Source organism: Streptomyces sp. NPDC002574 (assembly GCF_042889545.1).
In the GTDB taxonomy this organism is placed as follows: domain Bacteria; phylum Actinomycetota; class Actinomycetes; order Streptomycetales; family Streptomycetaceae; genus Actinacidiphila.
In genome coordinates this window covers 226,662-282,520 of record NZ_JBIARB010000013.1, presented here as the reverse complement: position 1 = coordinate 282,520, position 55,859 = coordinate 226,662, and the positions used below count along the sequence as shown (strand labels likewise).

The window sequence follows — 55,859 nt, the reverse complement described above, 5'->3', positions numbered from 1 at the left end:
CCTTGGTCAGGCCCGTTGTGGTGATCACTGGGGATTCCGTCACTGTCGAGTGCGCGGCACGCAAAAGCCGCGCACGGGGGCGAATTCAGGATCGGCAGGCATGGCTTCGCCCCGCAGGGGGCGTGGGGAGAGTCAGCAGCGCGTGCCGGGCGGCTGGGGGTCGTGCGCCAGCCGGCAGCGGCGAAGGGACTGCTGCGGTTCCCTGTCCGTGGCCGTGTTCATGGGAGGTGTGCGCGATCCGTGGCAGGAGGGGCGGGTCTCACTTCGGGGCGCGAGACTCAGATGGCGTGGGCCCTCAGCGTGCACACATTCGACACATACGACGAACACCGGGCGTCATCGCCTCGGTCGCGCGGCAGCGGCGGTTCGTCGTGGTCATGGGCACCAGTAAAGCAGACGGCCGAACGGCGTACCAATATCCGGTCCTGGCGTCCGCGATGCGGACAGCCCGGGGTGTGGGATCCGGTGATTCCCGCCCGTAATAGAGTCGCGCCATGCTCGACGTCCTCACGATCGTGGTCTCCGCCACGGCACTGCTGCTGGCCGCCTGGTGCGGTTTCGCTGCCTTCCGGGACCAGCCGACCAAGGACTGGCACTTCATCGGCATGGCCGTGGTGGCCGTGCTGGCGCTGGTCCAGCTGGTGATCGGCGTGGTCAAGGTCTCGACGGGCGAGAAGCCGGTCGACGGGACGACGATCTTCTTCGCGTACCTGGTCGGCGCGGCCTGCACGGTCCCCGCGGCGGCCTTCATGTCGCTGACCGAGCGCACCCGCTGGGGTTCGGCGATCGTGGCCGCGGGCGGGCTCATCCTGGCCGTGCTGGAAGTACGGCTGTACGACATCTGGGGAGGCGTCAGTGCCTGAGACCGCCGAGGGAACCGCGCCGGAGGCCGCGTCCGGCACCGGTGCCAAGGGGATCGGCCGCGGCCCGGGACGGCTGCTGCTGTCCCTGTACGGGGTGTTCACGGTCGCCGCGCTGTCCCGAGCGATCGTGCAGATCGCCCTGCAGTTCGACGAGGCGCCGCTGGCGTACCTGCTCTCCCTGCTCGCCGGGATCGTGTACGCGGTGATCACCGTGGCACTGTGGAAGGGCGGCGAGAGCGCCCGGAAGGTGGCCCTGGTCAGCTGCACGCTGGAGCTGATCGGCGTGCTGACCGTGGGCACGCTGACGCTGGTGGACTCCTCGGCCTTCCCCGACCAGACGGTGTGGTCGGACTACGGCATGGGCTACGTGTTCCTGCCCGTGGTCATCCCGGTCAGCGGACTTCTGTGGCTGCGCCGGGCGGCGCAGCCACAGAAGACGTCCTGACAGGTGCTCAGGCGCTGGCGGCGTACGACTGCGCCGCCGGCTTCTCCATGTGCACCAGGCTCAGCCGGCCGCTGACCGGCTCGGCCGTGCCCACCTGCGCGTAGCCGAGTTTGCGGTACAGCCGCAGGTTGAACTCGCTGCGGTGTCCGGTGAAGAGGCGGTAGCGCTTGGCCTGGAGATCGTCGGCCAGCCGTTCCTCGATGGCCCGCAGCAGCCGGCCGCCGAGGCCGTGGCGCTGCATGCGCGGGTGGACGATCAGTTTGGCGATGCTGGCGGTGCCGTCCTCGTCGACCGCGCCGCGGACCGAGCCGACCACCTCCTCGCCGAGCCTGGCCACCAGGACCGTGCCCTGCGTGAGCTCCGCGCGCAGCGCGTCGAGGGTCTGCGTCAACGGTTCGATGCCGTAGTCGCCGTAAAGCTCCGCCTCGCTCTGGTAGCACAGGTATTGCAGTTTGAGGATCTTCTCGGCGTCTTCGCCCATCGCGGTAGAGATGGTCACGCTCATGCCCATGTGCGCTGGCCTCCCCTTCGAGTCGCCCGGGCGCACAGGGGGTGAGGGGGCGCCCAGGACGTTGCCCTGACTGGAACCGGATTTTCCGGAAACACGGCGCGGCCGCGCACAAGCGCCCTGTCGCCGACTGTTTACGGTGCATTACCCCGTCGTACGGGAGATGCAACCCCGGTTGCGAGGATCGTACGCAGACAACTCAGGCAGCGGGAACGGAGCGGACCCAGACTGCCCTGTGAGATTCCCAACTCCCGGGAAATTTCCCGGTAAGTGAGGTCGGAACGGGAGATCAGGGCGGATACCAGCCCAGGGCAGCGCCCCGGCAGCCGGCCCACGGCGGCGAGCAGGGCGCGGCGCTGCTCGGCGGCGAGCACCTGCTGTTCCGCGGTGGGCGCCTGCGCCGCGGCGTGCACCCCCAGCACCCCCGGCGCCAGCGACGTCTCGTGGCGGGCGTGCCGCCCGGCGAGCCGGGCCTCGGCGCGCACCGCGCGGCGCAGCCAGGCCGCGGGGTCCGCGGGCGGTTCGGGGAGCTCCAGCAGCCGCAGCCACACGGACTGCTCGAGGTCGGCGGCCTCGACGGTGCCGGGTACGGATTCGGCCGCGGCCTCGGCGGCGAGCAGTGGCCGGATGCCGGCCAGTTCGTCGTGTCGTACGTGAGCGGTCATGTCCGGCGGGACACCCGTGCCGCGCCGGGTGGTTGCCCCCTGGCCTGGGAACCACCCGTGCGCGGCAGTGGCGTCATGCCTTGTTGACGAAGGCCGCGCGGGCGAGCAGCGCGGTGTCGCAGTTGTCGGAGAAGATGCCGTCGATGCCCTGCTCGAAGTAGAGCTGGAAGGCACCGAAGGCGTCGCCGTAGGCGTTCGGGTCGGTGCCGACGCGGAACCCGGCCGGCAGGAAGGCGTTCTCGTTCCGCATGGTGTAGGGGTGCAGGATCAGCCCGGCCTTGTGGGCGTCGCGCACCAGCGTGGTGGGCGTGCCGAGGTTGCCCGCCGCGTCCCGCGGGATGATCAGGTTGACGGTGGGGCCGATGCCCTGCGCGAAGCCGGCGATCCACTTCAGGCCGGCCGGGGTGACCAGGTCGGCGACGGTCCGCGGGTCGCCCGCCACCACGAGGTCGTACGGGCGCGTGGTGGCCGCGTCCAGCAGGAAGACCTTGGGGTTGCGCAGGCCGAGCGCGCCGAGCCGCTGGAGGCTGGTGGGCTCGAAGGACTGCAGGAACAGCGGGGAGTTGCGCTGGTCCCGGTCGTAGCGGCGGAGCAGCTTGGCGACCCGCTCCTCCAGGCCGAGGCCGATGCCGCGGAAGTAGGTGGGGTGCTTGGTCTCGACGTGCAGCCAGACCGCCTTGTCGCGCTTGCGGCCCTGCTCGTCGGCCCAGCGCAGCACCTCCTCGAAGGTGGGGATCTCCCAGTGGCCGTCGTAGAGGGTGTTGTGCTGGCGCTGTGCGGGCAGCCGCTCGACGGCGCGCAGCGTCTTGAGCTCGGCGAGGGTGAAGTCCTCGGTGAACCAGCCGGTGGTGGCGACGCCGTCGATGGTCTTGGTGGTCCTGCGGGACGCGAACTCCGGGTGCTTGGCGACGTCCGTGGTGCCGCCGATCTCGGGCTCGTGACGGCAGACCAGGTGGCCGTCCTTGGTGGGGACGAGGTCCTGCTCGATCACGTCGGCGCCGAGGTCCAGCGCGAGCTGGTAGGAGCCGAAGGTGTGCTCGGGGCGGTAGCCGCTGGCGCCGCGGTGGCCGACGACGGTGGGCACGGGAAGGGCTCTCACCGGCCCGTGCGAGGAACCGTGCGACGATTCGTGCGAGGACTCGCGCCCGTTCGCCGCCGCGCTCCCCGCGGTACCGAGGACGGAGGCGCCGGCCCCGAAGGCGGCCGCCGCTCCGATCAGTGCCCGGCGACCGGGACCCCGGCCCTGGTCCTGGCCCCGCTGCTCGTGCGTCATGTGCGCTCCCTCGAATCGGCCGAACGTATGTCCGGTCCCTGTCAAGCGACGGGCGCATCGTAGGCGGGTGGTCGTTTCAGCCGGGCGGCCGCCGTCGGAACATGGCGGAAACGCGTATCAACAATGCGTGTCGGTCGTGTGAACCCGGTGTGCGTGTCGCGGCGCCGCGGAAGTATCGTCGTCGACGGGGGAGGCGCACACTGGTGAGCGAGACCCTGCGCAGAGTCCCGCCGGACCTCTGCCGACCACGACCGGAGGACCCGTTGTTCCGCATCATCCTCAAGGCGCTGCTCGGAGTACTGATGCGCGTTCTGTTCCGCCCCAGGGTCGAGGGCGCGGAGCACATCCCGGGCGACGGCCCGGTCATCCTCGCCGGCAACCACGTCACCTTCATCGACTCGATGTTCCTGTCACTCGTCGTCAAGCGGCAGGTCTTCTTCATCGGCAAGGACGAGTACGTCACCACCCCCGGAGTCAAGGGCCGCCTCATGGCGGCCTTCTTCACCTCCGTGGGCATGATCCCCGTGGACCGCGACGGCGGCCACGGCGGTGTCGCCGCCCTGATGACCGGACGTCGGATCCTCGACGAGGGCAAGGTCTTCGGCATCTACCCGGAGGGCACCCGCTCCCCCGACGGCCGCCTCTACCGCGGCCGCACCGGCGTGTCGCGCCTGGCCCTCATGACCGGCGCCCCCGTCGTCCCCTTCGCCATGGTCGACACGGACCGCATCCAGCCCGGCGGCGCCGGCGTGCCCCGCATCCACCGCTTCACGGTCCGCTTCGGCAAGGCCCTGGAGTTCTCGCGCTACGAGGGCATGGACCGCGACCGCTACGTGCTGCGCGCCGTCACCGACGAGGTCATGAGCCACGTCATGCGGCTGGGCGGCCAGGAGTACGTCGACGTCTACGCCACCAAGGCGAAGGCGGCCAAGGCCGCCGACCACGCGACGGCGGCGTGACCTTCGGTCTCAGAGTCTGGGCATCCGGCCGACCGGGCCGCTGCCGGTCGGCACCCGGGCCGAGGTCAGCACGACCTCGCCGCGCGGGCCGCGGGAGATCTGCCCGATGCTCGCCGTCAGGTCGGCCTCCATCCCGCCGGGCAGTTTGAGCCGGATCAGCACCGGCAGCAGGAAGCCGACGGCGATGAGCCCGGCCAGCACGGGGGTCAGCGTCGTCAGCATCACCGCGGTGACATGGTGCTTCCACAGGAAGTCCACCCAGGCCGCGCCGAGGACCGTCGTCGCCACGAGGACGAGTACCGCGCTGCTGACGCGGCTCCCGCGGGCCGCCCTCGCGTCCTCCTCCAGCAGGCGCAGCGCGCGCCCGGCGTCCTGGTGCGCCGGGTCGAGGCGGCGGCAGCGCGTCAGAAAGCGCTGGGCGCGGCGCCGGTGCAGCAGTTTCAGCCGGACGTCGGCCGTCTGGCTGCCGAGGCGCTGCTCCACGACACCCGCCACGAAGTGGGGTTCGGCCTCCTTCTCGGCCAGCCGGATCGCGGTGCGGGCCTCCTGGCCCGCGTCGCGGTAGCGCTCGTCGCTCTGCTCGGCGTCACCCGCCTGGACCAGCAGCCGCGCGAGCGCGAGCCGCAACTGCCACTGCGGCTGGTCCCGTACTCCCGGCCGGCCCAGCACGCGCCGTAGCTCCTCCTCGGCGGCGCCCAGGTCCCCCGCGCCCTCCGCCAGCGCCACGGCGAGCCCGAGGGCGGCGCTCCCGCTGTCCTTGTCGACGGCGACGGCCCGCCGGAACTCGCTCGCCGCCTCAGCCATCGCGGCGTCGCCCTCCTTGTCCCGCGCCCTGTGCAGCGCAAGGCTCCCGAGCTCGACGTGGGCCTGCACGTCGTACCAGTCCAGCCCGACGGCCCGGCGCAGCACGGTCTCGGCCTCCTCGTACCGGCCGAGCTGCACATAAAGGGCGCCCAGGTCGGTGTGGCAGCGCCCGTACGGGTCCAGTTCCACGGCGCGGGCGAAGTGCCGTTCCGCGGCGGCCGTCTCCCCACGCCGGTGCGCGATCAGCCCGAGGCAGGTGTGGGCGGCCGCATTGCGGGGGTCCTCGCGGCTGACGGCACGGCAGTGGTCGGCGGCCTCGACGAGACGGCCGTCCGCCTGGGGGCTCCCGGGAGCGAGGCCGGCCAGTCGCACCAGCGACCACGCGCGGCCCACGCGGAAGTCGTGGTCGTGCGGCCACTGGCGCAGGATCTCGCCGAAGTCCTCCGCCGCGTCCAGCGGACGCTGGTCCAGCAGGGCCACCCATCCGATGGCGGCACGGGCCTCGGCCCGTTCGAGCGGACCGGCCGCGGACGCCAGCACGTCCTCCAGGACCCGCCCGGCCGCGGTCAGGTCCGCGCGTTCCGCGTGCACCGCGGCCAGCTCGAACCCGATCGACGTCAGGTGCGGCCGGCCCCGGGTGAACTCCTCGATGGCCCGCTCCGCCTCGTCGACGCTGCCGCAGTCGCGCAGCGCGTCGGCCCGCTGCTCGTGGGCGGCCACGCTGTACGGATCGTCCGCCAAGGCGCGTTCGCACTGGGCCAGGGCCTCGTCGAACCGGTGCTGCCCGCGGAGCGCGGAGGCGAGGCGACAGCGCACCGACACCGCGTTCGGCACCCTGCCGAGGAGGGCCTGCGCTGTCTGTCCGGCCTCCTCGAAGCGGCCCAGCCCGACCAGGGTGTCGACCATCAGTCGGCAGGCCCATTCGTGCTCCGGTACGAGCTGCAGGGCCCGCCGGAGGTGGGGCAGTGCCTCCTCACGGCGGTGGGTGGCGGTGAGCACGTACGCGGTCGCGACATGCCCGGAGGCGATCTCGGGGTGAAGGCTGCGCGCCCTCCGGGCCGTGGCCTCCGCCTCGGTCCACCGCCGCATCGCGCACAGGACCTCCACCCGGAAGGTCAGGGTGCGGACGCGGTCGGGCCGCAGGGCCAGGGCGCGGTCGACGGTCTCCAGGCACTCCTCGTCACGGTCCCGGTCGCGAAGGCAGTACGCGAGGTCCATCAGGGCGTTCACCGACTCCGGGTCGCGGTCGACGCAGCCGCGCAGCAGTTCCTCCGCCTCGTCCCAGCGCCGCGAACGGCGCAGGAGCCACGCGAGCAACTGGGTGCTGTCCCAGGCACCGCCGGTGAGTTCCGTCGCGCGCCGGGCGAACGGGATGCCGTCGAGGGGCCGTTCCAGTGCCGAGTACAGCCATCCCACGGCTTCCAGCACCTCCGGGTCGTCGGGCCGGAGGGCGGCGGCGTGCTCGGCGGCGCCCTCGGCCTCGTCCCAGCGCCCCAGGCCCTGCAGCACGGCCAGCCTGCCGAGCAGGGCGTCACGGTGGTCCGGCTCGCGCAGCAGCGCCTCCTCGTACGCCTCGCACTCCTCGGCCCGGCGGTCCTGCTCGCCGAAGCACCGGGCGAGCAGGCAGGGGCCCAGCGCGGAACGGGGCCAGGCCGCGGCGGCCCGGCGCGCGGCGGCCTCGGCCGCGGGCCGGTCGCCGCGAGCCGTGTGCGCCGAGACGAGCAGTTCGAGTGCCTCCGCGTCGTCCGGATACAGGCGGAGGCACTCCTCGGCGGCGGCCAGGGCCCCTTCGTGGTCGTCCTCTCCCAGGGCCACCCAGCCGCGCCGGGCCGCCAGGGAACCGGCCGGCACACCCCGGCGGGCGGCCTCCTCCAGTGCGGCGGAGGCCTCGTCCCACCGCTCCGTCCCCCGGAGGATGTCGACGAGCGCCAGATGCGCCTCCGCGGAACGGGGGTCGAGCGTGAGGGCACTCCGGATCGCGGCCACCGCGTCGTCGACGCGCTCCGCGGCGAACAGGACGTGGGCCAGCGTCACATGGGCCTCCACGTCGTCGGCGTCGGCCTCGACGCGGGTGCGTGCGGCGGCTGTCGCCTCGTCGAGGCGACCGAGCCTCTCCAGCGACCTGATGCGTACCCGGGCAGCGGTACGGTGGCCCGGGTCCGCCCGCAGCGCCGCCTCGAAGTCCTCCAACGCGCGGGCGTAGGACCCCCGCACGAAGGCGAGGGAGCCTCTCTGCTCCAGGAGCAGGGCCTCCATGCGTCCTTCCCGGTCGCCCTCCCGGAGTGCGGTGATCAGGCGTTCCGCCTCCTCCCAGCGGTGGGTGGTGCGCAGCACGGCCAGGGTGCTCTCCACCAGGGAGGTGTTGTCGGGGGCGAGTTCCCTGGCGCGCTCCAGTGCGGCGAGGGCCTCGTCGTGCCGGGCCGCCTCGTACAGGGCACCGGCGAGGGTGCCGAGCGCCTCCGGGCTCGCGGGGCGCAGCCGCACTCCGTGTTCGGCGACCGCGACGGCCTCGTCCAGCGCGCCGGTCCTCCCGAGCACATCGGCACGGACGCGCAGCCCCCAGTCGGAGCAGGGGTCGAGTGCCAGCGCCTGCTCGGTGAGGGCCACGGCACGGTCGAGTGCTCCGTCGGCCTCCTCGGCGGCGGCCAGTTCGAGCCTGACGCCCGGCGAGTACCGGCACGCCTCCACCCCCCGGCGCCCCGTGGCGACCGCTTCCGCCACATCGCCGCGCAGTCGCTGCGCCTCGGCCTTGTGCTGCCATGCGGGCGCCCAGCGCGGTTCGATCGCGAGCGCCCGGTCGCAGGCCGCGATCGCCTCGTCCCACCGTCCGAGGTCGAGGAGGGCCGTGGCGTGTTCGACGTGCGCGTCGGGCCGGCGGCCGTACCGGAGGACCAGGCGCTCGGCCGCCTCCGCGGCGGCCTGGTGGGCGCCGCGGCAGCTCTCGTACAGGATCTCCGCCGTCAGCACGGCGATGTCGTCGCGGTCGAGGGAGCGGGCGGAGGTCAGCTTGACGTGGGCGAGGCCGGTCGCGGCCCGGCTCGCCGCGATCCGTACAGCCGCGCAACGGATCTCGACGGGGTCGGCCGCACCGTCCTCGGCGTCCTCCAGGCCCCGGAGCGCCGCCGCCGTGTCGCCCTGCTCGGCGCGGGTCCAGGCGGCCCCGATCCAGCCCTCCGCATGACGCGGCCCGACGGCGGTGGCCCGCTCGAATGCCGCCAGCGCCTCGTCCCAGCGGCATTCGCCGTGGTGCACCCAGCCCAGCGCCGTGTGGACGTCCACGGCCTCCGGGAGCCGTGCCGCGGCCGCCGTGCCCTCGGCCAGGGCCTCGTCGCGCCGGCCCATACGGTCGAGGGCCGCCACACGCCACCCGGCGGCCGCCCCGCAGGCCGGGTCGTGGGTCAGTGCCAGCGCGAACTCCTCCAGCGTGGCCCGGTGTTCGTACTGCCGCAGCCGCAACCTGCCCCGTGCGACGTGCAGTCGGGCCCGCTCCGGATCGCCGGCCGCGCGGGCGAGTGCGGCGCCGATGAGCGCCTCGGTCTCGTCGTAGCGGCAGTCGAGGGTGTACTCCCTCAGGACGGCCAGGACGTCGGTGTCCTGACCGGGCTGTGCGTCCGTGCTCATGGCGCTCCCTCCCCGCGGGTATCGGAAGCATACGGACGACTCGCCCCCGCGAACCGGGGGTTGTGGCTAACGCGGCGTCCCGCCCGCGAGCCGCTGGCCGCGCAACAGGCGCCAGGCCGCCGCCGCCGCGAGGAGCAGGACGCCGCCGCCCACGGCGGAAGCGGCCCGCAGTCCGTCGGTGAAGGCCGCGGGCGCGGCCGAGGCGGGGCCGCCGGAGATGCCGGTGACGATGGAGCCGAGCAGGGCGATGCCGAGGGCCGCGCCGAGTTCGTAGGCCGTCTCGGAGACGCCGGACGCGGCGCCGGCCTGCGCCGGCGGGACGCTGGAGAGGATGACGTCGGCGGTGACGGTGTACGAGAGCCCGGCCCCCGCGCCGACGACGAGCAGGGCGGGACCGAGGAAGAGGTAGCCCGAGTCGGGCCGCAGGGCCAGCAGGGCGACCAGCGCGAGACCGGTGGCGCCGAGGCCACCCGCGACGGCGCCCCGCACCGACCAGCGCCGGGCGGCGGCGCCCGCGAAGAGGCCCGTCGCCGCCGCGCCGAGCGTGGCGGGCAGTTCGCACAGGCCCGCCTGGAGCGGGGAGCGGCCCTGGACCTCCTGGAGGAACTGGGAGAGGAAGAAGACCGTCCCGGCCAGCCCGAGCACCGTGAGCAGGTCGGCCAGGACCGCCCCGGAGAAGCCCCGGTGCCGGAACAGCCGCATGTCCAGCAGCGGTGCGGGCAGGGCGAGTTGACGGCGGACGAAGCCGTACAGGCAGGCCGCGCCGAGCAGCCCGGCCCCGAGGGCGACCGGTCCCGGCCCGTGGACGGCCAGCTGCTTGACGGCGTAGACGACGCCGAACATGCCGAGCAGCGACAGCAGGACGCTCGCCGGGTCCCACGGCCCGCGGCCGGGGTCGCGGGACTCGGGCAGCAGGCGTACGCCGATGATCAGCAGTACGGCCATCACCGGCAGGTTGATGAGGAAGACCGAGCCCCACCAGAAGTGCTCCAGCAGCAGGCCGCCGACGACCGGGCCGAGCGCGGCGCCCGCGGTGGAGACCGCGCCCCACACACCGATGGCGAAGCTGCGCTCGCGCGCGTCGGGGAAGAGGGTGCGGATCAGGGCCAGGGTCGACGGCATGAGGGTGGCGCCGGCGACGCCCATCAGCGCGCGGGCGGTGATGAGCGTCCCGGGCGTGGTGGCGTACGCGGCGAACACCGACAGCGCGCCGAAGGCGGCGGTGCCGGTGAGCAGCAGCCGCTTGCGGCCGACGCGGTCGCCGAGGCTGCCCATGGAGACCAGCAGGCCGGCGATGACGAAGGAGTAGACATCGCCGATCCACAGCAACTGCGTGGAGGTGGGCCGCAGGTCCTCGGTGAGGAAGGGGATGGCCAGGCCCAGGACGGTGGCGTCGACGGCGACGAGCAGCAGGGCGAGGGTGAGCACGCCGAGCGCGAGCCAGCGGGAGGGGTGGCCGCGGTCCCCTCGGCGGGGGGTGGTGACGCGGGCGAGGGTGGCCATCAGGTGCTCCCGGCCTCGCGGGGGGCGCGCAGCATACCGCCGAGCAGCAGGTCGGTGACCATGCGCGCGGAGTCCTGCCGGGCCATCCGGCCGTCCAGGACGGACCAGGCGGAGGCGGCGATCAGCGCGTACAGCGCCTCGACGAGCCAGGCGGGGGTCAGGTCGTAGCGGAAGGCTCCGGTTTCCTGGCCCCGACGGAAGAGCGCGGCGACGCGTGCGTCGATACGGGCCCAGCCGTCGTTGATCTCGTCCAGGTCGTAGAGCTGGTTCTCTCCGTAGAGGAAGGCGAGGAAGCCGGAGACGGGCATGGCCTCGGTGATGAGCCGGCGGACGGCCTCGACGGGGTCGCCCTCCTCGATGCGTGCCGCGTCCAGGCACTCCTCGGTCTGCTCGATGCCGAGCGTGCCGAGGGCGCGCACGAGCGCGTCCCGCCCCGGGAAGTGCCGGTGCAGGGTGGCCCGGCTGATGCCCGCCGCCTTGGCGATCTCGTCCATGGAGGCGGTGGCGCGGCGGGACAGCAGGTCGGCCGTGTCGCGCAGGACCTGCTCACGATCGAAACTCATGAGACAAGGGTACTCCGAATGAGACATCGACGTCTCATCCGCGACAGCAAAGGGGCCCGGCCGGGGTCTCGGGCCCCGGCCGGGCCATGTCGAGAGGCGGACAGGCGGCCGGTCAGGTCAGCTCTTGGCCTGCGCCCAGGCCAGCTGGACGGCCAGGTCCCGCTTGATCTCGGCGAGCTGGACGACGACCGCCGACGGCGCCGTGCCGCCCCGGCCGTTGCGGGCGGCCAGCGCACCGGGCACGTCGAGCACGGTCCGCACCTCGGGGGTCAGGTGCGCGGAGATCTTGGCGAACTGCTCGTCGGTCAGCTGGTCCAGCTCGATGCCCTCGGCCTCGCAGACCTTGACGCACTCACCGGCGATCTCGTGCGCCACCCGGAACGGAACGCCCTGCTTGACCAGCCACTCCGCGATGTCGGTCGCGAGCGAGAAACCGGCCGGCGCCAACTCCTCCATGCGTTTGCGGTGGACGGTGAGGGTGGCCATCATCCCGGTGAACGCCGGCAGCAGGACCTCGAGGGTGTCGCAGGAGTCGAAGACCGGCTCCTTGTCCTCCTGCAGATCGCGGTTGTACGCGAGCGGAAGCGCCTTGAGGGTGGCCATCAGGCCGGTGAGGTTGCCGATGAGGCGGCCGGACTTGCCGCGCGCCAGCTCGGCGATGTCCGGGTTCTTCTTCTGCGGCATGATCGACGAGCCGGTCGAGAAGGCGTCGTGGAGGGTGACGAAGGAGAACTCCTTCGTGTTCCAGATGATGACCTCCTCGGCGATCCGCGACAGGTCGACGCCGATCATCGCCGTGATGAAGGCGAACTCGGCGGCGAAGTCCCGCGAGGCGGTGCCGTCGATGGAGTTGGCCGACGAACCGTGCTCGAAGCCGAGGTCCCGCGCGACGGCCTCCGGGTCCAGGCCGAGCGAGGACCCCGCCAGCGCGCCGGAGCCGTACGGCGACACGGCCGTGCGCACGTCCCACTGCCGCAGCCGCTCCGCGTCCCGGGACAGCGCCTGGACGTGGGCGAGGACGTGGTGCGCGAAGAGCACCGGCTGCGCGTGCTGCAGGTGCGTACGGCCCGGCATCGCGACGTCGATGTGCGCCTCGGCCAGAGCGACCAGGGCGTGCTGGAGCTCGGCGATCAGGCCGCCGATGACGCGGGCGTGGTCGCGCAGGTACATCCGGAAGAGCGTGGCGACCTGGTCGTTGCGGGACCGGCCGGCGCGCAGCTTGCCGCCGAGGTCGGGGCCGAGCCGCTCCAGCAGGCCGCGTTCCAGCGCGGTGTGGACGTCCTCGTCGGCGATCGTTCCGGTGAAGCTGCCGTCGGCGACGTCGGCCTCCAGCTGGTCGAGGCCGGCCAGCATGCGCGTGAGCTCGTCCTCGGTCAGCAGGCCCGCCGTGGTGAGCACGCGCGCGTGGGCGCGGGAGCCGGCGATGTCGTACGGCGCGAGCCGCCAGTCGAAGTGCACGGACGCCGACAGCCTGGCCAGCGCCTCCGCGGGACCGTCGGCGAAACGGCCGCCCCAGAGCCGGACGTCACCGGTGTTGCTGCTCAACTCTTCGCTCGCTTCCGTCGGTGGGTCGATGTGCGACCGCCTCCCCGCCGTGGCACGGGCGGGGAGGCGGGCTGCCGTGGTCGAGGCTACTGACTAGGCCAGGTCGCGCTTGGCGGCGATCTTCGACGACATGCCGAAGATCTCGATGAAGCCCTTGGAGAGGGACTGGTCGAACGTGTCACCGGTGTCGTACGTCGCCAGGTTGAAGTCGTACAGCGACTCGGCGGACTTGCGGCCGGTGACGACTGCGCGGCCGCCGTGCAGGGTCATCCGGATGTCACCGGAGACGTGCTGGTTGGCCTCGTCGATGAAGCCGTCCAGGGCCCGCTTGAGCGGGGAGAACCACAGGCCGTCGTAGACCAGCTCGCCCCAGCGCTGCTCGACCTGCCGCTTGTAGCGGGCGAGTTCGCGCTCGACGGTGACGTTCTCCAGCTCCTGGTGGGCGGTGATCAGCGCGATCGCGCCCGGCGCCTCGTAGACCTCGCGGGACTTGATGCCGACCAGCCGGTCCTCGACCATGTCGATCCGGCCGATGCCCTGGGCACCCGCGCGCTCATTGAGCTGCTGGATCGCCTGCAGGACGGTGACGGGCTTGCCGTCGATGGCGACCGGGACGCCCTGCTTGAAGGTGATGACCACCTCGTCGGCCTCGCGCGGTGTGGCCGGGTTCTGGGTGTACTCGTAGACGTCCTCGATCGGGGCGTTCCAGATGTCCTCCAGGAAGCCGGTCTCGACGGCCCGCCCGAAGACGTTCTGGTCGATCGAGTACGGGGACTTCTTGGTGGTGGCGATCGGGAGGTTCTTCTCCTCGCAGAAGGCGATCGCCTTGTCGCGGGTCATCGCGTAGTCGCGGACCGGGGCGATGCACTTCAGCTCGGGGGCGAGGGAGGAGATGCCGGCCTCGAAGCGGACCTGGTCGTTGCCCTTGCCGGTGCAGCCGTGGGCGACGACGGAGGCGCCGTGCTTCTTCGCGGCGGCCACCAGGTGCTTGACGATGGTGGGCCGGGAGAGGGCGGAGACCAGCGGGTAGCGGTCCATGTAGAGGGCGTTGGCCTTGATCGCCGGGAGGCAGTACTCGTCGGCGAACTCGTCCTTGGCGTCGGCGACCTCGGCCTCGACCGCGCCGCAGGCCAGCGCCCGCTTGCGGATCACGTCCAGGTCCTCGCCGCCCTGGCCGACGTCCACGGCCACTGCGATGACCTCGGCGCCGGTCTCCTCGGCGATCCAGCCGATGGCGACGGAGGTGTCCAGTCCGCCCGAGTAGGCGAGTACGACGCGCTCGGTCACGGGTCTCTCCTTTGGTGCGCGAGGCCTGAGGGGTGCATACGCTGATGGGTATAAGTATGCACTCCCCCGTATGTTTCGTCAATCGAGCGTGTCGTCCCTGGTCGCAGCGGTGCGCAAGGCGCGATAACGCGCCGCGAAGGGGGTGCGGGGAACCGCGCGACCGGCCATCCACGACCCGCACCCGGCCACCCGCACCACGCCCGCGCCTCACCACGGTGCACCGCGCGCAGCGCCTAGCACAGCCCCGCCCCGCACGTCAGGCGAAGCCCTGCTTTGAGTCGCCTCGAACTCCCGCCCGTACCCCAGCGCATGGCGGCCACGAGCACGATGATCCACAACAGCAGGGCGGGCAGACGGCAGGCCATGCGCCGGATCCGTCCCCGCCGCTCCCCCGCGGTCCCCCTGCTCCTGCTGGCCTGGGCGGGTGCCGCCGGGGTCGTCTGGCTGTGGTGGGGCAACACCCCCTACGTCCGGCCGGTCACGGCCGACCGGCTGATCGCGGCCGGCCGGATCACCGGCCTGCTCGGCGGCTACGCGATCTCCCTCGTCGTGCTCCAGATGGCCAGGGTCCCGGCCCTGGAGCGGCGGGTCGGCTCCGACCGGGTCGCCCGCTGGCACGCGATGACCGGCCGCTACGCGATCTCGCTGGTCGTGGCGCACGTCGTGCTCATCCTCTGGGGCTACTCCGCGCAGTCCGGGCTGCCGATCACCCGGCAGACAACGAGCGTCGTGCTGGACTACCCCGAGATGATCAAGGCGACGATCGGCACCGGGCTGCTCCTGCTCATCGGCTTCCTCTCGGCGGGCGCGCTGCGCCGCAGGCTGCGCTACGAGACCTGGTACTACCTCCACCTGCTCACCTATGCCGCCGTCTACCTGACCTTCTGGCACCAGCTCGCCACCGGCGCGGAGTTCGCGGGCGACGCGACGGCCCGCGCCGTCTGGTACGCCCTCTACGGCACGGTCACCGCCCTCGTGCTGTGGTACCGCGTGCTGGTCCCCGTCCGGCTCAACCTCAAGCACCGCATGCGGGTCGAGGAGACCGTGGAGGAGGCGCCCGGCGTGGTGTCGGTGCTGATCAAGGGGCGGCGGCTGCACCGGCTGGGAGCGGAGCCCGGCCAGTTCTTCCGCTGGCGGTTCATGTCCGAGGGGCTGCGGTGGAGCTCCAACCCGTACTCGCTGTCCGCGCCGCCGCGGCCCGACCTGCTGCGCATCACCGTCAAGGCGGTCGGCGGGCACAGTTCGGCACTGGCCGGGCTGCGGCCCGGCACCCGCGTGTGGGCGGAGGGGCCGTACGGCGCGATGACCGCCTCGCGGCGGCGCGGCGGCAAGGTGCTGCTGCTGGCGGGCGGCGCGGGCATCACCCCGCTGCGTGCGCTGTTCGAGACGCTGCCGGCCGCGCGCGGCGACCTGACCCTGCTCTACCGGGCTCGCAGCAAGCAGGACCTGGCGCTGTGGGCCGAGTTGCAGGAGATCGCCGCCGAGCGCGGCGCCCGCCTGGTCTACGCGGTCAACGGCCCGAGCGGGGCCCGTCCGGAGATCACCGCGGAGGCGCTCCGCAGGATGCTCCCGGACATCGAGGAGCACGACGTCTTCCTGTGCGGGCCGCCCGGGCTCGCCGAGGAGTCCTACTCCGCGCTGCGCGAGGCCGGAGTGCCCGAACGCCGCATCCACCACGAGTCCTTCGAGCTGTGAGGTGCCCGTGAAGAAGAAGCATCCGCTGCGCCGGATCGTCCTGACCGGTGCGACGACCGTCTCCGGCATCGTGCTGCTGCTGGCTTTGAAGCCGACGACGGCGCCCTTCGCCTCGCAGGCGGGGGCCCCGGCGCCGCAGCAGCCGCCGGTGTCGGCGGAGCCCTCCGCGGCGGGCGGCGACCCGACCGTGCCGGTGACCGAGCCGTCCGGACCGGCGCGCCGGACGCCGACCGGCTCCCCGGCCCAGTCCGCCCGGCCCGCGGCGCCGGCCGCGCCCGCCAAGCGGACGGTCACCGGGGACGTGGCGCAGACCAGCTACGGGCCGGTGCAGGTCAGCATCACCGTGGAGGGCCGGCGGATCACCGCGGCGACCGCCGTGCAGGCACCGAACGGCACTCCGATGAGCGACCAGTTGACCGCCTCCGCGATCCCGAGGCTCAACCAGGCGGCGGTCACCGCGCAGAGCGCGGCCATCGACACCGTCTCCGGCGCCTCCTTCACCAGCCAGGGCTACCAGCAGTCCCTGCAGAGCGCGCTGGACAAGGCCGGTGTCTGACCGTGTCCGACAACCCCCCTCGATTGCGCCACGTCGAACACTGCATGGGTACGGTGTTCTCCTTCGACGTCCGCGGCGCCCGTGACCCGCGGGTGCGGGCGGCCCTGGAGGCGGCGGTCGTCGGGCTCCACGAGGCCGACGCGCTGTTCTCCACGTACCGCCCCGACAGCGAGGTCAGCCGGCTGGGCCGCGGCGAACTCGGCCCCCAGGACTGCTCCCCCGAGGTACGGGAGGTGCTCCGGCGGTGCGCGGAGGCGGAACTCGCCACCGGCGGCTGGTTCACGCTCCGCTACGCGGGGCCGGACAGCGCGCCCGACCCCACCGGGCTGGTGAAGGGCTGGGCGGTCGAACGCGCCGCGCGCGCCATCGCCGCCGCCGGCGCGGAGTCGGTCTGCGTCAACGGCGGCGGGGACGTCCAGCTCAGCGGCGGCCCGTGGCGGGTGGGCATCGCCGACCCGCTGCGGCCGGGCGGCCTGTCGACCGTGGTGGAGTGCGCGGACGGCGAGCTCGCCGTCGCCACCTCGGGTCCCGCCGAGCGCGGCTGCCACATCCTCGACCCGCGCACCGGCGCGCCGCCCGAGGGCGGGCTCGCCTCGCTCACCGTGGTCTGTTCCGGGCTCACCGACGCCGACGTGCGGGCCACCGCCGGGTACGCGATGGGCCCGGCCGCGCGGGAGTGGCTGGAAGAACTCCCCGGAACTGAGGCGTTCGCCGTCACCGCCGACGGCTCGACCTGGCAGACACGGGGATTCGGGGGGCTCACGGCGCAGTTGAGCGCTTGACGATCAGCGGTTCGCAGGGGCCAGAATGCGTCCCATGGATCTGCATCTGAGCGACAAGGTCGTGCTCGTCACCGGAGGGTCCGACGGACTCGGCGCGGCCCTGGTCCGGCGGCTGGCCGCCGAGGGCGCCAAGGTGGCGCTGTGCGGCCGCGACGCCGAGCGCATCGAGCGCCTGGTCAAGGACCTGGGTGCCGCCGGGGCCGATGTCCTCGGCGTCCCCGCCGACGTGACCCGTGCCGAGGACCTGGAGCGCTTCGTCTCCGCCGCCGACGGCCGCTGGGGGCGCGTCGACGCCGTGGTCAACAACGCCGGCCGCAGCGCGGCCGGATTCTTCGAGCGCCAGGACGACTCGGTGTGGGAGGAGGACCTGGACCTCAAGCTGCACGCCGCGGTCCGGCTGACCCGGCTGGTACTGCCGCACCTGCGCGCCGCCGGCGGGGGCAGCGTGGTCAACACGCTCGCCGTCTCCGCCAAGGCACCGGGGGCGGGCAGCACCCCCACCTCGGTGTCCCGGGCCGCGGGCCTGGCGCTCACCAAGGCGCTGTCCAAGGAGCTCGGCCCCGACAACATCCGGGTCAACGCGGTGCTGGTCGGCCTCGTCGAGAGCGGGCAGTGGGACCGCCAGGCAGCGGAGCGGGGCATCACCGTCGAGGAGCTGTACGCCACGATGGGCCGCGAGTCCGGCATCCCGCTCGGCCGGGTGGGGCGTGCCGGGGAGTTCGCGGACCTGGTCGCGTTCCTGCTCTCGGACCGGGCCGCCTATGTGACGGGCACGGGCATCAACCTCGACGGCGGACTCAGCCCGGTCGTCTGAACTCCCGCCCAGCCGCTCGCCGGACGGCCGCACGGCGCCGGGCTCAGCGCTCGGCGCCGCCGGCCAGGCGCAGCAGGTGGTCGGCGACCGCCTGCCCTCCGGAGGGGTCGCGGCTGATCAGCATGACGGTGTCGTCGCCCGCGATGGTGCCGAGGATGTCGTACACCTCGGCCTGGTCGATCGCCGAGGCGAAGAACTGCGCCGCGCCCGGGGGCGTGCGCACGACGACGAGGTTGGCCGAGGCCTCGGCGGAGATGAGCAGTTCACTGGCCAGGCGGCGCATGCGCTCCTCCTTCACCGACTCGCCCAGCGGCGCCTGCGGCGTGCGGAATCCGCCCTCGCTCGGCACCGCGTAGATCAACTCACCGTTGTTGGTGCGGATCTTGACGGCGCCGAGCTCGTCGAGGTCCCGGGAGAGCGTCGCCTGGGTGACGGTCAGCCCGTCGTCGGCCAGCAGCTTGGCGAGCTGGCTCTGCGACCGCACCGGGAGCCGGTTGAGGATGTCCACGATCCGCCGGTGGCGTGCCATCCGGGTCTGCGGTACGGCCGCGGCTCCGCCGCCCTGCTGCTGCGCCTCGCTCATCGTCGTGTCATTCTCCGGCTCGCGATCCCTCGTGCTGGGCCTGGACGGCGTCCAGCACCCCCGGCAGCGCCCGGAGGAAGGCCGTCACCTCCGCGTCACCCAGGATGAGCGGCGGGGCGAGCCGCACCGTGTCGGGTACGGCGGCGTTCACCAGGAGTCCGGCGTCCTGAGCCGCCTTCTGCATCTGGGCGGCGAGCGGCTCGGTGAGCACGATACCCAGCAGCAGGCCCGCACCACGCACCTGATCGACCAGTGGGTGGCCCAGCGCCTCGATCCCCTGCCGCAGCTTCTCGCCCTGCCGCTTGGTGTTCTCCAGGATGCCGTCGGCGGCGATGGTGTCGAGGACGGCCAGCGCGGCGGCGCAGGCGACCGGGTTGCCGCCGAAGGTGGTGCCGTGCTGACCGGGCGTCAGCAGGTCGGCGGCGGGCCCGAAGGCGAGGACCGCGCCGATGGGCAGTCCGCCGCCGAGCCCCTTGGCGAGGGTGACGACGTCGGGCTCGATGCCCTGCGCCTGGTGCTCGAACCAGTGGCCGGTGCGGCCGATGCCGGTCTGCACCTCGTCCAGGACGAGCAGGGCGCCGGCGGCGCGGGTGATCTCGCGGGCCGCGGCAAGGTAGCCGGCCGGCGGCACGACCACGCCGTTCTCGCCCTGGATCGGCTCCAGGACGACCAGGGCGGTCTCCCGCGTCACGGCGGCGCGCAGCGCCTCGGTGTCCCCGAACGGCACGTGCGTCACGTCGCCGGGCAGCGGGTGGAAGGCCTCCTGCTTCTTGGGCTGCCCGGTGAGCGCGAGGGCCCCCATCGTGCGCCCGTGGAAGCCGCCCTGGGTCGCGACCATGTGCGTGCGGCCGGTCATCCGGCCGATCTTGAAGGCGGCCTCGACGGCCTCGGTGCCGGAGTTGCAGAAGAGAACGCGCCCGGGCCGGCCGGACAGCTGCAGCAGCCGCTCGGCGAGGGCGACGGTGGGCTCGGCGACGAAGAAGTTGGAGACGTGGCCCAGGGTGGCGATCTGCTCGGAGACGGCGCGCACGACGGCGGGGTGCGCGGTGCCGAGGGCGTTGACCGCGATGCCGCCGAGGAAGTCCAGGTACGCGTTGCCGTCGGCGTCCCAGAAGGTGGCGCCCTCGCCGCGGACCAGGGGCAGCCGCGGTGTGCCGTAGTTGTCCATCAGGGAGCCCTGCCAGCGCTCGGTGAGCGCCTGGTTGCTCTGGTTGCCGTGGTTCCCGGTCCCGGTCATGCCCGTCCCCCTTGGTGCGCGTTTGCGTTCGCGATGCCGTTCGCGGCGTCGGGCACCACCATGGTGCCGATGCCCTCGTCGGTGAAGATCTCCAGCAGGATCGAGTGCTGGACGCGCCCGTCGATGACCCGGGCGGTGTTCACGCCGTTGCGCACGGCGTGCAGGCAGCCCTCCATCTTGGGGACCATGCCGCTGGACAGCTCGGGCAGCAGCTTCTCCAGCTCGCTCGCGGTCAGCCGGCTGATGACCTCGTCGCTGTTGGGCCAGTCCTCGTAGAGTCCCTCGACGTCGGTGAGGACCATCAGGGTCTCGGCGCCGAGGGCGGCCGCGAGGGCCGCGGCGGCGGTGTCGGCGTTGACGTTGTAGACCCCGGCGCCGTCGCCGGCGTCGGCGCTGCGGGCGATGGAGGAGACGACCGGGATGCGGCCGTCGTCGAGCAGGGCCTCGATGGCGCCGGTGTCGATCGCGGTGATCTGGCCGACCCGGCCGATGTCGACGGCCTCGCCGTCGACGACCGGACGGTGCCGGGTGGCGCTGATGGTGTGGGCGTCCTCGCCGGTCATGCCGACCGCGAGGGGGCCGTGCTGGTTGAGGAGGTTGACCAGCTCGCGCTGCACCTGCCCGGCCAGCACCATCCGCACGACGTCCATGGCCTCGGGCGTGGTGACCCGCAGCCCCGCCTTGAACTCGCTGACCAGGCCCTGCTTGTCGAGTTGCGCGCTGATCTGCGGGCCGCCGCCGTGCACGACCACCGGCTTGAGCCCGGCGTGCCGCAGGAAGACGACGTCCTGGGCGAACGCGGCCTTCAGCTCCTCGTCGACCATGGCGTTGCCGCCGAACTTGACCACGACGGTCCTGCCGTGGTGCCGGGTCAGCCAGGGCAGCGCCTCGACGAGGATCTGCGCCTTGGGCAGCGCGGTGTGCTTGCGGGCGCTCATGAGCTGTAGGCGCTGTTCTCGTGGACGTACTCGGCGGTCAGGTCGTTGGTCCAGATCGTCGCGGTCTCGTCGCCCGCGGCGAGGTCCGCGGTGATGTGCACCTCGCGGTAGCGCATGTCGACCAGGTCGCGGTCCTCGCCGACGGAGCCGGCCTTGCAGACCCAGACCCCGTTGATGGCCACGTTCAGGCGGTCGGGCTCGAAGGCCGCGGAGGTCGTCCCGATCGCCGAGAGCACCCGGCCCCAGTTGGGGTCCTCGCCGTGGATGGCGCACTTGAGGAGGTTGTTGCGGGCGATGGAGCGGCCCACCTCCACCGCGTCGTCCTCCGTCGCGGCGCCCACGACCTCGATCCTGATGTCCTTGGAGGCGCCCTCGGCGTCGCGGATGAGATGGCGGGCCAGGTCGGCGCAGACCCGCTCGACGCCGGCGGCGAAGTCCTCGTACGCGGGGGCGACGCCGGAGGCGCCGGAGGCCAGCAGCAGCACGGTGTCGTTGGTCGACATGCAGCCGTCGGAGTCGGCGCGGTCGAAGGTGGTGCGGGTGGCGGCGCGCAGCGCCTTGTCCAGCGTGGCGGAGTCCAGGTCGGCGTCGGTGGTGATCACGACCAGCATGGTGGCGAGGCCGGGGGCGAGCATGCCCGCGCCCTTGGCCATGCCGCCGACGCTCCAGCCCTCGCCGTCGTGGACGGCGGTCTTGTGGACGGTGTCGGTGGTCTTGATGGCGATGGCGGCCTTCTCGCCGCCGTGCGGGGACAGGGCCGCGGCGGCCTCGTCCACGCCCGCCAGCAGCTTGTCCATGGGCAGGCGCACACCGATGAGTCCGGTGGAGCAGACCGCGACCTCGCCGGCGCTGTGGCCGAGGACGGCCGCGGCGCGTTCGGCGGTGGCGTGGGTGTCCTGGAAACCGAGCGGGCCCGTACAGGCGTTGGCACCACCGGAGTTGAGGACGACGGCGGAGACCTGGCCGCCGCGCAGGACCTGCTCGGACCACAGGACGGGGGCGGCCTTGACGCGGTTGGAGGTGAAGACGCCGGCCGCGGCGAGGCGCGGACCGTTGTTGACCACCAGGGCCAGGTCCGGGTTGCCGTTCTCCTTGATCCCGGCGGCGATGCCGGCCGCCGTGAATCCCTGCGCTGCCGTGACGCTCACGCTGTGGTCTCCTTCGTCGCTTCCGCGGTGGCCCACCGGGTGGGGGCGGACTTCGTCGTGGTGCCCGGGTGACCCGGGTACGGGTCGGTGGCCGTGTGGGCCGTGGTGGCGCCGCCGGTCCCGGGAGCGGTGTCGCAGGGCACCGCCCGGGTCAGCAGGACGGCGACGGCGCGGCGGGCGCGGGTGGCGGGGCTGATCGTCGTCGGGCTCACGGCGCGACCCCGACGGTGCTCAGGCCGGCTTCCTCGGGCAGGCCGAGGGCGATGTTCATGCTCTGCACGGCGCCGCCCGCGGTGCCCTTGGTGAGGTTGTCGATGGCGCTGATGGCGATGATCCGGCCGGCCGCCTCGTCGTACGCGACCTGCACCAGCGCGGCGTTGGAGCCGACGACCGACGCGGTGGCGGGCCACTGCCCCTCGGGCAGCAGATGCACGAAGGGCTCGTCCGCGAGCACCTTGTCGTACGCGGCGCGCACGGCGGAGGCGGTGACGCCGGGCCGGGCCGCGGCGGTGCAGGTGGCGAGGATGCCGCGCGGCATGGGGGCCAGCGTCGGGGTGAAGGAGACCGTCACGCGCTCACCGGCGGCCGCCGAGAGGTTCTGGATCATCTCAGGGGTGTGCCGGTGGCCGCCGCCGACGCCGTACGGGGTCATGCTGCCCATGACCTCGCTGCCGAGCAGGTGCGGCTTGGCCGCCTTGCCCGCGCCGGAGGTGCCGGACGCGGCGACGACCACGGCCTCGGGCTCGGCCAGTCCGGCCGCGTACGCCGGGAAGAGCGCGAGGGAGACGGCGGTGGGGTAGCAGCCGGGCACCGCGATGCGGCGGGTCCCGGCGAGCGCGGTGCGCGCGCCCGGCAGCTCGGGCAGGCCGTACGGCCAGGTCCCGGCGTGCGGGCTGCCGTAGAAACGCTCCCAGTCGGCGGGGTCGGCGAGCCGGAAGTCGGCGCCGCAGTCCACGATCAGCGCGGTCTCCCCGAGCTGTTCCGCCACGGCCGCCGACTGGCCGTGCGGCAGGGCGAGGAAGACCACGTCGTGCCCGGCGAGCACCTCGGGGTCGGTGGGCTGCAGGACGCGGTCCGCGAGCGGCAGCAGGTGCGGCTGCAGGCCGCCGAGGCGCTGCCCGGCGCTGGAGTTCGCGGTGAGCGCGCCGATCTCGATCTCGGGGTGGTTGAGTAGCAGGCGCAGCACCTCTCCGCCCGCGTAACCGCTCGCGCCCGCCACCGCTGCCCGGAATGCCATGGACCCTCCTCCTCGATGGCATGACTATACGGCCGCCGGAACTTTTATGCAAAGCCCTGCACGATCCCGCTGGTCACGCCCGTTCCGCGCACCGTGCCGGGAGACCGCTGCGGACAGGCGGCATCGACCCGACCCCCGCGCAAACGCGAAGTGATGATGAGGGGCCGGCGCCGGGCCCGCGGGGCCGGGCACGGCGTCCCGATCCGGCATGTGCCCGTTGGTGCCGGTCCGTTGACAGGGCGCCGGGGGCGCCGCAGACTCGGTGGCCGAAAGCTCAATGAACGATGGTTCACTGTGCGAACAACGCCGTTCGCCGCAGGACAAGGGGCTGCCATGACCATCACGCGCGAACTGCTGATCGGCGGCAAGGACGTCCCGGCCGCCTCCGGGCGCACGACCGAGGACCTCGACCCGTACACCGGCGAGGTCTGGGCGACCGTCGCCGCCGGGGGCCCCGAGGACATCACGCGGGCGGTGGACGCGGCGCACGGCGCGTTCCCGGACTGGGCGGCGCTGAGCCCCGTGGAGCGGCGCAGGATCTTCCTCACCGCCGCCGACCTGCTGGAGGCCCGTACCGAGCAGGCCGCCGGGATCATGGCCCACGAGGCCGGCGCGACCCGCCCCTGGGCGTACTTCAACGTCGGGCTGGCCGCCGGCATCCTGCGCGAGGCCGCCGCCGCGACCACCGCCCCGCGCGGCGAGGTGCTCAGCGCGCAGGACGAGGGCGGGCTCGGGCTGGCGGTGCGCGAGCCGCTCGGCGTCGTGGCCGCCTTCGCGCCGTGGAACGCGCCGCTCATCCTGGGCGTCCGCGCGGTCGCGGCGCCGCTCGCGGCGGGCAACACCGTGGTCGTCAAGCCCAGCGAGGACGCGCCGGTGGCGTGCGGGCTGTTCGTCGCGGACCTGCTGCGCGAGGCGGGGCTGCCCGACGGGGTGCTGAACGTCGTCACCAACGCCCCCCAGGACGCGGCCGAGGTCGCCGAGGCGCTCATCGCCGACCCGCGGGTGCGCGCCGTCAACTTCACCGGCTCCACCGAGGTCGGCCGGATCGTCGGCACGCTCGCCGCCCGCCACCTCAAGCCCGTCGTCCTGGAGCTCGGCGGCAAGAACTCGGTGATCGTCCTGGAGGACGCGGACGTGGACCACGCGGTCGACGCCGCCGTCTTCGGGGTCTTCCTGAACGCCGGGCAGATCTGCATGTCCGCCGACCGCCTCCTGGTCCACGAGAGCCTCGTCGAGGAGTTCACGGCCAAGTTCACCGCGAAGGTCGCCTCGCTGCGCGCCGGCGACCCCTCCCACCCGCACACCGTCGTCGGCCCGCTGGTCAGCCCCGATGCGGCGCGGCGGGTCGCCGCCCTGATCAAGGACGCCGTCGACAGGGGCGCCGCGCTGCTGACCGGCGGCGGCGAGCCGGACGGCGCGGTCCACCCGGCGACGGTGCTCTCCGGGGTCCCCCGCGACGCGGAGCTCTACCGCGCCGAGGCCTTCGGGCCGCTCGTCACCATCGCCGGCTTCGCGGACGACGACACCGCCGTGGCCCTGGCCAACGACACCGAGCACGGGCTGACCGCGGGCGTCATCACCGAGAACGCCACGCACGGCCTGACCGTCGCCCGCCGGCTGCGCACCGGCATCGTCCACATCAACGACCAGACGGTGGCCGACGAGCCGCAGGCGCCCTTCGGCGGCTTCCAGGCCAGCGGCTACGGCCGGTTCGGCGGCCGCTGGGGCATCGAGGCGTTCTCCAACACCCGCTGGCTGACGGTGGCCACGCAGCAGCCCCGGTACCCCTTCTGAGGCGTCCCGCGCAGCGGGTGCGGACCCGGCCGCCGACCCTAGACTGGAGGGGCCAAGCCGTGGACCGCCGAGTTCCCAGGAGGTCGACCGATGCACGCGAACAAGGGTGACCACGTCAGGCAGCACGGCCGTGTCGTCGGACAGCACGACAAGGTGGCCGAGATCGTCGAGGTCATGGGCAAGAGCGGGGAGCCGCCGTACCGGGTGCGGTTCGAGGACGGGCACGAGTGCATCCTGTCGCCCGGACCGGACTCGGTGGTCGAGCACGAACGCGGCGTGACCCGCACCCCCCAGCCGTAGCGCGCGGCACCTGCGCCACCGCTTCCGGGACCGTGGCCGCCCCCGCGCGGCCGCGGTCCCCTCAGCGTGCCCGGACCCGGGTGGGGTAGTGGTCCAGGACGACGCGGCTCATCGCGCCGATGGGATCGGTGACGACCTCCTTGGCGGCGAAGAAGATGTGGCCGCCGACCTGCGGGTGGTCCGCGGCCAGGGTGAGGTGCCGCGACAGCTCCTCCGGGTCCTGCCAGGCCTGGGCCTCGCCGGCGGCGCCGGCCCGGTAGAGGGCCTCGCCGATGTAGAGGTCCGTCCCGGTGCCGGCCACCACGTCGGACCACCAGGGCACCAGGGTCGCGTAGTCGGCGATCTCGAAGCCGATGTTCCAGTACACCTGGGGCGCGATGTAGTCGATCCAGCCCTTGCGGACCCAGCCGCGCGTGTCGGCGTACAGGTCGTCGTACGTCTGCACGCCGCCGCGGGTGGCGGAGCCGCGCGGGTCGGTGGTGCCGTTGCGCCAGACCGCGAACGGGCTGATGCCGAACCGGGCCGAGGGCCGCAGGCGCTTGATGCGCGCCGCGGTCTCGCTCACCAGCAGGTCGGTGTTGTGGCGCCGCCAGGCGGCCCGGTCGGAGAAGTCGTCGCCGTACCGCTCGAAGGCGTCGTCGTCGGCGAACGCCTTCCCCGCCACGGGATACGGGTAGAAGTAGTCGTCCCAGTGGACGCCGTCGACCGGGTAGCGGCGGACCGCGTCCAGCATCGCGTCCTGGACGAAGGCGCGGACCTCGGGCAGACCGGGGTTGTAATAGAGCTTTCCGGCGTACGGGACGGCCCAGCCGCGGTTGCGCACGGCGGGGTGCTGGGGCGAGAGCCGGGACAGGTCGGCGTGGTTGGCGACCCGGTAGGGGTTGAACCAGGCGTGCAGTTCCAGCCCGCGCGCGTGCGCCTCCTCCACTGCGGTGCCCAGCGGGTCCCACCCCGGGTCGCGGCCCTGAACGCCGGTCAGGTACTCCGACCACGGCTCGTACGGGGACGGCCAGAACGCGTCCGCGGTGGGCCGGACCTGCATGACCACGGCGTTCAGCCGGCGGTCCACGGCCGTGTCGAGGTAGTCCAGCAGTTCGCCGCGCTGCTCGTCGGGCGAGCCGCCGCGGGCCGAGGGCCAGTCGCGGCCGCCGACCGTGGCGAGCCACATGCCGCGGAACTGCGGCAGCGCGGCGCCGCCCGCCGGGACCGCGGCACCGGCGGTGGCACCCGAGGCGTCCGCCGACGTCAGCGCCACGGAGAGGGCGCCGGCCGCACCGGCGGCGAAGGCCCTGCGTGAGAGGTGAGCCATCCGATCCCCCTGATGATCCGTCACTTTCGGCCGATCATGCGGCGAACCGGCCGCCGCGGGCAACCCGTGCCGGGCACCGGCGTGTCCCCGGGCGGCCCCGTCCGGCGGCTCCGGGGCGGCCTGACGTGCGACCCGGGGGCACCGTCGCACCGGCGGCCTGCGGTGGTCCACCCGGGTGTAATGTCGATCGGGCTGGTCCGGTCCGTACAACGGCCCGGGTCTTCGTCTCGCGATCAGGGAGAGGCTGGGCGTTGAACGACGACATCCGTTTTGTCGGTGTGGTGGGCTGTGGCCAGATGGGTGCGGGCATCGCCGAGGTGTGCGCCCGGGCCGGACTGTACGTCCGGGTGGCGGAGACCACCGGCGAGGCGCTGGAACTGGGCCGCACGCGCCTGACGACGTCGCTCGCCAAGGCCGCCGAGCGCGGCAAGATCACCGAGGAGGAGCGCGACGCGGCGCTGGAGCGCCTCAGCTTCACCACCGACCTCGGCGACTTCGCGGACCGTGACCTCGTCATCGAGGCCGTCGTGGAGAACGAGCAGGTCAAGACGGAGATCTTCCAGGTCCTCGACCAGGTGGTGACCCGCCGGGACGCCATCCTGGCCTCGAACACCTCCTCCATCCCGCTGGTGAAGCTCGCCGTCGCCACCTCGCGTCCCGAGCAGGTGCTCGGCATCCACTTCTTCAACCCGGCGCCGGTGCAGAAGCTCGTCGAGCTGATCCCCGCGCTGACCACCGACGGCCAGACGCTGGTGCGCGCCGAGAAGCTGGTCACCGACGTGCTGGGCAAGCACCCCATCCGCGCCCAGGACCGGGCGGGCTTCGTCGTCAACGCCCTGCTCATCCCGTACCTGCTGTCGTCGATCCGGATGTTCGAGTCCGGCATCGCCAGCCGCGAGGACATCGACAACGGCATGGAGATGGGCTGCGCCCACCCGATGGGCCCGCTCAAGCTCTCCGACCTGATCGGCCTGGACACCGTGGCCTCGGTCGCCGACTCGATGTACCACGAGTTCAAGGAGCCGCTGTACGCCGCTCCCCCGCTGCTGCAGCGCATGGTCGACGCGGGCCGCCTGGGCCGCAAGAGCGGCCACGGCTTCTACGACTACACGTAACCCGGGGCCGGGGTCGCCGCCGGGCGGCTCCCCCCGAACCGGGCCAGCTCGGCGCGGGCCCTGGCCTCCATGGGGGCCGCGCCCACGGCCGAGCTGATCCCCAGGGCCTCCGTCAGCGCCCCGCGCGCGGCGGCGGCCCGGCGCGGGCGGCGTTCGGCGGCGCCCAGCACGATGAGGGTGCGGGCGAGGTCGAGCGGCAGTGACCGCCCGCGCAGCCGCGCGACGGCCGACTGGATACGGGCGATGCCCCGCTTGTGGTGGCCGAGGGCGTTGTCCCGCAGTCCCTCCGCGCGTTCCAGGGCCGCGACCACGCTCACCGCTGGACGGTTCCCGGCGCGGCGGCGGGCGGCGCGCAGCACCTCGGCGGCGGCGTCGGTGTCGCCGAGGATGGCGGTCGCCTCGGCGAGGTCCCCGTACCAGCGCAGCAGCACCGGGTCGCAGATCCCCATCGTCTCCCCCAGCCGCCGCACCTGCCGGAGGGTGTCGACGGCCGCCGCGGTGTTCTCCCGTCCCCCCGCGAGCAGTTGGGCCCGGCCGCGCACGCCCAGCGCCCGCAGCAGGAACAGCTGGTCGCCGTCGGTCATGCAGGCGCGCACGGTACGGTCGGCGAGCTCCAGGGCACGGTCCAGCCGGCCGCCCGCGGTCTCCGCGAGCGTGGCGGCGTAGAGCACCGGCGGGGAGTCGCTGCCCGCGCGGACCGGCAGGACGGCGCAGCGGGCCACGTTGTCCAGGGCCTCGCGGCAGCGCCCGGACCTGACCTGGATGCGGACCAGGGCGACCAGGGTGGCGGCGGTCTCCTCCACGGAGGCGTACTGGCCCGGCCGGTCGAGGAGCCCGGCCATCTCGCGTTCCGCCTCGTCGATGCGGTCGGCGTCGGCGGCCAGCAGCGCCCGGGTGCGCACGAGTTCCCGGGCGCCCGGCTCGTCAGCGGGGCCGAGGAGCGCCATCGCCTCGCCGAGGGCGGAGTCCGCGGCGTCGGCCTCGCCGTGCAGCGCGTGCAGCCGGGCGAGCAGGGCCAGGGCGGCCACCCGGGTGTCGGCGCTGACGGCGCCCGCGGCCGGGCCGGTCCCCGGCGCCGGGTGGGCGGCGCGCCGCGCGTGCGCGGCGGCCTGGGCGGGACGTCCCCCGATCAGATGCCGCACCGCGGCCCAGTGGTGCAGACGGGCCTCCAGTTCGGGGTGCCCCTCGGCCTCGACCAGGCCGTCCGAGATGAGCCGGCCGGTGCCGCCGAGCGCCTGTCCGGCGTTGCCGAGCATGATCAGCCGGGCCCGGACGCGCTGCGGGGCGGAGGCGGCCTCGGCCAGGACGGTCTCCGCGGAGCGGTCGGCGTCCGCGCGCAGACCCGCGTCACTGGCGTACTCGGCGGCGGCCAGCAGCCGTTCCGCGCGCTCGGCGGGGCGGTCGGCGGGGGTGCGGCGGGCGGCCAGCGCGGCCAGTTCCGCGGCGGTGGCGGGGGCACCGCGGCGGCGGGCGGACCCGGCGGCCGCGGTGAGAGTGGCCGCGGTGGTCTCGTCGGCGTGCGGATGGGCCAGCGCCAGGTGGCGGGCGTGCTCGACGGGCTCGGGGACGGCGCGGGCGAGCAGCTTGTGGGCCGCGCGGCGGCCGTGTTCGGGGGCGTCGGCGTAGACCGCCGCGCGGATCAGCGGGTGGTGGAAGCGGATCGTCTGCTCGGCGTCGGCGACGGCGACGCCGAGCGCCTCGGCGGTGGCCAGGTCGCCCGCCGGGTCCGGGATACCGGCGGCGGTCAGCAGCGGCAGCGTGGGGCGGGCGGCGGCGGAGGCGACCAGCAGCGTCTGCCGGGCGGAGGCGGGCAGCAGCCGTACCCGGTCCAGGAGCAGGTCGCGGAGCCGGGGCGGTACGGGCAGGGTGTCGCCGGCCTCGACCGGCGTGCCGTCGCGCAGGGCGGCGCGGCCGAGCTCGATCGCGTAGAGGGGATTGCCCGCGGCGGTCTCCTGGATCGCGCGCAGCGCGTGCTCGGGCAACTGCCGGCCGGTGCGCTCCAGCAGGAGGTCGGCCACCTCGCCGTCGGCGAGCGGGGGCACGGACACGGTGGTGGTGCCCGGCGGGCAGCAGCGCAGTCCGAGCGGTTCCTCGCCGTCCATGACGCGCTCGGCGGCCAGGAAGCGCACGGGCGCCTTGTCGTACAGGCGCCGCAGGGCGACCGAGAGGACCTCGGCGCTCGGCATGTCGAGCCACTGCAGGTCGTCGACGACGATGAGGACCGGGCCGGCCGCGGACAGTGCCCGCAGCAGGTCGACGGCCGCGTCGCGCACGGCCAGCCGGCTCTGCGGGGAGACCGGCTCACGCCCGCGCAGCAGGGCGGCGCGCAGCGCGGCGCGGGGTCCTTCCGACAGCTCGTCCACGTAGGCCTCGGGGACGCGGGCGAAGAGGTCCATCAGCGCCACGAAGGGCAGCTTGGCGTCCTCCTCGACGGGGGCGCAGCGCAGTACGGAGCCGCCGGCGGACGACTCCCCGTCCTGCTCCGTCAGGGCGTTCAGCAGCGCGGACTTGCCGATGCCCGCGGACCCGTGGAACAGGACGCCCGGACCGGCGCTCAGCTGTGTCCGGGCATGGTCGAGGATCTCCCGACGCCCGATCAGGGACGGCATATGCACATGACAACGTTTATTCAACTACCTTGTCAATGGCGCGCGTCAGCCTGGCACGGAGGCATCGGTCACGCCACCCCGTCCGGATCGGGGAGCAGGACGACGCGGTGGGCGTTGGCCTCGGCGGCGACCGTCGCGTCGCACGCGGCGACCACGGTGATGCCCGCGGCCGCGACCCGGCGCAGCTCGCTCCAGGCACCGTCGCTGATGACGGTGGTCGTCACGGCGGGACCTCGGTGCCAGGGCGCGTCGTTGAGCGCGTGCTGGAGCGCGGAGCGCTGCGGGCCGGGCGGGCCGACGACGGCGATGAGTTCTCCCGCGGGCGCGGACAGCGCGACGTCGGTGGCGGTCGGTGGTGCCATGCCTGCCCCTCTGCTCGGTTCTCCTCGGGTGACGCTCCTCGTACGACAACGGCGCACAAGGCGGACAATGAGCGTTTCGCTCACGGATCGACCAAGGTGTACCAAGGATGAGCATGATCAGACGCGCGGCACTCCGGAACGACGGGTCACGGTCCGGGCGCCGCACGCCTGTACGGGCACGCGCGGGGCGTCCCGGTGCAGGACGAGCAGGGCCATGTCGTCGGTGAGACGGCCGCGGGTGTGCCGCATGAAGGCGGCCCGCACGGCGTCCACCAGGGCCCGCGCGCACAGCGTGTGCCCGCCCGCGGCGCGTGCGGCCCCCTCCAGCGCGGCCGTCAGCGGGAAGAACGCGCCGTCCGCGTCCCGGGCGTCCGGCACGCCGTCGGTGTGCAGGAACAGCGCCTCACCGGGCAGTAGTTGACCGCAGCGCACGGCCTTCGCCCCGGCGGCCGCGTCCACCAGCCCCAGCGGCGGCAGGGGCTCCCCTGCCTCCAGGGGCAGCGCCACGACCCTGCCGGGGCGGTCCGCGGACAGCCGGTACGGGCCGGGGTGGCCGCAGTTCAGGACGTCCACCTGGCCGTCCTCGTCGAGCTGGAGCAGCATCAGGGTGACGAACTCCTCCGCGGCGAGCGGGCGTTCCCGCACGTGCCGGGCGAGCGCCCGGTCCATCCGCACCAGCAGCCCGCCGAGTTCCTGCTCGTCGTGGGCGGCCTCCCGGAAGGTGCCGAGCAGCGCCGCGACCGTGCCGATGGCCTCCAGTCCGTGACCGCGTACGTCGCCGATGACGGCGCGCACTCCGTACGGCGTGGCCAGCACCTCGTACAGGTCGCCGCCGACGTCGGCGCCCCGGCTGGCCGACACATGGTCGGCGGCGACGGTGAGGCCGCTCACCCGGTGCGGGAGCGGGCGCAGCAGCACCCGCTGGGCGGCCACCGCGACCTCCCGGGCGCGGCTCAGTTCGGCGGCCAGCCTGCTCCTGCGGTCGGCCAGCCAGAAGCAGGCCGCCAGCACCACGACCACCGCCACCGCGGCACCGGGGCGCGGCCTGCCCGGCCCCGGTACGAAGAGCGCGGCCACCGCGAGCCCGCCGTGCACCGCGACGCACCGCCGCCGCCCCGAGCCGGCGCACGCGAGGGCGGGAGCCGCCGCGACGCCGGGGAGCCACTCGTCACCGCCGGGCACCCCGCAGGCCAGCCCCAGCACGGCGACCACCCACGCACCCGGCCACGCCAGTAACAGCCACCCCCGCACGCGGCCCGTCATCGCCATGGCCACCCTGGGTCCGATCATGCCGCCGGGCTCCCCCTCGCAGCCGTCGCTCCCGCGTAGAGCGGGGCTGGTTCGCCCACGATTCTGTCGACCGACCGGCCGGGTTCCACCCCCTCTCCGGCCAGTTCACCCGATCGTGCGACGTGACCCTTATGTCGCCGGATCGGGGGTATCGGAGTGATCGCCCCCGCCCCGAGTGCCCCACTCCGCCCGCATACGCGCGTGTTCACTCGCGGGGCGCCCCGGTGCGCCCGGCCGGCGACGGCGATCGGGGTCTCACGGCCGGCCGGGGCGCCTTCGCGATCAGCGTGCGGTCGGGGGAACTCCGGGCACCCGGCCCGTAGAGCGCCCGCGCCACCCGCTCCCGCACCGAGCTGATCGCCAGTGCACACGTCGCTCGGGGGGACCCGGGGACCGGCGCCGGACCGCGGGGCGCCCGCTCCGGTGCACTCGGCCGCGACGGCGACCGCGGCGTCGCGCGCCGCCAAGGGCCTCCTCCGCGGTCAGCGTGCGGTCAGGCGCGCAGAGGCGCAGAGGCGCACCGAGGAGACGAACGGCTTCTTGCCGCACCGAGCCAGTCACCGGTGAATGCGTCCGAGCAGACACAGCGCGCCCAAGCCCGAGCCGCTAACCACCGGCCGCAGTGTCATGCGCGGGACGCCCCCATGCACCGACGGATCCGTCGGTCCGGCGCCGGACCGCGGGGCGCCCGCAAACGCGCGCGGGGCGCCCCCGGGATCCGGGGGCGCCCCGCGCGGGGCCTGGCGGCGGGATCGGGCCTAGGCGCCGCGCAGGGTGGCGCCGGTGCGCTCGGCCGCGACGGCGACCGCGGCGTCGCGGGCCGCGGAGGCCTCCTCCGCGGTCAGCGTGCGGTCGGGGGCGCGGAAGCGCAGCGAGTACGCGAGCGACTTCTTGCCCGCGCCGATCTGGTCGCCGGTGAAGACGTCGAACAGGCGCAGCGCCTCCAGGAGCCCGCCGGCGCCCGACCGCAGGGCGGTCTCGACCTCGGCGGCCGGGACGGAGGCGTCCACGACGAGCGCGACGTCCTGGGTGGCCACCGGGAAGGTGGACACCGTGGGGGCCGCCACGACGCCCGTCGAGGCGCGCTCCAGGCGGTCCAGGTCCAGCTCCATGGCGGCGGTCCCCTCGGGCAGGTGCATCGCCTTGATGACCCGGGGGTGCAGCTCGCCCGCGTTGCCGACGAGCACTTCCTCGCCGTCCACGACGGCCAGCAGCGCCGCGCAGCGGCCCGGGTGGAACGGGGCGTGCCGGTCCTGACGGACGATCAGCTCGACCCCGGCCTCGCGGGAGACGACCCGCCCGGCCTCGACCGCGTCGGCCCAGGTCGCGGGACGGCCCTGGCCCCACCAGCCGGACTGCTCGCGCGCGCCCGACAGGACGACGGCAACCCGGCGGGGCTGCCGCGGGAGGGCGGCGTCGAGCGCGGCGATCTCGGCGTCGGTGGGACGCCGGTCGACCGGCAGCCGCGGCGGCGCGGGCTCCTCGCCACTGGGGCGGAAGACCAGACCGGTCTCGAAGAGCGCGAGGTCGTGCGCGCCGCGCCCCACGTTGCGGCGCAGCGCGCCGAGCAGGCCGGGGAGCATGGTCGTGCGGAGCGCGGGCTCCTCGTCCGACAGCGGGTTGGCGAGCCGCACCGTGATGCGGCGCGGGTCGTCCGCGTCCAGACCGAGCTGGTCGAAGACGCCCTCACCGAGGAACGGGTAGTTCTGCACCTCGACGTAGCCCGCGCCGGCCAGCGCGCGGCCGACCCGGCGGCGCAGCTTCTGCGACTCGGTCAGCCCGCGGCCGGACGGCAGGTGCGGCAGCGTGGAGGGCAGGTTCTCGTAGCCCTCCAGCCGGATGACCTCCTCGGCGAGGTCGTTGGGGTCGCGCAGGTCGGGACGCCAGGAGGGCACGGTGACGATCAGCTCGTCGGACCCGTAGACGTCGCAGCCGACCTGCTGCAGCCGGCGCACGACCGTCTCGCGGCCGTACTCCATGCCCGCCACCTTGTCCGGGTGGTCGGCCGGGATGCCGATGGTGTGCGGCGCGGACGGCGCGGTGATCTCGGTGACGCCGGCCTCGGCGGTGCCGCCCGCGAGCAGTACCAGCAGGTCCACGGTGCGCTGCGCGGCGGCGGACGCGGCCTGCGGGTCCACACCGCGCTCGAAGCGCTTGGAGGCCTCGGAGGACAGCTTGTGGCGGCGCGCGGTACGGGCGATGGCGACCGGGTCGAAGTGCGCGGCCTCGATGACGACGTCCGTCGTCGTGGCGCCCGTCTCGTCGATCTCGGTGTTGGCGCCGCCCATGACACCGGCCAGGCCGATCGGCCCGCGGTTGTCGGTGATGACCAGGTCCTCGGGGTCCAGGACCCGGACCTGGCCGTCGAGCGTCGTCAGCTTCTCGCCGGGCTGCGCGCGGCGCACGCCGATCGCGCCTTCGACCCGGTGCCGGTCGTACGCGTGCAGGGGCTGGCCCAGCTCCAGCATCACGTAGTTGGTGACGTCGACCGCGAGCGAGATCGGCCGCATGCCGGCCTTCTGCAGGCGGCGCTGGAGCCACACCGGCGAAGCGGCCTCGGGGTCCAGCCCGGTGACGGTGCGCGCGGTGAAGCGGTCGCAGCCGGCGGGGTCGGCGACCCGCACCTCGTAGCCGTGCGAGTTGGGGCCGGGCACGTCGAGCAGCGCCGGGTCGCGCAGCGGCAGGCCGTAGGCGATGGCCGCCTCACGGGCGACGCCGCGCATCGACAGGCAGTAGCCGCGGTCGGGGGTGACCGCGATGTCCAGCACCTCGTCGACGAGCTCCAGCAGCTCGATCGCGTCGGAGCCGGCCTCGTGCTCCGGCGGCAGCACGATGATGCCGTGCGAGCCGTCGTCGCCCATGCCCAGCTCGGCGCCCGAGCAGATCATGCCGTGCGAGGTGCGGCCGTAGGTCTTGCGCGCGGAGATCTCGAAGTTCCCGGGCAGCACACCGCCGGGGAGGATGACGACGACCTTGTCGCCGACGGCGAAGTTGTTCGCGCCGCAGACGATCTCCTGCGGCTCGCCGGTGCCGTTGGCGATGCCGACGTCGACGGTGCAGAAGCGGATCGGCTTCTTGAAGCCCGTCAGCTCCTCGATGGTGAGCACCTTGCCGACCACCAGCGGGCCCTTGAGCCCGGCGCCGAGCTGCTCGACGGTCTCGACCTCGAGGCCGGCGGAAATGAGCTTGGCCTGGACGTCGCGGCCGGACTCGCCGGCGGGCAGGTCGACGTACTCCCGCAGCCAAGAAAGCGGGACCCGCATCAGATCTCCATCCCGAACGGAAGGGTGAAGCGCACGTCACCCTCGACGATGTCTCGCATGTCCTCGACGTTGTGACGGAACATCAGCATGCGCTCGATGCCGAAGCCGAAGGCGAAGCCGCTGTACTTCTTCGGGTCGACGCCGCAGGCGGTGAGCACCCGCGGGTTGACCATGCCGCAGCCGCCGAGCTCGATCCAGCCCTCGCTGCCGCAGGTGCGGCAGGGCCGGTCCGGGTTGCCGACGGACTCGCCGCGGCAGACGTAGCAGACCATGTCCATCTCGGCGGACGGCTCGGTGAACGGGAAGTAGTTCGGGCGGAGCCGGGTCGTGATGTCCGCGCCGAACAGCGACTGCACCATGTGGTCGAGGGTGCCCTTGAGGTCGGCCATGGTCAGGCCCTCGTCGACGGCGAGCAGCTCGACCTGGTTGAAGACCGGGGTGTGCGTCGCGTCGAGCTCGTCCGAGCGGTAGACCCGGCCGGGGCAGATCACGTAGACCGGCGCCTCGCGGCCGAGCAGCGAGCGGATCTGCACCGGGGAGGTGTGCGTGCGCAGCACGACACCGCTCTCCTCCGGGTCGGACCCGGCCGGCTTGTCGCCCTCGACGAAGAAGGTGTCCTGCATGGTCCGGGCCGGGTGGTCCGCCCAGATGTTGAGGGCGTCGAAGTTGAACCACTCGGTCTCGACCTCGGGGCCCTCGGCCACCTCGTAGCCCATGGCCACGAAGATGTCCTCGATCCGCTCGGAGAGGGTGGTCAGCGGGTGCCGGGCGCCGCGCGGGGTGCGGTCGTAGGGCAGCGTGACGTCCACTGCCTCCTCGACCAGCACGCGCTCGTCGCGCTCGTTCTCCAGCACCTCCTGGCGGGCCTTGAGCGCCTGGTTGACCGCACCGCGGGCCTGGCCGACGCGCTTGCCGGCCTCCGCCTTGGCGTGCGGCGGCAGCGCGCCGATCTCACGGTTGGCCAGGGCGAGCGGCGAGCGGTCCCCGGTGTGCGCCACCTTGACCTCGCGCAGCGCGTCGAGGTCGGCGGCTTCGGCGATCGCGGCGAGCGCCTCGTCACGCCGGCGCTCGATCTGTTCCGGTTTCAGTGCCTCGACCTCGACAGGGTCGTACGACTTGTTCGGTGCCGACATTTCTTCCCGTTCCGATGTGGGTGATGGCGTGGCCGACCTGCCTGCCCGACCGCTGAATGCCAAGGGTCGAGTCTATCGGGGCCACGGGGAAAGGCTGGTCACGCCCGTCGGGGCCGGTGGAATACCACGCTCGCTCAGGCCATGAAGGCCGGCGCCCCGACGGGCAGGATAAATCGGAACTGGGCGCCCTTGCCGGGCGCGCGGCCCACGATGATGGTGCCGCCGTGGGCCTCGACGATGCCCTTGACGATGTACAGCCCCAGGCCGGTGCCGCCGCGCTTGCTGCCCCGCCAGAAGCGGGTGAAGACGCGGTTCATGGATTCCTCCGGGATGCCTGGTCCCTCGTCGCTGACGGTCACCGCCGTGCCGGCCTGGTCCCGCTCGCGCGGGGTGTCCGCCGGACGGGGCGCCGCGGATACGTCAATGGTGACAGTTCCCTCGCCGTGACGCACGGCGTTTTCCAGCAGGTTCCCGAGGATCTGGTCGACCTTGTCGGGGTCGGCCCACAGGTCCGGGAGCGGTTGGGCCACCCGGACGAGGAAGCGGTCGGGCGACTCCCCTGCGGCGACGAGCGCGTCCACATGGCGCCGGATCGCGGCGACCATGTCGACCCGCTGGCGGCGCACCTCCAGCCGGCCGGAGTCGATGCGGGAGATGTCGAGCAGTTCGGCGATCAGCCGGGTCACGCGGTTGGCGTCGGCGTCGACGGTCTCCAGCATCAGCTTCTTCTGGTCCTCGGTGAAGCGTTCCCACTTCGCGAGCAGGGTGGCGGTGAACCCTTTGACCGAGGTGAGCGGGGAGCGCAGTTCGTGCGCGACGGTGGCGATCAGTTCGGCGTGGCTGCGCTCGGTGCGCCTCCGGGCCTCGGTGCCGCGCAGCGCGACGACCAGCCGGCGCACCGGTCCTGTGGGGTGGTCGCGGACGTAGCGGGCGGAGACCAGTACCTCGCGGCCGCCGGGCAGCAGCAGGTTGCGCTCGGGTTGTCCGGTACGGGTGGCCAGTCCCCCGTACGGCTCGGTGAGCTGCCACCAGCGGCGGCCGTCGAGGTCCTCCAGGGGCAGCGCCTGCTCGATCGGGAGGCCGAGGACCCGGGCGGGGTCGAGCGCGGTGATGCGGGCGGCGGCGGCGTTGAAGCAGACGACCAGGCCGCGCTCGTCGGCGACGACGAGACCGTCGGGCAGTTCGTCGGTCGTGATGCCGAACTCGGTCAGGACTGCGGTCCAGGCCGGCAGCGCGCGCGGCTCGGTTCCGTCGGTGGTCCTGACGTCCATCCCCGCAACCCCCTCTCCAGGGCGGTCCCCGGGGCGCCACCCTACTAGCTCATGGTTACCGTGCGGCACCCTCCGGGAGCACGCTGCGCCCGGGCGGAGGCGTAGAGGCACACAGCGGCGGCCGTCGCGAGGTTGAGGCTCTCGGCGCGGCCGTGGATGGGGACGCGCACCACCTCGTCCGCGAGTGCGCGGGTCTCCTCCGGCAGGCCCCACGCCTCGTTGCCGAAGATCCAGGCGGTGGGGCCGCCCATCGTGCCCTCGTCCAGCTCGGCGTCGAGGTCGCGCTCCCCCGCGCCGTCGGCGGCCAGCAGCCGCACGCCGGCCCCGCGCAGCCCGCCGACCACGGTCTCCATGGGCACGCCGACCGCCACCGGCAGATGGAAGAGGCTCCCGGCGGAGGCGCGCACGGCCTTGGGGTTGTAGAGGTCCACCGAGGCGTCGGTCAGTACGACCGCGTCGGCGCCGGCCGCGTCGGCGCAGCGCAGCACGGTGCCCGCGTTGCCGGGGTCGCGGACGTGGGCGAGGACGGCGACCAGCCGCGGCCGGGCACGCAGGATCTCCTCGAACGGGGTGTCCAGGAAGCGGCAGAGACCGATGACGCCCTGCGGGGTGACGGTGTCCGCCATCTCGGCGACGACCTCGTCGGTAGCGGTGAACACCGGCACGCCGGCGGCCCGGGCGGCGGCGACGATGCCGGCGTGGCGCTCCGCGGCCTCGGGGGTGACGTAGACCTCGACCAGATGGGCCAGCGCCTCGCGCACGGCCTGCGGTCCCTCGGCCAGGAAGCGGCGCTCCTTGCCGCGGAAGCTGCGCTTGGCGAGGCGGTGGGCCGCGACGACACGCGGGGATCGCAGGGATGTCAGCTCGGGGCCGGCCATGGGGGTGCACTCACTTCGGTCGGGTCTGGCGGGCTTGCGGGGGCGGTGGGCGACGCCGCCCCGGAACACACCTCGGACCCGCAGGCACGCGGCCTGCGGGTCCGGAAGAGCGTCGGGTCAGGCCGCCTTCGGGGCGTTGACGTCGCTCGGCAGGGCCTTCTGGGCCACCTCGACCAGCGTGGCGAACGCGTTGGCGTCGTTCACGGCCAGCTCCGCGAGGATCTTGCGGTCCACCTCGACGTTGGCGGCCTTCAGACCCTGGATGAAGCGGTTGTAGGTGATGCCGTTGGCGCGGGCAGCGGCGTTGATGCGCTGGATCCACAGCTGACGGAAGTCGCCCTTGCGCTTCTTGCGGTCGTTGTAGTTGTAGACGAGGGAGTGGGTGACCTGCTCCTTCGCCTTGCGGTACAGGCGGGAACGCTGGCCGCGGTAACCGCTGGCCTGCTCGAGGATCGCCCGGCGCTTCTTCTGGGCGTTGACTGCCCGCTTGACGCGTGCCACTTGATAACTCCTTTTGAGGGACCGCGGAAGTCGTCACACGGTCCGAAAGCGAATGGGTCCCGGTCCAGCAGCGCGCCCCCTGGTCGTAGGGGGCGGGCCGTCACTTGCCGAGAAGCTTCTTGATCTTCTTGGCGTCGGGCTTGGCCAGGACGACCGTGCCGGTCAGGGCGCGGGTCTTCGATGACGGCTTGTGCTCAAGCAGGTGGCGCTTGCCGGCGCGCTCGCGGATCACCTTGCCGGAGCCCGTGATCTTGAATCGCTTGCTCGCACCGCTGTGGGTCTTGTTCTTCGGCATGCGCCGTAGTCTCCTCGTCGCTGGCCCTCCCGCCCGCCCGGGGGCGGACGGAGAGCGTCAGTCCTTCATTCCTTGCCCGGAGCGGTGCTCCGGGCCCTGGCGTTGCCGCCGGACACCGGTCCGGTGGCCTCAGCCGGCGTCGGCGGGAGCGTCCTGCTGCTGCTCCTGCTGCTCACCGTGCTCGTCGTCGGTGTCGAACTCGTCGTCCGGGCTGCCCGGCAGGCGGCCGGCCTTGCGGGCGGCCTGTGCCTCGCGGGCCTCGGCCATCGCCTCGGTCTTCTTCTTGTGCGGACCGAGGACCATGATCATGTTGCGGCCGTCCTGCTTCGGCGAGGACTCCACGAAGCCCAGGTCCTGGACGTCGTCCGCGAGCCGCTGCAGCAGTCGGAAGCCCAGTTCCGGGCGCGACTGCTCACGACCGCGGAACATGATCGTGATCTTGACCTTGTCGCCCTGCTTGAGGAACCGGACGACGTGACCCTTTTTGGTGTCGTAGTCGTGCGGATCGATCTTCGGCCGGAGCTTCATCTCCTTGATGACCGTGTGCGCCTGGTTCTTGCGCGCTTCACGGGCCTTCATGGCCGACTCGTATTTGAACTTGCCGTAGTCCATGAGCTTGCAGACCGGCGGGCGTGCGTTCGCCGCCACCTCGACCAGGTCGAGGTCGTACTCCTGCGCAAGCTCCAGTGCCTTGGCAAGCGGCACGATGCCGACCTGCTCGCCACTGGGACCGACGAGTCGCACCTCGGGGACGCGAATCCGGTCGTTGATGCGGGGCTCGGCGCTGATGGGGCCTCCTCGGTAGCACCACGCGGCTGACTGGCCGACAGCCGCGTAACTGTGTCGTTGGTTCCGCCCGGAAGAAGGCGCAAAAAACGCCCCTAACGGGTCACAGGCGGGCTCCTCACAACCGGGAGCACCGCCGCGGTATTCCCCGCGGGGCGCGTCGGGCACCGCGTCCTCGTCGAGAACGCGTCGCCTGACCGGTGACCCGCCGACCTCGAGGGCCGGCAAGGTGGGAGATCGGAGCTCCACTTGTGGGCTGGCGTCCTCCGCGTCCATGGGCTCCACTGGGTGATGCTTTCGTGGGCCGCGCGTCGACGGAGGGGTGACCAGCCGGTCAATCGTCAAGCATACCAGCGATCGACCGCAGACCGTAATCGGACGACGTGGGCCTATCGTGTGAGGCATGAGTGACGCCACCTCCCAGCACGAGTCCCCCTCCGCGGACCGCCCCGACTTCGACACGATGACCCGCGACATCGCGGACGTCCCCGCGGTCGAGGTGATCACGACGGTCGCGGTGCACCTGATGAGCGCGGCGGCGGTGAACCTCGGCCTCGCGGAGGAGGGCGACCAGCACAAGGACCTCGACGAGGCGCGCAAGCTGATCACCTCCCTGGCCGGGCTGATCACGGCCGGCGCACCCGAGATCGGCTCCTACCACGCCGCCCCGCTGCGGGACGGCCTGAAGTCCCTGCAGCTCGCGTTCCGCGAGGCCTCCACCGTCCCGGACGCCCCGGGCGAGGGCCCCGGCGAGAAGTTCACCGGGCCGGTCCACGGCTAGTCACGGACGCACCGTCCACCGCGCGGCGCCGGCCCTCCGGGGGCGGCGCCGTCAGCGCGCGAAGAGGGGCTCGCCCGGCAGCGTCGCGCCGTCGGGCAGCAGCGCCAGTTCGATGCCGCGCACGAGCGCGCCGCGCAGCACCTCGTCGCCCGCCAGGGCGGCGGAGACGCGCTGCGCGACGCCGCGCACGTCGGCGGCGGGCGCCAGCACGATGCCCAGGGTGCCGTCCGAGCCGGCGGAGGGCACCATGTGGGCGCGCAGCACGTCCGGCTCACCGGCGACGGCCATGCGCAGGGCTTGGCGGACGGCCGGGTCGGCCAGCGGGTCCCCGCCGGCGCGGCCGGCGGCGACGGCCCGCAGTGCGGCGCCCGTCAGGGCGTAGGGGACGGGGCCGGCCATGTCGACCAGGAGCGTGTCGGCCTTCTCGTGGGCCAGGGCCTGCAGGGCCTGACCCAGCGGCACGGCCACCGGCCGGGCGTCCGCACGCCAGCGGGTGAGCGACGCGGTCGAGGTGAACGCGGGCAGGGCGCGACGGCCGTCGGCGGTCTCGATCGTGGGCACGGCCATGTCGCTGGTCTTCTCCCGGCGCAGTCCCCCGGGTCCCTCCTCGACCTCGCCCAGGAGCGCGACGACCGGCACCAGCACACGGGCGCCCGGCAGCGCGGCGAGCACCTCGTCCTCCGCCGACGGGTCGGCGCCGTACGCGGCGAGCGCGGCCGCCAGCCGGGGGTCGGCGGAGCCGTCGTCGTCGGGGAATCCGGAGTCCGGGATGTTCTTGAGAGCCACTCCCCGAGGGTAGCCGCAGGGCACGGGGCGATTGTTACCGGTCCTTAATCCCTCTCTCATGGCACACGCATGTTCGGTCCCTAATTTTCCCGGGCATGGCCCCCGAGACATCCACCCCGTGGCGGCGCCGGCTCGCCGGACGCCGTGACCGCTCCCGTACGCCTTCCGACCCCGGGGGCGGACGACCGGTCGGGATGGTGCGCGGGGTGGTGGCCGTCGCGGTCCTGACGACCGCGTCGCTGACCGCCGTGACGTACGTGTCCGCGGCGCAGCGGCACGTGGGGGCCGCGCCGGTCTCCGCGCGGCCGGGTAAGGCGACGCGGGACGTCGCGGCGGACGTGGTGTCGGGGGAACTGGAGAGGGAGTCGCGGGTGGACTTCGACACGGTGGTCGGCACGGCGCTGGCGGGCGTCACCGGTGACAGCGGCGCGCGGTACTCGGTCGCGATCGCGGACACCGCGTCGGGGAACAGCGCGGTGTACGGCCGGGGGGCGTACGACACGGCGAGCATCGTCAAGGTGGACATCCTCGCGACGCTGCTGCTCCGGGCGCAGGACGCCGGACGGCGGCTGACGTCGTACGAGCGGGCCCGGGCCGAGGTCATGATCGAGAACAGCGACAACGCGGCGGCACTGGAGCTGTGGCACCGCATCGGCCGGGCCGCCGGTCTCGACGCCGCCGACAAGCGACTGGGACTGACGGGGACGAGCGGCGGCAGCGGAGAGCTGTGGGGGCTGACACAGACCACCGCGGCGGATCAACTGACCCTGCTGCGGGCGGTGTTCGGCTCGGACGGGGCACTGGACGCGGCCTCGCGCGGCACCATACGCCAGTTGATGGGCCGGGTCTCGGTGGGCCAGGACTGGGGGGTGCCGAGCGCGGCCGACGGCGCCTTCGAGGTCAAGAACGGCTGGCTGCAGCGGAGTACGACCTCGCTGTGGGACATCAACAGCATCGGCCGGATCACCTCGGGCGGTCGCACCTGCCTCGTCGCCGTCGTCTCGCGCGGCAGCACGACCCGGGCCGGGGGAATCGCCCTGGTCGAGGACGCGGCCAAGGCGGCCGTGGCGGCGTTCACCAGGGCTGAGGGCGGCTCCGCCGCGTCGTGAACCGGGGCCGCAGCCACAGGGCCGAGGCAAGACCGACCAGGGCGGCGCCGCCGACGGCGAAGGCCGCCGCGATCCCGTCGCCGAAGGTGTGCCCGTCCGCGGCGGCCGTGGCACGGGCGGCGTCGGGACCCGAGCCGAAGTACTGCCGCGGGTAGCCGGCGGGGCTCGGGGTGAGGCCCTCCGGCTCGATGCGGGCCGCGGCCGCGAGGGCGGCCGCCGGGTCCACCAGCCCGTAGCCGAGCGCGTCGCTGCGTCCGCCGGGCGGGGCGTCCCGCGCGGTGTCCTCCAGCAGTCGTTTGACCTGGGCCGGGCTCAGCTCCGGATGGGCGGAGCGGATGAGCGCGGCAGTGCCGGAGACGTAGGCGGAGGCGGTGCTCGTGCCCCAGCCCTCGTAGTAGCGGCGGTTGGGGTCGGCGATGACCACGTCGACACCGGGCGCGGAGACGGCCGCGTACCAGCGCCGGGTGGAGAAGGCGGCGCGGGTGCCGTAGCGGTCGACGGCCGCGACGGCGATGACGCCCGGGTAGGCGGCCGGGTAGGAGGCCCGGTTCCCCTGCTCGCCGCCGTTGCCGGCGGAGGCCACCACCACCACGCCCTTGCGCAGGGCGTACTGGATGGCGTCGTCCTCCTGGGCCTCGGGGTGCGCGGTGCGGCTGTCGTCGCCGAGGGAGAGGTTGATGACGTCGGCGCCGTGGTCGGCAGCCCAGCGGATGCCCTCGGACAGGGCCCCGCCGCGGGTGGTGCGGGCCTTCTTGCGCTGCGGGTCCTTGTCCTCCAGGATCACGCGCACCGGAAGGATCTTGGCTTCCGGGGCGATGCCCATCACGCCGTCCGCGCCGTCGGGACCGTGACCGTGGCCCGCGATGATGCCCGCCATGCCGGTGCCGTGGCGGGCCCACGCGTCGTCCCCGCGGCCGTCGCCGAAGCCGATCAGGTCCTTGCCGGGCAGCACCTGTCCCGTCAGGTCGGGGTGCGAGTCGTCCACGCCCGTGTCCAGGACGGCGACGGTGACGCCGCGGCCCTTCGTCGTCCGCCACGCGTCCTGCGCGTGCAGGGCGTCCAGCGCCCAGTCCGCGTCCCGTACCGCGTCCGCGTGCGCCGGGGCGACCGGGACGAACGCGAGTCCTGCGGCCGCCACCACGCAGGCGGCCGTGCGCCGCAGCGCGCCGGTCCTCATCGCGCACCTCCCGACGGGGACGCCGTCAGCGACTGCGCGGCCTGCCGGGCCCGGGCCTCGACCGCGTCGGCGAGGGACTTGGCGTCATGGCCGAGGCCGGCCTGCGCGGGCGCCGCGGTGGCGCCGTCGGCGACGGCGGAGGCGACGGGCTGGGGGACGCCGGTCTCGCGGCCGTCGGCGAAGCCGCTGACCGCGTACACGACCACGGGCAGGTCGGCGGCCACGTCCACGGTCCAGGTGGCACGCTGCTTGTCGCCGAACCCGGCCGACACCGTGCCGGGGAAGGCGACCGGACGGGGCATCAGATCGGCGCGGGAGCCGAGGTGCTGGGCGGACCAGCGGTCGTGGAGCCGGCGCATGGCCGGGGCGTCGGCCGAGGTGACGAGGAGTCCGACCGTCGTGACCGCGCCCTCCGAGGCGTCGGTGTAGGTGGCGCGGAGCAGCTTCACACAGCCGACCGGTCGCAGCGTCTTGGCCAGCAGCGGGTCGAAGGCCTCGGCGCAGCCGCTCGGCGGGGCCACGCCGATCCGCGTCCAGGTGCGGTCGGCGCCGCCCGGACCGGCGCCGCGGCCGTCCAGCACGCGCGGGAAGAGTGCGTCGACGGGCGTGCTGTGCCACAGTGCGCGGGCCTGCGCGAACTGCCGTGCGCTGATCTGCGCCGCGGTGGGAGCGGGCGCGGTGGGCTCGTGGTTGATCCAGATGCCGGCCGCGGCGCCGCCGAGCAGTCCGAGGCCGAGCACCAGGCACAGAGCGGCGGCGGCAGCGCGCGGCCGGGCCTGCGCGGCATGGGCGGGGACGCCCGGCGGACGCGGGGGCGGGACGGGCGGGGGGACGGGCGAGGACCACGCGACGAGGGGCGAGTGGCCGGGCTGCGACGGCGCGGCGGCCCCCGGGTAGGCGGCTCCGACGGGGCCGGCCGCGGCGGGCGGCGGCCAGGTGGCGGTGGTGGGAGGTATCGGGCGCGGTGACCAGCTCGGCCGGGGGGTGGTGCCCCCGCTGTCGAAACCGGTGCTCACCCGGTGCCCCCTCACGGCCGGTTCGGACACGGCCTGTTCGCGCATTGGACCTGCGGCGTCACTCTACTGGTCGCGGCGGCCCGGCGCGGTGGGAGTCGGGATCACTTGCCCCTACCGCTCGGTAGGGGCATTCTGGCAAGCTGCGCGCATGTCTGATCGTGCAGCAGACCGGGCCCGCTACGACCGGGCCACGGCCGACCTCGACGCACCCGTGGCGGTCGTGGACCTCGAGGCGTTCGACGCCAACGCCGCCGACCTGGTACGACGAGCCGGGGGCAAGCCGATACGGGTGGCCTCCAAGTCCGTGCGCTGCCGGGCGCTGCTGGAGCGGGTGCTCGATCGCGAGGGCTTCGCGGGGATCATGTCGTTCACGCTGGCGGAGTCGGTGTGGCTGGCCCGCTCGGGCTTCGACGACGTCCTGCTCGCCTACCCGTCCGCGGACCGCGCCGGTTACGCGGAACTGGCCTCGGACCCGAAGCTGGCGTCGGCCGTCACGGTCATGGTGGACGACGTGGCCCAGCTGGACCTGATCGACTCCTCCCGCGCGGGCGGTTCCGAGATCGTGCGGGTCTGCCTGGAGATGGACACCGCGCTGCGGATGCTGGGCGGCCGCGTCCGCGTCGGCGCGCTGCGCTCCCCGCTGCACCGGCCCGCCCAACTGGCCGCGCTGGCGGGCGAGGTGGCCCGGCGACCCGGCTTCCGGCTGGTCGGGATCATGGCGTACGAGGGGCACGTGGCCGGGGTGGGCGACGCGATCGCGGGGCGTCCGCTGCGCTCACGGGCGGTACGGCTGATGCAGGCCCGGGCCCGCAAGGAGCTGGCGGCGCGCCGGGCCGCGGTCGTGCAGGCGGTACGGGAGGTCGTGCCGGGGCTGGAGTTCGTCAACGGCGGCGGCACGGGCAGTGTGCAGAGCACGGCCGCCGAGGACGCGGTGACGGAGATCGCGGCCGGGTCCGGGCTGTACGTGCCGCGGCTGTTCGACAACTACACCTCGTTCCGCGGCCGCCCGGCCGCGCTCTTCGCCCAGCCGGTCGTCCGGCGCCCGGGGGTCGGCGTGGTGACCGTGCTCGGCGGCGGCTACCCGGCCTCGGGCGCGGCGGGCGCGGACCGGCTGCCGGTGCCGTACCTGCCGGAGGGACTGCGCTACGACCCGCAGGAAGGACCGGGCGAGGTGCAGACGCCGCTGATCGGGGCGGCCGCGGACGATCTGCTGATCGGCGACAAGGTGTGGTTCCGGCACGCGAAGGCCGGCGAACTGTGCGAGCGCTTCGACGCGCTGAGCCTCGTGGAGGGCGACCGGGTCGTCGCGACGGTCCCGACCTACCGCGGCGAGGGCAAGACGTTCCTGTGAGGTCGCGGGCCCGCTCCCGTGCGCGCCGGGTCGCCGGAGCGCACGGAAGCGGGGCGGAGGCCGCGGGCGGACCGGTCAGATGCCCGTGCCGCCGCCGGAGCCCGCGGACTTGATGCCCTTGACGATCTCGTCCATGACGGAGAGCTCCGGCGCCTTGTCGTCGACGTCGAATCCGGAACGGATCAGGACGAGCCGCGCGGAGTCCATGGGCGAGGGGAAGACCAGCGACTGGACGTAACCGTCGTCGCCCTTCTGCGTGACGACCTTCCAGCGCACCAGGTAGCCCTGCTCGCCGGCGACCGTGACCTTCTGCGACAGCAGTTGGGTGTGCGAGGTGATGCCACCGTAGATCTTGCCGCCGTAGGACTCCTCGGCGTTGCCGGCGATGTCCTCCTTGGCCGCGGCCTCGGCGGTGGTGGACTTCAGCTTCACGGACGCGGCGGGCATGGAGAAGACGCCGCCGCGCACGCAGGTGTTCGAGGTGTCGCCGGGGCAGGTGTACTCGCCGACGGTGAGCTGCGCCAGCCCGTACCGGCTCGTGCCGCCCGTCCAGCCGTCGGGGACGGGCAGGCTGATGCCGTCCACGAGGTCCGTGGCGAAGCCGGGGTCGCTCTTGGGCACGTTCGACGGGCCGTCCCCGGGACCGCCGCCGAAGCCGCCGTCCGGGCCGTTGCCGCCGTCCCGGCCGGGGCCGGGGGCGGTGACCGAGGGGGCGGGCCGGGCGGAGTCCGCGCCGCTGTCGCTGCCCCTGGTCAGGGCGACGACACCGCCGACCACCGCGCCGGCCACCACGACCGCCGCGACGACGGCGATCGCGACGAGGGCGCCGCGGCGCTTGCGCGGAGGGGCCGGGAAGCCGGCCGGGTACTGCGGATAGCCCGGCGCCCCGGCGCCGAACGCCGGGGCGGGCACCTGGGCGCCGCGGGTGTACTCGGTCCAGTCGGACCCGTCCCACCAGCGCTCGAGTGCCGGGCCGTTTCCTGTCTGCCCGGGCTCTGGGTACCAGCCGGGCGGGGTCGTCATGGTCACGGCGTCACCCTAAGGCCAGGACCTTAAGATTCCCGTCAGACCACCGGTCACGGGGCGATCACGCGACTACAGAGGGGTCACGTACGCCCCGGCGATGCCTCCGTCGACCAGAAACTCGGAGCCGGTGATGAACGACGCGTCGTCGCTGGCGAGGAAGGCCACGGCGGCCGCGATCTCCTCCGCCTCGGCGAAGCGCCCGACGGGGATGTGCACCAGGCGGCGGGCGGCGCGCTCCGGGTCCTTGGCGAACAGTTCCCGCAGCAGCGGAGTGTTCACCGGTCCCGGGCACAGGGCGTTGACCCGGATGCCCTCGCGGGCGAACTGCACGCCCAGTTCGCGCGACATCGCCAGCACGCCGCCCTTGGAGGCGGTGTACGAGATCTGCGAGGTCGCCGCGCCCATGACGGCCACGAAGCTCGCGGTGTTGATGATCGAGCCCTTGCCCTGCCGCTGCATGTAGGGCAGTGCCGCCTTGCAGCACAGGTAGACCGAGGTGAGGTTGACCTCCTGCACACGGCGCCAGGCGTCGATGCCGGTGGTGAGGATCGAGTCGTCGTCGGGGGGCGAGATGCCCGCGTTGTTGAAGGCGACGTCGACCGACCCGTAGGTGTCGTACGCCGCCTGGAACAGCGCCTCGACCTGCCCGGCGTCGGTGACGTCGACCTCGACGAAGAGGCCGCCGACCTCCTCGGCGGCCGCCTTGCCCGCGTTCTGGTCGATGTCGCCGCACACCACGTGGGCGCCCTCGGAGGCCAGCCGGCGCGCCGAGGCCAGGCCGATGCCGCTGCCGGCGCCGGTGACCACCGCCGTCCGGCCCACCAGGCGGCGGCACACCGCTGCTTCTGCTTGCGTCATTGCCGGGATCACTCCTCCGTGCTGATGAAGACGTTCTTGGTCTCGGTGAAGGCGGCGAGCGCGTCGGGACCGAGCTCGCGCCCGAGTCCCGACTGCTTGAAGCCGCCGAACGGTGTCCAGTAGCGCACCGAGCTGTGGGAGTTGACCGACAGGTTGCCGGCCGCGGTGCCCCGGGCGAGCCGCAGGGCACGGCCGACGTCACGGGTCCAGATCGAGCCCGACAGGCCGTACGGGGTGGCGTTGGCCAGCCGCAGCGCGTCGGCCTCGTCCTCGAAGGGCAGGACGACGGCGACCGGCCCGAAGACCTCCTCCACCGCGACGCGCTCCCCCGGGCCGGCGGGGGCGAGCACGGTCGGCGGGTACCAGAAGCCCTTGCCCTCCGGGGCGGTGCCCCGGATCGCCGCGGGCGCCTCGGTGTCCACGTACTCCCGGACCCGGTCGCGCTGCACGGCGGAGATCAGCGGCCCCATGGCGGTCGAAGGGTCGGCGGGATCGCCGACGCCGACGGCGAGGACGGCGGGCTCCAGCAGTTCCATGAACCGGTCGTACGCCGTGCGCTGCACCAGGATGCGGGTACGGGCGCAGCAGTCCTGTCCGGCGTTGTCGAGGAAGGACATGGGAGCCGTCGCCGCCGCCTTCTCCAGGTCGGCGTCGGCGAAGACGATGTTGGGCGACTTGCCGCCGAGCTCGAGGGTGACCCGCTTGAGCGTGTCCGCGCCCGTGGCCATGATCTGCTTGCCGACCCGGGTCGAGCCGGTGAAGACGATCTTCGCCACGCCCGGGTGCTCCACCAGGGCCGCGCCCGCGACCGGGCCCTGCCCCGGCAGCACCTGGAAGAGGTGCTCCGGCAGCCCCGCCTCCAGCGCCAGCTCCGCGAGCCGCAGCGCGGTCAGCGGGGTGGTCTCGGCGGGCTTGAGCAGCACCGCGTTGCCCGCCGCGAGCGCGGGGGCGGTGCCCCAGGCGGCGATGGGCATCGGGAAGTTCCAGGGCGCGATGACCCCGACGACGCCCAGCGGTTCGAGGAAGGTGACGTCGATGCCGCCGGGGACCGGGATCTGACGTCCCATCAGGCGTTCCACCCCGCCCGCCGCGTACTCCAGCAGGTCGCGGACGTTGCCGGCCTCCCAGCGCGCGTTGCCGATCGTGTGGCCGGCCTCCCGCACCTCCAGGGCGGCCAGTTCTTCGGTGTGCGCGTCGACCACGGCCGCGAAGCGGCGCAGCAGCCGGGCCCGGTCCGCCGGGGCGAGCGCCGCCCAGCCGGTCTGGGCGCGGGCGGCGCGCGCGACGGCGGCGTCCACGTCCCCCCGACCGGCCGCGGGGACCATGGCGATCACCTCCTCGGTGGCCGGGTTGAGCACTTCCAGGGCGTCCAGCACATCGGGCACTGCGGGCCTCACATGCGTTCGAAGGAGCGGTAGCGCTCCCAGTCGGTCACGGCGGTGTCGTACGCGTCCTGCTCGACGCGGGCCATGTTCGCGTAGTGCTCGACGACCTCGTCGCCGAACGCCGCCCGCGCGATCGGGCTGTCCTGCCACAGCCCGGCGGCCTCGCGCAGCGTCGTGGGCACGCGCGCCACGCCGTCCTCGGCGTAGGCGTTGCCCGTGACGGGCTCCGGGAGGGCGAGCTTGTTCTCCACGCCGTACAGCCCGGCGGCGACCATGCCGGCCACGGCCAGGTACGGATTCACGTCGCCGCCCGGCACGCGGTTCTCCAGGCGCAGCGCGGCCGGGGAGTGCCCGACGACGCGCAGCGCGCAGGTGCGGTTGTCCGGGCCCCACGCCACGGCGGTCGGGGCGAAGGAGCCCGGCCGGAAGCGCTTGTAGGAGTTGATGTTGGGCGCGTAGAGAAGCGAGAAGTCGCGCAGCGCCGCGAGCTGCCCGGCGAGGAAGTGGCGCATCGTCTCCGACATCGCGCCGGGCTCCTCGCCCGCGAAGACGGGGATCCCGTCGGCGTCGCGCAGCGAGAGGTGGATGTGGCAGGAGTTGCCCTCGCGCTCGTTGTACTTGGCCATGAAGGTCAGCGCGTAACCCTCCTGGGCCGCGATCGACTTGGCACCGGTCTTGTAGACGCTGTGCTGGTCGCAGGTGACCAGGGCCTCGTCGTAGCGGAAGGCGATCTCGTGCTGCCCGAGGTTGCACTCCCCCTTGGCGGACTCCACGCGCATCCCGGCGGCGCCCATCTCGTTGCGGATGCGGCGCAGCAGCGGCTCGATGCGGCCGGTGCCCAGCAGGGAGTAGTCGACGTTGTACTGGTTCGCGGGCGTCAGGTCGCGGTAGCCGCTGCTCCAGGCCTGCTCGTAGGTGTCCTTGAAGACGATGAACTCCAGCTCGGTACCCGCGAACGCGGTCCAGCCGCGCTCGGCGAGCCGCTCCAGCTGGCGGCGCAGGATCTGCCGGGGCGAGGGGCCGACCGGCGCCGCGTCGTGGTCGAGCAGCCGCAGATCGGCGATGACCAGGGCGGTTCCCGCGTCCCAGGGGGTGCGGCGCAGCGTGCCGAGGTCGGGGTGGAGGGCGAAGTCGCCGTAGCCGCGCTCCCAGGAGGACAGGGCGTAGCCGTCGACCGTGTTCATGTCCGCGTCCACGGCCAGCAGGTAGTTGCAGCCCTCGGTGCCGTGCTCCAGGACGTCGTCGAGGAAGTGGCGCGCGGCGCAGCGCTTGCCCTGGAGACGGCCCTGCATGTCCGCGAACGCGACGACCACGGTGTCGACCTCCCCGGTGTCGACAAGACGCCTCAGGTCGTGGGTGCTGAGCGGGGCTGTTCGGTGGTCCACGGGTGGTCACCTCTCCTACCGGCCGACAGGTGATCCAAAAGTACGGGCCGGGAGGGCGGGTTGGGTACGGTGCGGGAAGAAATCCGCGCGTCGCCGGGAGGCTCCTGTGGCCCGTCCGCTCATCGGGATCAGCACCTACTGGGTCGGTTCCGCCCGCTGGGGTGCCTGGGACCTGCCCGCGGCCCTGCTGCCGGCCGGGTATCCGCGTCTGGTGCAGCGCGCGGGCGGTCTCGCGGCGATGCTCCCCCCGGACGAGCCGGAGCTGGCCGCCCGGACCGTGGAGCGGCTGGACGGACTCGTCGTGGCGGGCGGCCCGGACGTCGACCCGGGGCACTACGGGGCGGAGCGCGACCCGCGCACCGACCCGCCGGCCCGCGAGCGCGACGCCTGGGAACTGGCCCTGATCGGGGCCGCCCTGGCCGGCGGGGTGCCGGTGCTGGGCATCTGCCGCGGCATGCAGCTGCTGAACGTCGCCCTCGGCGGGACGCTCGTCCAGCACCTGGAGGGCCACCGCGGCCCGGCCGCCGGGGTCTTCGGTGACCACGTCGTCGAGCCGGTGCCCGGCACGCGCTACGCGGCGGCGGTCCCGGAGGCCGTCTCCGTGCCGACCTACCACCACCAGGCGGTCGACGTCCTCGGCCGGGGACTGCTGGTCGCCGCCCACGCCGAGGACGGCACCCCCGAGGCGGTCGAGCTGCCCGGCGACGCCTTCGTGCTGGGGGTGCAGTGGCACCCGGAGATGGACGACGCCGACGAGCGGGTGATGCGGGCGCTGGTCAGAGCTGCATCTTGAAGCCGACGTGGGAGCCGGTGAAGCCGAGCCGCTCGTAGAAGCGGTGCGCGTCGGTGCGGGAGACGTCGGACGTGAGCTGCACGAGCGCGCAGTCCAGCCGGCGGGACTCCTCGACCGCCCACTCGATCATCGCCGTCCCCAGGCCCCCGCCGCGGGCGGACCGGTGCACGCGCACCGCCTCGATGATGGAGCGCGTCGCGCCGCGCCGGGAGAGCCCGGGGATCACCGACAGCTGCAGCACGCCCACGAGCCGGCCGTCCTGCTCCGCCACGACGACATGCTGGCCCGGGTCCGCGGCCACCCGCTCGAACGCCGCGAGGTAGGGCGTCATGTCGTCGAGGGTCTCCCGGCCCCTGCCGAGGTCGTCGTCGGCGAACATCGCCACGATCTCGGGCAGGTCGGCGGGCGTCGCGGGGCGCATGTGCAGGTCGGTCATGCGGTTCACCCTAGGGTCGGCGGCGGCGGGGCCGAGTGGCGGGGTTGGCGCGTGCACGACCGTTGACAGTGGACCGCCGGGCTTCATAGGCTCCGGACCGATGGATTGAAACGTATCAATCATCTTCCCGCCTTCACCCGCCCCCGCAACCCGCGACCACGGCCGCCCCCGGCGCGCCGCCCCTTGGCACGCCTTGGGATTGAAACGTTAAAACACGTCGCGATACCAATGAGGTGTTCATGAAACGACGTCCACCCCTCATGCGCCGGCTCACTCTGCTCGCGCTGGCCCTCGGCATGGTGCTCGCCGGCACGCCCCAGGCCTTCGCCGACCGGGCGCCCCGCAATCATGCGCCGGAAGCGCCCGCCGGCCTGACGGTCGACGACCGGACCGACCCCCTCGCCGTCGACGGAACGCCGCAGTTCGGCTGGCTCCCGCAGGACAAGGACGCCGGGGAGGTCCAGACCGCCTACCGCATCGTCGTCCGCGACTCCCGCGGGCACACCGTCTGGGACAGCGGCAGGGTCGCCGGCTCCGAGCAGTCCTGGGTGCCCTACGGCGGCCCGGCGCCGGCCCCCGGTGCGACCTACCGGTGGCAGGTCAGGACCTGGGACCGCGCGGGCGAGGCGTCCCCCTGGTCGCGCGAGGCGTCCTTCGGCGCCGGGCTCGGCGACCAGGACTGGTCCGGCGCCCAGTGGATCCGCCGCCCCGCCACCGGCAACGACGCCGCGAACGAGTGGACGGCGGCCCGCAAGGTCGTCCGGGTCTCCGCGGGCAGCCCCGTGGTCCGCACCCGGGTCTGGGTCGCGGCCGCGGGGGACTGGCAGGTCGATGTCAACGGCGCCCAGGTGCAGCGCAGTTCGTCGTACGAGTACGCCGGCGAGGGCTACTACGACGTCGCCGCCGTACAGGGCGTCAAGGCAGGCCAGGACATGGCCGTCGGCGTGCTGACGCACTACTGGTCGTGCAAGTGCCAGGGTCGGGCCAACGGCCCCGGCAGCCCCGAGGGCCCCTCGGGCACGCTGGTCAAGGTGGTCGTCGAGCACGCCGACGGCACCCGTGACGTGGCGGTGTCCGACGGCAGCTGGAAGGTGCACCGCTACGACCCCCAGCGCGTCGACACCCTGACGTACCGCAACAGCGACTCCGGCGACCGTGTCGAGTACTACGACGCCACCGCCGAACCGACCGGCTGGGACACCGCCGGATACGACGACAGCGGGTGGGCCGCCGCCACCGTCATCGGCACGCACCCCCGCCCGAACCCCGTCAGCTGCGCCGCCTACTCCGGCGGTTCCTCGCCGTGCGCCTTCACCCATCTGTCGGCCCTCCAGGCCCACCTGACGCAGCGCACCGTCCACCCCGTCTCGGTGCTGCGCCTGCCCGACGGCACCGTCTTCGCCGACTTCGGCAAGGTGTACGCCGCGGTGCCCTCCGTACGGCTCGCCTCCGGCACCGCCGGCAAGCAGCTGACGTTCACCACCAGCTACCGGCGCGGCAACTCCACGCTGAGCGTGGCCGCCGCGAAGGGCGACGCCGCCGTGACGCTCGCGAGCACCGCGAACGTCCACGCCGGTGACGCGATCGTGGTCGACGCGCCCGCCAACGGCTACGGCGCCGGCCGTCCCGAGTCCCGCACCGTGAGCGCGGTGGACGGCACCACCGTCACCCTGGACCGCCCGCTGCGCGAGGACCACGCCGCCGGCCGCTGGGTGGAGAACTCCCGCGCGGGGACGTCCGGTCAGGACACCCAGGGCAGCAACCTGCGCTTCTTCTACACGGAGAAGGACGGGCGGCAGACCGCGCAGCCCTTCACCTACTGGGGCTGGCGCTACCTGCAGATCAGCGACCCCGGCGAGAAGCTGACGGCGCACGACATCAGCGCCGTCGTCCAGAACACCGACGCCGCGCACGACGCCACCTTCCGCAGCAGCGACGGCACGCTGGACCAGGTCTTCTCGCTGATGCAGCGCTCGGCGCTGCAGTCGGCGCAGAACGTCTTCCTGGACACCCCGACCCGGGAGAAGGGCCAGTTCCTCGGCGACACCGTCGACGAGTCGTTCGCGACCATGACCGCGAGCGGGGAGCGCAGCCTGACCCGCCAGGCGATCGTGTCCTTCATGAACTCGCAGGCCCGCTACTGGCCGAACGGCGCGATGAACGCCGTCTACCCCAACGGCGACGCCAAGCGCGACATCCCCGACTACACCGAGATGTTCCCCGAGTGGGTGCTGCGCTACTACCGGACCACCGGCGACCGGCAGTTGCTCGCCCAGGCGCTGCCGGTGATGCGCAACGTCGCCGACTACGTCTGGTCGGCGGTCGACGACCGGGGCCTGGTCGCCGACCTGCCCGGCGGCAGCGGCGCCTACCTGCACGGCATCATCGACTGGCCGGCGCCCATGCGGTACGGCTACGTCACCGACGGCAACGTGGACCGCACCGTCGTCAACGCGCTCGGCGTCGGCGCGCTGCGCTCCGTCGCCGAGGCCGCGGCGGAGCTCGGGGACCCCGCCACCGGGGCCGTCTACGACGACCGGGCGGAGAGCGTCACCACCGCGATGCGGGCCCAACTGCGGGACACCGCGAGCGGTCTGTGGTCGGACGGCCTGACGGCGGACGGCTCACGCATCGCGCATCAGGGCGAGCACGCGCAGAGCTTCCCGGTCGCCTACGGCGTGGCCGAGCCGTCGGAGTACGCGGCCCTCGGCGACGGCATGGACGCGCTGGGGATGCAGCAGGGTCCGATGACGCTGCGCACCCTGCTGGAGGCGCTGCGGGTCGCCGACCGGCCGGACACGCTGGTGCGGATCCTGACCGACCCCTCGGCCGACGGTCCGGCCCAGGTCCTCGCCGAGGGCGGCACGTTCATGTGGGAGCAGTGGACGCCGGGCTGCGCCACCAGTTCCTGCACCGCGGCCCAGGTCTCGCAGAGCAACAGCGAGAGCATGTCGCACGGCTGGGGCGGCGCGGGAGCCGTCGGGGTACTGGAGGGCGTCCTCGGCCTCACCGTCACCGGTGCCGGCGGTTCGTCGGTGCGGATCGCCCCGGCGGACGCGGGGGTGAGCCACGCCTCCGGCACGCAGTGGACCGAGCGCGGCACCGTGGGCGTGAGCTGGGCGCGCAAGCGGCACGGTGTGGACACCTCCGTCGACGTGCCGGTCAACGTCACGGCGACCGTCGCCCTGCCGGTGCCGGACGGCGGCCGCTACACCGTCTCCGGCGGCCGGGCCGTCTACCTGGGCGTCCAGGACGGACGGGCGGTCTACCGCGTCGGCTCGGGGCACACGGCGTTCACCTCCGTGGGCCGCGGCTGACACCGGCACACCGCACCGAAGGGCCCCGGCCGCACCCGGCCGGGGCCCTTCGCCTGTCGTCGGGCGGGTCTCGTCCGTCAGTTCAGCGCCGCCGCCAGGACCGCCGGGGCCTCCGCGAGCGAGGGCCCGTACCAGGTCAGATGGCGACCGCTGACCAGGGCCGCGGGCAGGCCGGGGAAGGCCTCCGGTCCGTCGTCGGCGGTGAAGCGGTACGGCTCGTCGGGCAGGACCACCAGATCGGCGCCCGCGGCATTGAGCTCCCGGACCGGGACCCGCGGGTAGCGCTCCTGGTGGCCGCCGTAGACGTTCTCGACGCCGAGCCGGGCGAGCAGGTCGCCCGCGAAGGTGTCCCGCCCGAGCACCATCCAGGGGCGCCGCCAGATCGGGACCACGGCCCGTCGCGGCCGGGGCACGGGCCGGACGGTGCCCCAGGCCTTCTCCGCGGCGTCCAGCCACGCGGGACGGGGCAGGCCCAGCGCGCCGACCACCACGCGGTGCAGTTCCTCG

The 55,859-nt window shown here is 73.7% G+C and carries 50 protein-coding genes (2 of these 50 cut by a window edge); 15 read left to right on the top strand and 35 right to left on the bottom strand.

All coding sequences use genetic code 11. The features are described 5' to 3' along the window. Positions 1-28, bottom strand: partial view of a methionine ABC transporter ATP-binding protein gene (locus ACFYXS_RS30305; protein WP_389253881.1) — the 5' end (the start) only. Its footprint begins 1,019 nt before the window's first position; 28 of the gene's 1,047 nt are visible here — the first part of the coding sequence; it begins with the start codon at positions 26-28; the stop codon falls past the left edge of the window. Positions 29-494: 466 nt separating this feature from the next. On the opposite strand from ACFYXS_RS30305, the gene ACFYXS_RS30300 reads away from it, so the two are divergent. Both ACFYXS_RS30300 and ACFYXS_RS30295 read left to right on the top strand, forming a co-directional pair. Further along, positions 495-863: a hypothetical protein gene (locus tag ACFYXS_RS30300; RefSeq protein WP_389253879.1), complete on the top strand. Its 369-nt coding sequence runs from the start codon at positions 495-497 to the stop codon at positions 861-863. Beyond that, positions 856-1,308 carry a hypothetical protein gene (locus tag ACFYXS_RS30295; RefSeq protein ID WP_389253877.1) on the top strand — a complete coding sequence of 151 codons (453 nt, stop codon included), beginning with the start codon at positions 856-858 and terminating at the stop codon, positions 1,306-1,308. Before ACFYXS_RS30300 ends, ACFYXS_RS30295 begins: the two co-directional genes overlap by 8 nt. Before the next feature lie 7 nt (positions 1,309-1,315). Here the strand turns inward: ACFYXS_RS30295 and ACFYXS_RS30290 are convergent, their stop codons facing one another. The 3 genes from ACFYXS_RS30290 to ACFYXS_RS30280 form a co-directional block, all read right to left on the bottom strand. Further along, a complete protein-coding gene (locus tag ACFYXS_RS30290; RefSeq protein WP_389253875.1) occupies positions 1,316-1,819 on the bottom strand; it encodes a GNAT family N-acetyltransferase in 504 nt (167 codons plus the stop codon). A gap of 131 nt (positions 1,820-1,950) precedes the next feature. Further along, the gene (locus ACFYXS_RS30285) at positions 1,951-2,481 is read right to left on the bottom strand and encodes a sigma-70 family RNA polymerase sigma factor (protein WP_389253873.1); all 531 of its coding nucleotides are present in this window, start codon (positions 2,479-2,481) and stop codon (positions 1,951-1,953) included. A gap of 73 nt (positions 2,482-2,554) precedes the next feature. After that, positions 2,555-3,754, bottom strand: a complete 1,200-nt coding sequence (locus tag ACFYXS_RS30280; RefSeq protein ID WP_389253871.1) for a glycerophosphodiester phosphodiesterase — start codon at positions 3,752-3,754, stop codon at positions 2,555-2,557. A 302-nt stretch (positions 3,755-4,056) separates the two neighbouring features. Here ACFYXS_RS30280 and ACFYXS_RS30275 point away from each other — a divergent pair, with 302 nt between their 5' ends. Beyond that, the gene (locus ACFYXS_RS30275) at positions 4,057-4,713 is read left to right on the top strand and encodes a lysophospholipid acyltransferase family protein (RefSeq protein ID WP_389253942.1); all 657 of its coding nucleotides are present in this window, start codon (positions 4,057-4,059) and stop codon (positions 4,711-4,713) included. Between the two features lie 9 nt (positions 4,714-4,722). Here the strand turns inward: ACFYXS_RS30275 and ACFYXS_RS30270 are convergent, their stop codons facing one another. The 5 genes from ACFYXS_RS30270 to ACFYXS_RS30250 form a co-directional block, all read right to left on the bottom strand. Then, positions 4,723-9,138, bottom strand: coding sequence for a tetratricopeptide repeat protein (locus ACFYXS_RS30270; protein WP_389253868.1), 4,416 nt, complete (start codon positions 9,136-9,138; stop codon positions 4,723-4,725). 66 nt (positions 9,139-9,204) lie between these two features. Further along, positions 9,205-10,641, bottom strand: coding sequence for an MFS transporter (locus ACFYXS_RS30265; protein ID WP_389253865.1), 1,437 nt, complete (start codon positions 10,639-10,641; stop codon positions 9,205-9,207). Then, the gene (locus tag ACFYXS_RS30260) at positions 10,641-11,204 is read right to left on the bottom strand and encodes a TetR/AcrR family transcriptional regulator (protein WP_389253863.1); all 564 of its coding nucleotides are present in this window, start codon (positions 11,202-11,204) and stop codon (positions 10,641-10,643) included. Before ACFYXS_RS30260 ends, ACFYXS_RS30265 begins: the two co-directional genes overlap by 1 nt. A gap of 117 nt (positions 11,205-11,321) precedes the next feature. Further along, positions 11,322-12,749: an argininosuccinate lyase gene (argH, locus tag ACFYXS_RS30255; RefSeq protein WP_389253861.1), complete on the bottom strand. Its 1,428-nt coding sequence runs from the start codon at positions 12,747-12,749 to the stop codon at positions 11,322-11,324. 93 nt (positions 12,750-12,842) lie between these two features. Then, entirely contained in the window at positions 12,843-14,036 is a 1,194-nt protein-coding gene (locus ACFYXS_RS30250; protein WP_389253859.1) for an argininosuccinate synthase, read from the bottom strand. Between the two features lie 309 nt (positions 14,037-14,345). Between ACFYXS_RS30250 and ACFYXS_RS30245 the strand changes: the two genes are divergently transcribed. The 4 genes from ACFYXS_RS30245 to ACFYXS_RS30230 are packed head-to-tail and all read left to right on the top strand — an operon-like array spanning position 14,346 to position 17,883. After that, complete coding sequence (locus ACFYXS_RS30245; protein WP_389253857.1) at positions 14,346-15,731, top strand: ferric reductase-like transmembrane domain-containing protein; 1,386 nt, start codon at positions 14,346-14,348, stop codon at positions 15,729-15,731. Between the two features lie 7 nt (positions 15,732-15,738). Further along, positions 15,739-16,287: an FMN-binding protein gene (locus tag ACFYXS_RS30240; RefSeq protein WP_389253855.1), complete on the top strand. Its 549-nt coding sequence runs from the start codon at positions 15,739-15,741 to the stop codon at positions 16,285-16,287. Positions 16,288-16,331: 44 nt separating this feature from the next. Then, a complete protein-coding gene (locus ACFYXS_RS30235) occupies positions 16,332-17,069 on the top strand; it encodes an FAD:protein FMN transferase (protein WP_389253853.1) in 738 nt (245 codons plus the stop codon). A 34-nt stretch (positions 17,070-17,103) separates the two neighbouring features. Further along, entirely contained in the window at positions 17,104-17,883 is a 780-nt protein-coding gene (locus ACFYXS_RS30230; protein ID WP_389253851.1) for an SDR family oxidoreductase, read from the top strand. A 43-nt stretch (positions 17,884-17,926) separates the two neighbouring features. On the opposite strand, the gene ACFYXS_RS30225 is transcribed toward ACFYXS_RS30230, so the two are convergent. From ACFYXS_RS30225 to argC, 6 genes are read right to left on the bottom strand one after another with little or no spacing between them, the layout of a single operon-like run. Next, entirely contained in the window at positions 17,927-18,466 is a 540-nt protein-coding gene (locus tag ACFYXS_RS30225) for an arginine repressor (RefSeq protein WP_389253850.1), read from the bottom strand. Between the two features lie 7 nt (positions 18,467-18,473). Then, positions 18,474-19,703, bottom strand: a complete 1,230-nt coding sequence (locus tag ACFYXS_RS30220) for an acetylornithine transaminase (RefSeq protein WP_389253848.1) — start codon at positions 19,701-19,703, stop codon at positions 18,474-18,476. Continuing rightward, positions 19,700-20,641 (bottom strand): acetylglutamate kinase, encoded by a 942-nt coding sequence (gene argB / locus ACFYXS_RS30215; RefSeq protein ID WP_389253846.1) that lies wholly within the window; start codon positions 20,639-20,641, stop codon positions 19,700-19,702. Before argB ends, ACFYXS_RS30220 begins: the two co-directional genes overlap by 4 nt. After that, complete coding sequence (gene argJ / locus ACFYXS_RS30210; RefSeq protein WP_389253844.1) at positions 20,638-21,789, bottom strand: bifunctional glutamate N-acetyltransferase/amino-acid acetyltransferase ArgJ; 1,152 nt, start codon at positions 21,787-21,789, stop codon at positions 20,638-20,640. The genes argB and argJ overlap by 4 nt, the downstream gene beginning before the upstream one ends. Then, positions 21,786-22,001 (bottom strand): hypothetical protein, encoded by a 216-nt coding sequence (locus ACFYXS_RS30205; RefSeq protein ID WP_389253842.1) that lies wholly within the window; start codon positions 21,999-22,001, stop codon positions 21,786-21,788. Before ACFYXS_RS30205 ends, argJ begins: the two co-directional genes overlap by 4 nt. Further along, complete coding sequence (gene argC / locus ACFYXS_RS30200) at positions 21,998-23,026, bottom strand: N-acetyl-gamma-glutamyl-phosphate reductase (protein ID WP_389253840.1); 1,029 nt, start codon at positions 23,024-23,026, stop codon at positions 21,998-22,000. Before argC ends, ACFYXS_RS30205 begins: the two co-directional genes overlap by 4 nt. 333 nt (positions 23,027-23,359) lie before the next feature. Here argC and ACFYXS_RS30195 point away from each other — a divergent pair, with 333 nt between their 5' ends. Together ACFYXS_RS30195 and ACFYXS_RS30190 are read left to right on the top strand one after the other, a co-directional pair. Then, a complete protein-coding gene (locus ACFYXS_RS30195) occupies positions 23,360-24,820 on the top strand; it encodes an aldehyde dehydrogenase family protein (protein WP_389253838.1) in 1,461 nt (486 codons plus the stop codon). A 90-nt stretch (positions 24,821-24,910) separates the two neighbouring features. Further along, the gene (locus ACFYXS_RS30190) at positions 24,911-25,120 is read left to right on the top strand and encodes a DUF1918 domain-containing protein (protein WP_389253836.1); all 210 of its coding nucleotides are present in this window, start codon (positions 24,911-24,913) and stop codon (positions 25,118-25,120) included. A 61-nt stretch (positions 25,121-25,181) separates the two neighbouring features. Here ACFYXS_RS30190 and ACFYXS_RS30185 read toward each other — a convergent pair whose 3' ends face one another. Beyond that, complete coding sequence (locus ACFYXS_RS30185) at positions 25,182-26,429, bottom strand: glycoside hydrolase family 10 protein (RefSeq protein WP_389253834.1); 1,248 nt, start codon at positions 26,427-26,429, stop codon at positions 25,182-25,184. A 251-nt stretch (positions 26,430-26,680) separates the two neighbouring features. On the opposite strand from ACFYXS_RS30185, the gene ACFYXS_RS30180 reads away from it, so the two are divergent. Further along, the gene (locus tag ACFYXS_RS30180) at positions 26,681-27,544 is read left to right on the top strand and encodes a 3-hydroxybutyryl-CoA dehydrogenase (protein ID WP_319665904.1); all 864 of its coding nucleotides are present in this window, start codon (positions 26,681-26,683) and stop codon (positions 27,542-27,544) included. Here ACFYXS_RS30180 and ACFYXS_RS30175 read toward each other — a convergent pair. From ACFYXS_RS30175 to infC, 10 genes are all read right to left on the bottom strand, one after another. Further along, entirely contained in the window at positions 27,535-30,153 is a 2,619-nt protein-coding gene (locus ACFYXS_RS30175; RefSeq protein WP_389253832.1) for an AAA family ATPase, read from the bottom strand. The genes ACFYXS_RS30180 and ACFYXS_RS30175 overlap by 10 nt on opposite strands. Before the next feature lie 68 nt (positions 30,154-30,221). Then, a complete protein-coding gene (locus ACFYXS_RS30170) occupies positions 30,222-30,515 on the bottom strand; it encodes a hypothetical protein (protein WP_319665902.1) in 294 nt (97 codons plus the stop codon). Between the two features lie 117 nt (positions 30,516-30,632). Continuing rightward, entirely contained in the window at positions 30,633-31,805 is a 1,173-nt protein-coding gene (locus tag ACFYXS_RS30165) for a PP2C family protein-serine/threonine phosphatase (protein ID WP_389253830.1), read from the bottom strand. A gap of 758 nt (positions 31,806-32,563) precedes the next feature. Further along, on the bottom strand, positions 32,564-35,068 hold the full coding sequence (pheT, locus tag ACFYXS_RS30160; protein ID WP_389253828.1) for a phenylalanine--tRNA ligase subunit beta: 2,505 nt from the start codon (positions 35,066-35,068) through the stop codon (positions 32,564-32,566). Beyond that, the gene (pheS, locus tag ACFYXS_RS30155; RefSeq protein WP_389253826.1) at positions 35,068-36,201 is read right to left on the bottom strand and encodes a phenylalanine--tRNA ligase subunit alpha; all 1,134 of its coding nucleotides are present in this window, start codon (positions 36,199-36,201) and stop codon (positions 35,068-35,070) included. Before pheS ends, pheT begins: the two co-directional genes overlap by 1 nt. 134 nt (positions 36,202-36,335) lie before the next feature. Then, entirely contained in the window at positions 36,336-37,472 is a 1,137-nt protein-coding gene (locus ACFYXS_RS30150; RefSeq protein ID WP_389253824.1) for an ATP-binding protein, read from the bottom strand. 44 nt (positions 37,473-37,516) lie between these two features. Next, positions 37,517-38,350 (bottom strand): TrmH family RNA methyltransferase, encoded by an 834-nt coding sequence (locus tag ACFYXS_RS30145; protein ID WP_389253822.1) that lies wholly within the window; start codon positions 38,348-38,350, stop codon positions 37,517-37,519. 117 nt (positions 38,351-38,467) lie between these two features. Next, on the bottom strand, positions 38,468-38,851 hold the full coding sequence (rplT, locus tag ACFYXS_RS30140) for a 50S ribosomal protein L20 (protein WP_093739444.1): 384 nt from the start codon (positions 38,849-38,851) through the stop codon (positions 38,468-38,470). A gap of 100 nt (positions 38,852-38,951) precedes the next feature. Further along, complete coding sequence (rpmI, locus tag ACFYXS_RS30135; RefSeq protein ID WP_319662038.1) at positions 38,952-39,146, bottom strand: 50S ribosomal protein L35; 195 nt, start codon at positions 39,144-39,146, stop codon at positions 38,952-38,954. Between the two features lie 129 nt (positions 39,147-39,275). Next, entirely contained in the window at positions 39,276-39,935 is a 660-nt protein-coding gene (gene infC, locus ACFYXS_RS30130; RefSeq protein ID WP_389253940.1) for a translation initiation factor IF-3, read from the bottom strand. 400 nt (positions 39,936-40,335) lie between these two features. Here infC and ACFYXS_RS30125 point away from each other — a divergent pair, with 400 nt between their 5' ends. Further along, positions 40,336-40,713 (top strand): DUF1844 domain-containing protein, encoded by a 378-nt coding sequence (locus ACFYXS_RS30125; protein ID WP_389253820.1) that lies wholly within the window; start codon positions 40,336-40,338, stop codon positions 40,711-40,713. Between the two features lie 51 nt (positions 40,714-40,764). Here ACFYXS_RS30125 and ACFYXS_RS30120 read toward each other — a convergent pair whose 3' ends face one another. Continuing rightward, positions 40,765-41,499 (bottom strand): SseB family protein, encoded by a 735-nt coding sequence (locus ACFYXS_RS30120; protein WP_389253818.1) that lies wholly within the window; start codon positions 41,497-41,499, stop codon positions 40,765-40,767. 95 nt (positions 41,500-41,594) lie between these two features. Between ACFYXS_RS30120 and ACFYXS_RS30115 the strand changes: the two genes are divergently transcribed. Next, a complete protein-coding gene (locus tag ACFYXS_RS30115) occupies positions 41,595-42,608 on the top strand; it encodes a serine hydrolase (RefSeq protein WP_389253816.1) in 1,014 nt (337 codons plus the stop codon). Here ACFYXS_RS30115 and mycP read toward each other — a convergent pair. Both mycP and ACFYXS_RS30105 read right to left on the bottom strand, forming a co-directional pair. Beyond that, complete coding sequence (gene mycP, locus ACFYXS_RS30110) at positions 42,574-43,785, bottom strand: type VII secretion-associated serine protease mycosin (RefSeq protein ID WP_389253814.1); 1,212 nt, start codon at positions 43,783-43,785, stop codon at positions 42,574-42,576. The genes ACFYXS_RS30115 and mycP overlap by 35 nt on opposite strands. Beyond that, positions 43,782-44,801 carry a hypothetical protein gene (locus tag ACFYXS_RS30105; RefSeq protein ID WP_389253812.1) on the bottom strand — a complete coding sequence of 340 codons (1,020 nt, stop codon included), beginning with the start codon at positions 44,799-44,801 and terminating at the stop codon, positions 43,782-43,784. Before ACFYXS_RS30105 ends, mycP begins: the two co-directional genes overlap by 4 nt. A gap of 148 nt (positions 44,802-44,949) precedes the next feature. Between ACFYXS_RS30105 and ACFYXS_RS30100 the strand changes: the two genes are divergently transcribed. Continuing rightward, positions 44,950-46,152 (top strand): amino acid deaminase/aldolase, encoded by a 1,203-nt coding sequence (locus ACFYXS_RS30100; RefSeq protein WP_389253810.1) that lies wholly within the window; start codon positions 44,950-44,952, stop codon positions 46,150-46,152. 75 nt (positions 46,153-46,227) lie between these two features. Here the strand turns inward: ACFYXS_RS30100 and ACFYXS_RS30095 are convergent, their stop codons facing one another. The 4 genes from ACFYXS_RS30095 to ACFYXS_RS30080 all read right to left on the bottom strand — a co-directional run bounded on the left by ACFYXS_RS30095 (position 46,228) and on the right by ACFYXS_RS30080 (position 50,806). After that, entirely contained in the window at positions 46,228-47,175 is a 948-nt protein-coding gene (locus ACFYXS_RS30095) for a DUF2510 domain-containing protein (RefSeq protein WP_389253938.1), read from the bottom strand. Positions 47,176-47,247: 72 nt separating this feature from the next. Then, complete coding sequence (locus tag ACFYXS_RS30090; protein WP_389253808.1) at positions 47,248-48,036, bottom strand: 3-oxoacyl-ACP reductase; 789 nt, start codon at positions 48,034-48,036, stop codon at positions 47,248-47,250. A gap of 8 nt (positions 48,037-48,044) precedes the next feature. Continuing rightward, complete coding sequence (locus ACFYXS_RS30085) at positions 48,045-49,412, bottom strand: aldehyde dehydrogenase family protein (RefSeq protein ID WP_389253936.1); 1,368 nt, start codon at positions 49,410-49,412, stop codon at positions 48,045-48,047. 17 nt (positions 49,413-49,429) lie between these two features. Beyond that, a complete protein-coding gene (locus ACFYXS_RS30080; protein ID WP_389253806.1) occupies positions 49,430-50,806 on the bottom strand; it encodes a glutamine synthetase family protein in 1,377 nt (458 codons plus the stop codon). 106 nt (positions 50,807-50,912) lie between these two features. On the opposite strand from ACFYXS_RS30080, the gene ACFYXS_RS30075 reads away from it, so the two are divergent. Then, complete coding sequence (locus ACFYXS_RS30075; protein ID WP_389253804.1) at positions 50,913-51,599, top strand: gamma-glutamyl-gamma-aminobutyrate hydrolase family protein; 687 nt, start codon at positions 50,913-50,915, stop codon at positions 51,597-51,599. Here ACFYXS_RS30075 and ACFYXS_RS30070 read toward each other — a convergent pair. Further along, positions 51,583-52,035: a GNAT family N-acetyltransferase gene (locus ACFYXS_RS30070; protein WP_389253802.1), complete on the bottom strand. Its 453-nt coding sequence runs from the start codon at positions 52,033-52,035 to the stop codon at positions 51,583-51,585. The genes ACFYXS_RS30075 and ACFYXS_RS30070 overlap by 17 nt on opposite strands. A 239-nt stretch (positions 52,036-52,274) precedes the next feature. On the opposite strand from ACFYXS_RS30070, the gene ACFYXS_RS30065 reads away from it, so the two are divergent. Further along, entirely contained in the window at positions 52,275-55,352 is a 3,078-nt protein-coding gene (locus tag ACFYXS_RS30065) for an alpha-L-rhamnosidase N-terminal domain-containing protein (protein ID WP_389253800.1), read from the top strand. A 77-nt stretch (positions 55,353-55,429) separates the two neighbouring features. Here the strand turns inward: ACFYXS_RS30065 and ACFYXS_RS30060 are convergent, their stop codons facing one another. After that, positions 55,430-55,859: the 3' portion of a helical backbone metal receptor gene (locus ACFYXS_RS30060; protein ID WP_389253798.1), read on the bottom strand. The gene runs 305 nt beyond the window's last position; only the last 430 of its 735 coding nucleotides appear in the window; the start codon falls outside the window, past its right edge; it ends in the stop codon at positions 55,430-55,432.

Excerpts from the sequence above, each read along its gene's own strand:
- ACFYXS_RS30300 (WP_389253879.1), top strand. The coding sequence starts at position 495 with ATGCTCGACGTCCTCACGATCGTGGTCTCCGCCACGGCACTGCTGCTG.
- ACFYXS_RS30290 (WP_389253875.1), bottom strand. The coding sequence starts at position 1,819 with ATGGGCATGAGCGTGACCATCTCTACCGCGATGGGCGAAGACGCCGAG.
- ACFYXS_RS30285 (WP_389253873.1), bottom strand. The coding sequence starts at position 2,481 with ATGACCGCTCACGTACGACACGACGAACTGGCCGGCATCCGGCCACTG.
- ACFYXS_RS30280 (WP_389253871.1), bottom strand. The coding sequence starts at position 3,754 with ATGACGCACGAGCAGCGGGGCCAGGACCAGGGCCGGGGTCCCGGTCGC.
- ACFYXS_RS30275 (WP_389253942.1), top strand. The coding sequence starts at position 4,057 with ATGCGCGTTCTGTTCCGCCCCAGGGTCGAGGGCGCGGAGCACATCCCG.
- ACFYXS_RS30270 (WP_389253868.1), bottom strand. The coding sequence starts at position 9,138 with ATGAGCACGGACGCACAGCCCGGTCAGGACACCGACGTCCTGGCCGTC.
- ACFYXS_RS30265 (WP_389253865.1), bottom strand. The coding sequence starts at position 10,641 with ATGGCCACCCTCGCCCGCGTCACCACCCCCCGCCGAGGGGACCGCGGC.
- ACFYXS_RS30260 (WP_389253863.1), bottom strand. The coding sequence starts at position 11,204 with ATGAGTTTCGATCGTGAGCAGGTCCTGCGCGACACGGCCGACCTGCTG.
- ACFYXS_RS30245 (WP_389253857.1), top strand. The coding sequence starts at position 14,346 with ATGGCGGCCACGAGCACGATGATCCACAACAGCAGGGCGGGCAGACGG.
- ACFYXS_RS30235 (WP_389253853.1), top strand. The coding sequence starts at position 16,332 with ATGGGTACGGTGTTCTCCTTCGACGTCCGCGGCGCCCGTGACCCGCGG.
- ACFYXS_RS30230 (WP_389253851.1), top strand. The coding sequence starts at position 17,104 with ATGGATCTGCATCTGAGCGACAAGGTCGTGCTCGTCACCGGAGGGTCC.
- ACFYXS_RS30225 (WP_389253850.1), bottom strand. The coding sequence starts at position 18,466 with ATGAGCGAGGCGCAGCAGCAGGGCGGCGGAGCCGCGGCCGTACCGCAG.
- ACFYXS_RS30220 (WP_389253848.1), bottom strand. The coding sequence starts at position 19,703 with ATGACCGGGACCGGGAACCACGGCAACCAGAGCAACCAGGCGCTCACC.
- argB (WP_389253846.1), bottom strand. The coding sequence starts at position 20,641 with ATGAGCGCCCGCAAGCACACCGCGCTGCCCAAGGCGCAGATCCTCGTC.
- argC (WP_389253840.1), bottom strand. The coding sequence starts at position 23,026 with ATGGCATTCCGGGCAGCGGTGGCGGGCGCGAGCGGTTACGCGGGCGGA.
- ACFYXS_RS30195 (WP_389253838.1), top strand. The coding sequence starts at position 23,360 with ATGACCATCACGCGCGAACTGCTGATCGGCGGCAAGGACGTCCCGGCC.
- ACFYXS_RS30190 (WP_389253836.1), top strand. The coding sequence starts at position 24,911 with ATGCACGCGAACAAGGGTGACCACGTCAGGCAGCACGGCCGTGTCGTC.
- ACFYXS_RS30185 (WP_389253834.1), bottom strand. The coding sequence starts at position 26,429 with ATGGCTCACCTCTCACGCAGGGCCTTCGCCGCCGGTGCGGCCGGCGCC.
- ACFYXS_RS30175 (WP_389253832.1), bottom strand. The coding sequence starts at position 30,153 with ATGCCGTCCCTGATCGGGCGTCGGGAGATCCTCGACCATGCCCGGACA.
- ACFYXS_RS30170 (WP_319665902.1), bottom strand. The coding sequence starts at position 30,515 with ATGGCACCACCGACCGCCACCGACGTCGCGCTGTCCGCGCCCGCGGGA.
- ACFYXS_RS30165 (WP_389253830.1), bottom strand. The coding sequence starts at position 31,805 with ATGATCGGACCCAGGGTGGCCATGGCGATGACGGGCCGCGTGCGGGGG.
- pheT (WP_389253828.1), bottom strand. The coding sequence starts at position 35,068 with ATGCGGGTCCCGCTTTCTTGGCTGCGGGAGTACGTCGACCTGCCCGCC.
- pheS (WP_389253826.1), bottom strand. The coding sequence starts at position 36,201 with ATGTCGGCACCGAACAAGTCGTACGACCCTGTCGAGGTCGAGGCACTG.
- ACFYXS_RS30150 (WP_389253824.1), bottom strand. The coding sequence starts at position 37,472 with ATGGACGTCAGGACCACCGACGGAACCGAGCCGCGCGCGCTGCCGGCC.
- ACFYXS_RS30145 (WP_389253822.1), bottom strand. The coding sequence starts at position 38,350 with ATGGCCGGCCCCGAGCTGACATCCCTGCGATCCCCGCGTGTCGTCGCG.
- rpmI (WP_319662038.1), bottom strand. The coding sequence starts at position 39,146 with ATGCCGAAGAACAAGACCCACAGCGGTGCGAGCAAGCGATTCAAGATC.
- ACFYXS_RS30125 (WP_389253820.1), top strand. The coding sequence starts at position 40,336 with ATGAGTGACGCCACCTCCCAGCACGAGTCCCCCTCCGCGGACCGCCCC.
- ACFYXS_RS30115 (WP_389253816.1), top strand. The coding sequence starts at position 41,595 with ATGGCCCCCGAGACATCCACCCCGTGGCGGCGCCGGCTCGCCGGACGC.
- mycP (WP_389253814.1), bottom strand. The coding sequence starts at position 43,785 with ATGAGGACCGGCGCGCTGCGGCGCACGGCCGCCTGCGTGGTGGCGGCC.
- ACFYXS_RS30100 (WP_389253810.1), top strand. The coding sequence starts at position 44,950 with ATGTCTGATCGTGCAGCAGACCGGGCCCGCTACGACCGGGCCACGGCC.
- ACFYXS_RS30095 (WP_389253938.1), bottom strand. The coding sequence starts at position 47,175 with ATGACGACCCCGCCCGGCTGGTACCCAGAGCCCGGGCAGACAGGAAAC.
- ACFYXS_RS30090 (WP_389253808.1), bottom strand. The coding sequence starts at position 48,036 with ATGACGCAAGCAGAAGCAGCGGTGTGCCGCCGCCTGGTGGGCCGGACG.
- ACFYXS_RS30070 (WP_389253802.1), bottom strand. The coding sequence starts at position 52,035 with ATGACCGACCTGCACATGCGCCCCGCGACGCCCGCCGACCTGCCCGAG.
- ACFYXS_RS30065 (WP_389253800.1), top strand. The coding sequence starts at position 52,275 with ATGAAACGACGTCCACCCCTCATGCGCCGGCTCACTCTGCTCGCGCTG.